The sequence below is a fragment of the Catenuloplanes niger genome, assembly GCF_031458255.1.
Lineage (GTDB): Bacteria > Actinomycetota > Actinomycetes > Mycobacteriales > Micromonosporaceae > Catenuloplanes > Catenuloplanes niger.
The window spans coordinates 7,530,962-7,588,632 of sequence record NZ_JAVDYC010000001.1 but is presented as its reverse complement, the minus strand read 5'-3'; the positions used below and the strand labels follow the sequence as shown (position 1 = coordinate 7,588,632).

At 72.8% G+C, this 57,671-nt stretch carries 47 protein-coding genes (2 of these 47 running past the window's edge); 11 read left to right on the top strand and 36 right to left on the bottom strand.

All coding sequences use genetic code 11. The features are described from left to right. The 7 genes from pilM to J2S44_RS33125 form a co-directional block, all read right to left on the bottom strand. Positions 1-379, bottom strand: partial view of a type IV pilus assembly protein PilM gene (gene pilM / locus J2S44_RS33155; protein ID WP_310421985.1) — the 5' end (the start) only. Its footprint begins 641 nt before the window's first position; the window shows 379 of its 1,020 coding nt (coding positions 1-379); its start codon is at positions 377-379; its stop codon lies off the left edge, out of view. 50 nt (positions 380-429) lie between these two features. After that, complete coding sequence (locus J2S44_RS33150) at positions 430-1,212, bottom strand: prepilin peptidase (protein ID WP_310421982.1); 783 nt, start codon at positions 1,210-1,212, stop codon at positions 430-432. Between the two features lie 161 nt (positions 1,213-1,373). Then, positions 1,374-1,862 carry a type II secretion system protein gene (locus tag J2S44_RS33145; RefSeq protein WP_310421979.1) on the bottom strand — a complete coding sequence of 163 codons (489 nt, stop codon included), beginning with the start codon at positions 1,860-1,862 and terminating at the stop codon, positions 1,374-1,376. 87 nt (positions 1,863-1,949) lie between these two features. Continuing rightward, positions 1,950-3,185 (bottom strand): type II secretion system F family protein, encoded by a 1,236-nt coding sequence (locus J2S44_RS33140; protein ID WP_310421975.1) that lies wholly within the window; start codon positions 3,183-3,185, stop codon positions 1,950-1,952. A gap of 4 nt (positions 3,186-3,189) precedes the next feature. Beyond that, complete coding sequence (locus J2S44_RS33135) at positions 3,190-4,311, bottom strand: type IV pilus twitching motility protein PilT (RefSeq protein ID WP_310421972.1); 1,122 nt, start codon at positions 4,309-4,311, stop codon at positions 3,190-3,192. Between the two features lie 1,293 nt (positions 4,312-5,604). Next, positions 5,605-7,275, bottom strand: a complete 1,671-nt coding sequence (locus J2S44_RS33130) for a GspE/PulE family protein (protein ID WP_310421969.1) — start codon at positions 7,273-7,275, stop codon at positions 5,605-5,607. A 40-nt stretch (positions 7,276-7,315) separates the two neighbouring features. Next, complete coding sequence (locus J2S44_RS33125) at positions 7,316-9,565, bottom strand: putative bifunctional diguanylate cyclase/phosphodiesterase (protein WP_310421966.1); 2,250 nt, start codon at positions 9,563-9,565, stop codon at positions 7,316-7,318. 182 nt (positions 9,566-9,747) lie between these two features. Between J2S44_RS33125 and J2S44_RS33120 the strand changes: the two genes are divergently transcribed. Next, positions 9,748-11,100, top strand: a complete 1,353-nt coding sequence (locus tag J2S44_RS33120) for an FAD-dependent oxidoreductase (RefSeq protein WP_310421963.1) — start codon at positions 9,748-9,750, stop codon at positions 11,098-11,100. An 80-nt stretch (positions 11,101-11,180) separates the two neighbouring features. Here J2S44_RS33120 and J2S44_RS33115 read toward each other — a convergent pair whose 3' ends face one another. The 4 genes from J2S44_RS33115 to J2S44_RS33100 all read right to left on the bottom strand — a co-directional run bounded on the left by J2S44_RS33115 (position 11,181) and on the right by J2S44_RS33100 (position 15,371). After that, a complete protein-coding gene (locus tag J2S44_RS33115) occupies positions 11,181-11,462 on the bottom strand; it encodes an adhesin (RefSeq protein ID WP_310421961.1) in 282 nt (93 codons plus the stop codon). Between the two features lie 348 nt (positions 11,463-11,810). Then, positions 11,811-13,493: an ABC transporter substrate-binding protein gene (locus tag J2S44_RS33110; protein WP_310421958.1), complete on the bottom strand. Its 1,683-nt coding sequence runs from the start codon at positions 13,491-13,493 to the stop codon at positions 11,811-11,813. Between the two features lie 19 nt (positions 13,494-13,512). Continuing rightward, on the bottom strand, positions 13,513-14,475 hold the full coding sequence (locus J2S44_RS33105; protein WP_310421955.1) for an ABC transporter permease: 963 nt from the start codon (positions 14,473-14,475) through the stop codon (positions 13,513-13,515). Further along, positions 14,472-15,371: an ABC transporter permease gene (locus J2S44_RS33100; protein ID WP_310421953.1), complete on the bottom strand. Its 900-nt coding sequence runs from the start codon at positions 15,369-15,371 to the stop codon at positions 14,472-14,474. Before J2S44_RS33100 ends, J2S44_RS33105 begins: the two co-directional genes overlap by 4 nt. 206 nt (positions 15,372-15,577) lie before the next feature. Here J2S44_RS33100 and J2S44_RS33095 point away from each other — a divergent pair, with 206 nt between their 5' ends. After that, positions 15,578-16,570 (top strand): ArsR/SmtB family transcription factor, encoded by a 993-nt coding sequence (locus J2S44_RS33095; protein ID WP_310421950.1) that lies wholly within the window; start codon positions 15,578-15,580, stop codon positions 16,568-16,570. Between the two features lie 182 nt (positions 16,571-16,752). On the opposite strand, the gene J2S44_RS33090 is transcribed toward J2S44_RS33095, so the two are convergent. The 8 genes from J2S44_RS33090 to J2S44_RS33055 form a co-directional block, all read right to left on the bottom strand. After that, positions 16,753-18,153: a hypothetical protein gene (locus J2S44_RS33090; protein ID WP_310421947.1), complete on the bottom strand. Its 1,401-nt coding sequence runs from the start codon at positions 18,151-18,153 to the stop codon at positions 16,753-16,755. After that, a complete protein-coding gene (locus tag J2S44_RS33085) occupies positions 18,150-19,208 on the bottom strand; it encodes a glycosyltransferase family 4 protein (protein WP_310421944.1) in 1,059 nt (352 codons plus the stop codon). The genes J2S44_RS33090 and J2S44_RS33085 overlap by 4 nt, the downstream gene beginning before the upstream one ends. Beyond that, complete coding sequence (locus J2S44_RS33080) at positions 19,208-20,335, bottom strand: DegT/DnrJ/EryC1/StrS family aminotransferase (protein ID WP_310421940.1); 1,128 nt, start codon at positions 20,333-20,335, stop codon at positions 19,208-19,210. The genes J2S44_RS33085 and J2S44_RS33080 overlap by 1 nt, the downstream gene beginning before the upstream one ends. Beyond that, complete coding sequence (locus tag J2S44_RS33075) at positions 20,332-20,994, bottom strand: acyltransferase (RefSeq protein ID WP_310421937.1); 663 nt, start codon at positions 20,992-20,994, stop codon at positions 20,332-20,334. The genes J2S44_RS33080 and J2S44_RS33075 overlap by 4 nt, the downstream gene beginning before the upstream one ends. Then, positions 20,994-22,019, bottom strand: a complete 1,026-nt coding sequence (locus J2S44_RS33070) for a Gfo/Idh/MocA family protein (protein WP_310421934.1) — start codon at positions 22,017-22,019, stop codon at positions 20,994-20,996. Before J2S44_RS33070 ends, J2S44_RS33075 begins: the two co-directional genes overlap by 1 nt. Positions 22,020-22,028: 9 nt before the next feature. Beyond that, positions 22,029-23,588, bottom strand: coding sequence for an O-antigen ligase family protein (locus tag J2S44_RS33065; RefSeq protein WP_310421931.1), 1,560 nt, complete (start codon positions 23,586-23,588; stop codon positions 22,029-22,031). Positions 23,589-23,780: 192 nt separating this feature from the next. Continuing rightward, positions 23,781-25,271, bottom strand: coding sequence for a lipopolysaccharide biosynthesis protein (locus J2S44_RS33060; RefSeq protein ID WP_310421928.1), 1,491 nt, complete (start codon positions 25,269-25,271; stop codon positions 23,781-23,783). After that, positions 25,264-26,421, bottom strand: a complete 1,158-nt coding sequence (locus J2S44_RS33055; RefSeq protein WP_310421925.1) for a glycosyltransferase family 4 protein — start codon at positions 26,419-26,421, stop codon at positions 25,264-25,266. The genes J2S44_RS33060 and J2S44_RS33055 overlap by 8 nt, the downstream gene beginning before the upstream one ends. Before the next feature lie 249 nt (positions 26,422-26,670). On the opposite strand from J2S44_RS33055, the gene J2S44_RS33050 reads away from it, so the two are divergent. After that, a complete protein-coding gene (locus J2S44_RS33050) occupies positions 26,671-27,591 on the top strand; it encodes a 5'-3' exonuclease (RefSeq protein ID WP_374727932.1) in 921 nt (306 codons plus the stop codon). Positions 27,592-27,667: 76 nt separating this feature from the next. Here J2S44_RS33050 and J2S44_RS33045 read toward each other — a convergent pair whose 3' ends face one another. From J2S44_RS33045 to J2S44_RS33035, 3 genes are all read right to left on the bottom strand, one after another. Continuing rightward, entirely contained in the window at positions 27,668-28,498 is an 831-nt protein-coding gene (locus tag J2S44_RS33045) for a serine hydrolase (RefSeq protein ID WP_310421919.1), read from the bottom strand. Positions 28,499-28,538: 40 nt separating this feature from the next. Then, a complete protein-coding gene (locus J2S44_RS33040) occupies positions 28,539-30,077 on the bottom strand; it encodes an alpha/beta hydrolase fold domain-containing protein (RefSeq protein WP_310421916.1) in 1,539 nt (512 codons plus the stop codon). Positions 30,078-30,148: 71 nt separating this feature from the next. Continuing rightward, entirely contained in the window at positions 30,149-30,607 is a 459-nt protein-coding gene (locus J2S44_RS33035; protein ID WP_310421913.1) for a MarR family winged helix-turn-helix transcriptional regulator, read from the bottom strand. A gap of 63 nt (positions 30,608-30,670) precedes the next feature. Between J2S44_RS33035 and J2S44_RS33030 the strand changes: the two genes are divergently transcribed. The 3 genes from J2S44_RS33030 to J2S44_RS33020 all read left to right on the top strand — a co-directional run bounded on the left by J2S44_RS33030 (position 30,671) and on the right by J2S44_RS33020 (position 34,439). Then, the gene (locus J2S44_RS33030; protein ID WP_310421908.1) at positions 30,671-30,826 is read left to right on the top strand and encodes a hypothetical protein; all 156 of its coding nucleotides are present in this window, start codon (positions 30,671-30,673) and stop codon (positions 30,824-30,826) included. Positions 30,827-30,926: 100 nt separating this feature from the next. Next, the gene (locus J2S44_RS33025; protein WP_374727931.1) at positions 30,927-33,317 is read left to right on the top strand and encodes a phosphoketolase family protein; all 2,391 of its coding nucleotides are present in this window, start codon (positions 30,927-30,929) and stop codon (positions 33,315-33,317) included. Between the two features lie 123 nt (positions 33,318-33,440). Further along, entirely contained in the window at positions 33,441-34,439 is a 999-nt protein-coding gene (locus J2S44_RS33020) for an anti-sigma factor RsbA family regulatory protein (protein ID WP_310421906.1), read from the top strand. Here the strand turns inward: J2S44_RS33020 and J2S44_RS33015 are convergent. The 5 genes from J2S44_RS33015 to J2S44_RS32995 all read right to left on the bottom strand — a co-directional run bounded on the left by J2S44_RS33015 (position 34,396) and on the right by J2S44_RS32995 (position 44,192). After that, positions 34,396-36,465, bottom strand: coding sequence for a protein kinase domain-containing protein (locus tag J2S44_RS33015; protein WP_310421902.1), 2,070 nt, complete (start codon positions 36,463-36,465; stop codon positions 34,396-34,398). The genes J2S44_RS33020 and J2S44_RS33015 overlap by 44 nt on opposite strands. Positions 36,466-36,570: 105 nt before the next feature. Next, positions 36,571-39,405 carry an FtsX-like permease family protein gene (locus J2S44_RS33010; RefSeq protein WP_310421899.1) on the bottom strand — a complete coding sequence of 945 codons (2,835 nt, stop codon included), beginning with the start codon at positions 39,403-39,405 and terminating at the stop codon, positions 36,571-36,573. Beyond that, positions 39,402-42,569 carry an FtsX-like permease family protein gene (locus J2S44_RS33005; RefSeq protein ID WP_310421897.1) on the bottom strand — a complete coding sequence of 1,056 codons (3,168 nt, stop codon included), beginning with the start codon at positions 42,567-42,569 and terminating at the stop codon, positions 39,402-39,404. The genes J2S44_RS33010 and J2S44_RS33005 overlap by 4 nt, the downstream gene beginning before the upstream one ends. Before the next feature lie 46 nt (positions 42,570-42,615). Then, complete coding sequence (locus tag J2S44_RS33000) at positions 42,616-43,272, bottom strand: ABC transporter ATP-binding protein (protein ID WP_310421894.1); 657 nt, start codon at positions 43,270-43,272, stop codon at positions 42,616-42,618. Then, the gene (locus J2S44_RS32995; RefSeq protein WP_310421890.1) at positions 43,269-44,192 is read right to left on the bottom strand and encodes an ABC transporter ATP-binding protein; all 924 of its coding nucleotides are present in this window, start codon (positions 44,190-44,192) and stop codon (positions 43,269-43,271) included. Before J2S44_RS32995 ends, J2S44_RS33000 begins: the two co-directional genes overlap by 4 nt. 203 nt (positions 44,193-44,395) lie before the next feature. Between J2S44_RS32995 and J2S44_RS32990 the strand changes: the two genes are divergently transcribed. Together J2S44_RS32990 and J2S44_RS32985 are read left to right on the top strand one after the other, a co-directional pair. Continuing rightward, a complete protein-coding gene (locus J2S44_RS32990) occupies positions 44,396-45,277 on the top strand; it encodes a hypothetical protein (RefSeq protein ID WP_310421887.1) in 882 nt (293 codons plus the stop codon). 178 nt (positions 45,278-45,455) lie between these two features. Then, complete coding sequence (locus tag J2S44_RS32985; RefSeq protein WP_310421883.1) at positions 45,456-46,361, top strand: thermonuclease family protein; 906 nt, start codon at positions 45,456-45,458, stop codon at positions 46,359-46,361. Here J2S44_RS32985 and J2S44_RS32980 read toward each other — a convergent pair. Next, on the bottom strand, positions 46,342-47,013 hold the full coding sequence (locus J2S44_RS32980; RefSeq protein WP_310421880.1) for a polysaccharide deacetylase family protein: 672 nt from the start codon (positions 47,011-47,013) through the stop codon (positions 46,342-46,344). The two genes, J2S44_RS32985 and J2S44_RS32980, sit on opposite strands and share 20 nt — an antisense overlap. 110 nt (positions 47,014-47,123) lie before the next feature. Here J2S44_RS32980 and J2S44_RS32975 point away from each other — a divergent pair, with 110 nt between their 5' ends. Further along, positions 47,124-47,564 (top strand): nitroreductase family deazaflavin-dependent oxidoreductase, encoded by a 441-nt coding sequence (locus J2S44_RS32975; RefSeq protein WP_310421877.1) that lies wholly within the window; start codon positions 47,124-47,126, stop codon positions 47,562-47,564. A 2-nt stretch (positions 47,565-47,566) separates the two neighbouring features. Here the strand turns inward: J2S44_RS32975 and J2S44_RS32970 are convergent, their stop codons facing one another. The 4 genes from J2S44_RS32970 to J2S44_RS32955 all read right to left on the bottom strand — a co-directional run bounded on the left by J2S44_RS32970 (position 47,567) and on the right by J2S44_RS32955 (position 53,263). Next, positions 47,567-48,178: a DUF3159 domain-containing protein gene (locus J2S44_RS32970; RefSeq protein ID WP_310421874.1), complete on the bottom strand. Its 612-nt coding sequence runs from the start codon at positions 48,176-48,178 to the stop codon at positions 47,567-47,569. Continuing rightward, positions 48,171-48,803 (bottom strand): TetR/AcrR family transcriptional regulator, encoded by a 633-nt coding sequence (locus J2S44_RS32965; RefSeq protein WP_310421871.1) that lies wholly within the window; start codon positions 48,801-48,803, stop codon positions 48,171-48,173. The genes J2S44_RS32970 and J2S44_RS32965 overlap by 8 nt, the downstream gene beginning before the upstream one ends. Before the next feature lie 607 nt (positions 48,804-49,410). Continuing rightward, positions 49,411-50,361 carry an MHYT domain-containing protein gene (locus tag J2S44_RS32960; protein WP_310421868.1) on the bottom strand — a complete coding sequence of 317 codons (951 nt, stop codon included), beginning with the start codon at positions 50,359-50,361 and terminating at the stop codon, positions 49,411-49,413. 139 nt (positions 50,362-50,500) lie between these two features. Next, positions 50,501-53,263 carry a DEAD/DEAH box helicase gene (locus tag J2S44_RS32955; RefSeq protein WP_310421865.1) on the bottom strand — a complete coding sequence of 921 codons (2,763 nt, stop codon included), beginning with the start codon at positions 53,261-53,263 and terminating at the stop codon, positions 50,501-50,503. Between the two features lie 120 nt (positions 53,264-53,383). On the opposite strand from J2S44_RS32955, the gene J2S44_RS32950 reads away from it, so the two are divergent. Continuing rightward, the gene (locus J2S44_RS32950) at positions 53,384-54,139 is read left to right on the top strand and encodes an HAD family hydrolase (protein ID WP_374727930.1); all 756 of its coding nucleotides are present in this window, start codon (positions 53,384-53,386) and stop codon (positions 54,137-54,139) included. A gap of 132 nt (positions 54,140-54,271) precedes the next feature. Here the strand turns inward: J2S44_RS32950 and J2S44_RS32945 are convergent, their stop codons facing one another. Both J2S44_RS32945 and J2S44_RS32940 read right to left on the bottom strand, forming a co-directional pair. Further along, entirely contained in the window at positions 54,272-54,463 is a 192-nt protein-coding gene (locus J2S44_RS32945) for a DUF397 domain-containing protein (protein WP_310421860.1), read from the bottom strand. Continuing rightward, on the bottom strand, positions 54,456-55,337 hold the full coding sequence (locus J2S44_RS32940) for a helix-turn-helix domain-containing protein (protein ID WP_310421857.1): 882 nt from the start codon (positions 55,335-55,337) through the stop codon (positions 54,456-54,458). The genes J2S44_RS32945 and J2S44_RS32940 overlap by 8 nt, the downstream gene beginning before the upstream one ends. A 187-nt stretch (positions 55,338-55,524) precedes the next feature. Between J2S44_RS32940 and J2S44_RS32935 the strand changes: the two genes are divergently transcribed. Continuing rightward, positions 55,525-55,797 (top strand): hypothetical protein, encoded by a 273-nt coding sequence (locus J2S44_RS32935; RefSeq protein ID WP_310421854.1) that lies wholly within the window; start codon positions 55,525-55,527, stop codon positions 55,795-55,797. A 620-nt stretch (positions 55,798-56,417) separates the two neighbouring features. Here J2S44_RS32935 and tatC read toward each other — a convergent pair. Next, a complete protein-coding gene (gene tatC, locus J2S44_RS32930; protein WP_310430050.1) occupies positions 56,418-57,362 on the bottom strand; it encodes a twin-arginine translocase subunit TatC in 945 nt (314 codons plus the stop codon). A gap of 74 nt (positions 57,363-57,436) precedes the next feature. After that, positions 57,437-57,671, bottom strand: partial view of a Sec-independent protein translocase subunit TatA gene (tatA, locus tag J2S44_RS32925; RefSeq protein ID WP_307246371.1) — the 3' portion only. 44 nt of this gene lie beyond the right edge of the window; only the last 235 of its 279 coding nucleotides appear in the window; its start codon lies beyond the right edge, outside the window — the gene reads right to left on this strand; it ends in the stop codon at positions 57,437-57,439.

The following is a 57,671-nucleotide window of genomic DNA, read 5'->3' as shown; positions in this document are numbered from 1 at the left end:
CGGCCGGCTCCTCCAGCGGGTAGAAGTCGAGCAGCGCGCGCTCCACGGCCAGCGGCAGCATGTCGCGCACCTGGAACGGCAGCGACTTCTTCAGCTGGTTGCGGGGCAGCTTCGCGACGGACATCTCGCGCACGACCGCCTGCGGGTTGGTGACGCCGAGCGTGACGTGCCGGCTGCGGAACTTCGTGGTCGTCCACAGCTCCTTGAGGGCGGCGGTGACCGCGGCGTCGTCCCGGACCACGCCGCTGACGACCGCTCCGGCCGGTAGCGGGGCCTGGGCGTAGTTCAGGATGCCCAGGCCTTGCTTGGTGCGGGTGGTCTCGACGGCCCGTACGGACATCGATCCAATGTCCAGGCCGATGAGATTGGTGGCAGCCATCGGGCGTCCTTCCTTGCGGTCGAAACGGTCGGAACTCGGGTGAGGGTGGGTCAGGCGGTGGGGAGCAGCGAGAGATACCAGCCGGCGACGGGGCCGGCTGCGAAGATCGCGAGAAACGCGCCGAGCAGCATGTACGGGCCGAACGGCACCTCGGACTTGCCGGTGGCGCGGCGCGACGCCAGCAGCGCGATCCCGGCCAGGCCGCCGAGCAGGAAGCCGGCGAAGGCGCCGACCAGGACCGCGTCCCAGCCGAGCCAGCCCAGGTAGAGCCCGAGCAGACCGGCGAGCTTGACGTCGCCGAAGCCCATGCCGCCCCGGTAGACGTGGGCGAGTCCGAAGTAGAACAGGTAGAGCATGGCCATCGCGGCGAGCGCGCGCAGCGCGTGCCCCCAGCCGGCGGTCGCCACCGTGGGGGCCAGGAGCACCAGGCCGACGACGTACGAGGGCAGCACGATCGCGTCCGGGAGGCGCTTGACGTCCAGGTCGATGAGCGCCAGCGCGACCGCGATCGCGGCCAGGTAGAGATAGGCGGGCAGCTCCGGCGTCCACCCGAAGCGGGCGGTGATCGCCACGAAGAGCAGCGCGGTGCCGGCCTCGACCAGCGGGTACCGCACGCTGATCGGCGCGGCGCAGCTGTGGCACCGCCCGCGCAGCGCCAGCCAGCCGAGCACCGGCACGTTGTGCCGGGGCCGGATGGCGTCGCCGCAGCTGGGGCAGGCCGAGCCCGGGTGCACCAGCGACTCGCCGCGCGGCACCCGGTAGATCACGACGTTCAGGAACGAGCCGATCGCGAGGCCGAGCACGGCGGCCAGTACCAGCAGCGGAGTCATCATGGCCGTTCCCCTCTCGGTGCGCGGTGTCGGTGAGGCGTGCGGTGAAAAGACAGTGCGGAGATAAGACAGGGCGGAGATAAGACAGGGCGGAGAAAAGGCGGGGCGGTGATGCGCGGGCGGGGCAGCGGCGGGTTGCGCCGCTGCCCCGCCCGAGCCGGGCATTACGGGGTGGTGGGGGTGCCGTTCGCGATGCAGGCGTCCATGGTGGTGGCCGTGGACTCCTTGACCGATCCGCCGTTGGCGTTGTCGTAGACGAAGAACTTCAGGCCGTCCGCGTTCTGGCCGCAGATGACGTAGTTGGTCAGCGTCTTGCGGGCGTACCGGATCGTGTTGCCGTCGGAGATCGTCGACTTCTGCGTGCCGGTGGTGCCGGTCAGCGCCAGGTTGAGGGCGGCCGGCGCGGTCGCGGTCACGTTGTCCGGGTACTTGTTGCCGTTCTCCGTGTAGAACGTCTCCACCGCGGAGATCGCGGCGCGCACGTCGGACTGGGCCGACTTGTTCGACGCGCCCTTGCGGTAGTTCAGGTACACCGGGACGGCGATGGCGACCAGGATGCCGATGATCACGACGACCACCAGCAGCTCGATCAGGGTGAAGCCCTTGTCGCTCTCGGCCCGCTTCTTCTGGGACTTGGCGATGAGGTGCTGCATTGAGTGCCTCCTGTGGCGCTCGGGGGTGAGGGGGAATCGGTCATCCTTGACCGGTGTGGTGCGGGTAACTGCATGGAGTTGCGTGTTTCAGGAGGTGCCGCCGATGTTCTGGTAGACCGTGAACATCGGCAGGTAGAGGCAGACGACCATCGATCCGACCGTGACACCCATGAAGAGCACCATCAGAGGCTCGATCGAGGCGGTGAGGCTTTCGGCCGCCGTGTCGACCTCGCGGTCATAGAAGTCGGCAATCTTGCCGAGCATCTGACTGATTTGGCCGCTCTCTTCGCCGACCTCGATCATTTGTGTGACCATCTGCGGGAAGACGGAGTGCCGGCCCAGCGGCGCGGACATCGGCTGGCCGTCCCGGATCGAGTCCTGGACGTCCTTCATGGCGTGCGCGATCACGGCGTTGCCGGTGGTGGCACCGACCACGTCGAGGGCCTGGAGCATGGGCACGCCCGAGGACAGCAGCGTGCCGAGGTTCCGGGAGAAGCGGCTGATCGCGATCTTCCGCAGCAGGCTGCCGAAGACCGGCAGCCGCAGCTTCGCCCGGTCGAACCAGAGCCGGAACGCGGGACTGCGCCGCAGCCCCTGCCGGACCCCGATGGTGCCGCCGATCACCAGCACCAGCATCAGCGGCCCGGTCCAGGGCAGGCTGTGGCTGGCGTTGACGATGATCTTCGTGGGGAGCGGCAGGTCGCCGCCCAGGTCCCGGAACATCTTCTCGAAGACCGGCACGATGAACTTGAGGACGCCGGCGATCAGGACGAAGCTGAAACCCAACACGATCGCCGGGTACGTCAGCGCGCTCTTGATCTTTCCGCGGAGAACGGCGTCCTTCTCGAAGTTGACCGCGATCCGTTCCAGCGCCTGGTCCATGAAACCACCGGCCTCACCGGCGCGGATCATGGCGATCATCAGCGTGGGAAAGATCCGGTTGTGTTTGCCCATCGCCGCGGAGAGCGCGACACCGGCCGAGACGTCGCTGCGGATGTCGCTGAGCGCCTTGCGCAGCGGTGCCTTGGTCGTCTGCTCCTCCAGCACCGCCAGCGTGCGCAGCAGCGACATGCCGGACGCGGTCAGCGTCGCGAACTGCCGCGAGAAGACGGACAGGTCCTTGAGCGTGACCCGGCCGCTCAGGCCCGGGATGCTCAACTCCTTGTTGAGGCCCTGCCCCGACTCGGCGATGGAGAGCGGCACGATGCCGCGCTGCCGCAGCATCTGCGCGGCCGACGCCTCGTTCGACGCGTCGATCTTGCCCTTGCTGCGCTTGCCGGTGGCGTCGACGCTGCTGTAGTCGAAGGTCTTGGTGGCTGCCATGCGGTCACACCCGTCCGGTGAGGCGGCGCAGTTCCTCGACCGAATGGCAGAGGTCGACGGCCTGCTCGAAGGTGATGATCTGGTGCCGTACCCGCTCGGCCAGGTGCTGGTCGAACGACAACATGCCGTCGGCGCTGCCGGCCTGCATGAACGACGGGATCTGGTGGGTCTTGCCCTCACGGATCAGCGACCGGATGGCCGGCGTCGCCGTCATGATCTCGGTGATGATGGTGCGGCCGGTGCCGTCCGCCCGCGCGCACAGCGCCTGCGTGACCACGCCCTGCAGTGCCATCGACAGCTGCGCGCGGATCTGCTGCTGCTGGTGCGGCGGGAAGATGTCGATGATGCGGTCGATGGTCTGGGTGGCGCTCTGCGTGTGCAGCGTCGCCAGCACCAGGTGACCGGTCTCGGCCGCGGTCAGCGCGGTCTGCGTGGTCTCCAGGTCGCGGAGCTCACCGACCAGGATGATGTCCGGGTCCTGGCGCAGCGCGTGCTTCAGCGCGGTCGAGAAGTCCTTCGTGTCCGCACCCACCTCGCGCTGGTTGACCAGGCTCTTCTTGTGCGGGTGCAGGAACTCGATCGGGTCCTCGATCGTCACGATGTGCGATGAGCGGGTGCGGTTCGCGAGGTCCAGCAGCGCGGCCAGCGTGGTCGTCTTGCCGGAACCGGTCGGGCCGGTGACCAGCACCAGCCCGCGGTGCAGCGACGCGAACCGGCCGACCGCGTCCGGCACGCCGAGCTCGTCCAGCGGCCTGATCCGCTGCGCGATGGCTCGGAAGGCGGCGCCGACCGATCCGCGCTGCTGATACAGGTTGACCCGGAATCGCCCGATATGCGGCACGCTGTACGCGAAGTCCAGCTCGCTGCTGTCCCGGAAGATCTCCCACTGGCTGTCGCTGGTGGCCGCGCGGGCCAGCATCGCAACGTCGATCTGGCTCATCCGCTCGTAGTCGGGCAGGTAGCTGAGCGCACCGTGCACCCGGATCGTCGGCGGGGCGCCGACGGTCAGGTGCAGATCCGAGCCCTGCGCCTCAATCAGCGACTGAAGCATGGCGTCCAGGGAATCCCGGTTGTCATTCCGGTCACCGCCCGCCACCAGGTCGTCGAGCGTCTGCTCTACGATCACCGCGGCTCCTTCGAGGTCGAACGGGGGGCCCGCCTTTCAGCGGGACACCGATGACTTCGGCAGAAGGCCTGCGGACCTTAGACACCGCCGCGTACGATTCGCGGCCCGGATCGCCCTCGGTCGCCGCGCTCCCGGCCCGGCCACCCGCCCGCGGCGTTGCCCGAAAACCGGGAACGAACCCGGACCCCGGCATTCCCGCTCCCGGCGTGGTGCGGCCCGCACGCTCCCGCGGGCAAACCGCGCGGTGTCCTCCGACTCCGCTGGCGCTCCGCTCCGGACGCCGCGACGGAGCCGGTCCCGCCGTTGGTCACCACGATCCGCGACGTCCGCCGCCGCGCACGTCCCGGCCGCGCGGCGGCATCCCCACCACCCCACACCCACACCGGCACCCACACCCGCCGACACCGGCTCCACCGCCGGCACCGCCCCGGCGATGGCACCGCCCCGGCGACGACGTCGCCCAGCGATGGCGTCGGCTTCCGGCGACGGCGTCGGCTTCCGGCGACGGCGTCGGCTTCCGGCTACAGCGTCGGCTTCCGGCTACAGCGTCGGCTTCCGGCTACAGCGTCGGCTTCCGGCTACAGCGTCGGCTTCCGGCGACGGCGTCGGCTTCCGGCGACGGCGTCGGCTTCCGGCTACAGCGTCGGCTTCCGGCTACAGCGTCGGCTTCCGGCTACAGCGTCGGCTTCCGGCGACGGCTTCCGGCGACGGCGTCGCCTTCCGGCGACGGCGTCGCCTTCCGGCGACGGCGTCGGCTTCCGGCGTCGGCTTGCGGCCACGGCTACAGCACCAAATGCCGGAAATATGAGCTTATCCCCGACCGCTTGCGAGAGGCCGCACCGCGTCCCAGACTCCGCTACAGCCCGGTATCCGGTGAGATGATCATTGATCGATACAATCCGGCGGTTTTCTCCGCCGGTTGACCTCGCTTTCGTATCGGTCAATGATCGCTTCGCTTCCCCCGGTCCTCCACCCACGACCCGGCAGCGCGTGCGCCGGTCAGCGTTACCGACTTACAGCGATATTTCGGACAGGAAGTGCCCGGCCGGACAGTATCGGCGCGCCCTCGACCGCCGCGGACACGCGACGGCGGCTGACACGGACGGCGGGTGAGCTAACGCGGACGGCGGCTGACGCGGACAGCAGTTGACGCGGATAGCGGCTGAGCTGACAAGGACAGCGGCTGACACGGACAGCAGCTGACACGGACAGCAGCTGACACGGACAGCAGCTGACACGGACAGCAGCTGACACGGACGGCGCTGTTCGCGCGGGTGGTGGGTTTCGGGGTGGTCAGATGGCGACGCGGAGGACCTCGGAGATGGAGGTCTGGCCGTTGGCGGCCTTGAGGAGGCCGTCGATGCGCAGGTCGAACATGCCCTGGGCCTGGGCCACGGCGTGGATGTCGCTGGCCGGGGCGCGGGCGACCGCGAGCTTCTCGATCTCCTCGGTGACCGGCATGACCTCGTGGACCGCGAGGCGGCCCTTGTAGCCGGTGCCGGCGCAGCTGCGGCAGCCGACCGGCTTCCAGAGCTGGGCGGGCGGGTCCCACTGGTCGAACGGCCAGCGGGCGGCCTCGAGCTCGGCGTCGGGCGGGTAGTACTCGGTCTTGCACCAGTCGCAGAGGCGGCGGGCGAGGCGCTGGGCGAGGACGCAGTCGACGGACGAGCCGACCAGGAACGGTTCGATGCCCATCTCGGTGAGGCGGACGATGGCGCTGGGCGCGTCGTTGGTGTGCAGCGTGGAGAGCACCAGGTGACCGGTGAGCGCGGCCTCGACCGCGAACTGGGCGGTGGTGCCGTCCCGGATCTCACCGATCAGCACCACGTCGGGGTCGGAGCGCAGGATGGCCGGGAGGACCGCGGCGAACGTCAGGCCGGCCTTGATGTTGACCTGGACCTGGTTGATGCCGGGCAGCCGGTACTCCACCGGGTCCTCGACCGTGATGATGTTGACCGTCGGCTTGCTGATCTTCGCGAGCGTGGCGTACAGCGTGGTGGACTTTCCGGAACCGGTCGGGCCGGTGACCAGCAGCATGCCGTGCGGTTTGGCGAACGACGCGGAGAAGCGCTCGTAGTTGTCCTCGGTGAAGCCGAATCCGGCCAGGTCGAGGTTGATGCCGCCGGTGTCGAGCACGCGCAGGACGATCTTCTCGCCCCAGACCGTGGGGAGCGTGGCGGCGCGCAGGTCGACCTTGCGGTTGTTGAGCTGCATCGTGATGCGGCCGTTCTGCGGGATGCGGCGCTCGGTGATGTCGACGTTCGACATGATCTTCAAGCGGGAGATCAGCGCGCTCTGCACGGCCTGCGGCACGGTGTCGACCTCGTGCAGCACGCCGTCGATCCGGTAGCGCACGCGCAGGTCCGTCTCGCTGGGTTCGAGGTGCAGGTCGGACGCGCGGTTCTGGATGGCCTGCTCGATCAGCGAGTTGACGTACCGGACGATCGGCGCGTCCTCGTCGCCCGAGGTGACCGCGGTCATCGAGGACGGCTGCTCCACGCGCAGCGCCTCGGCCATGTCGCCGAGGTCGCTCTCCTCACGCTGCAGCTTCTCGATGATCTTGCGGACCTCGGTGCGCGCGACCACGACCGGGCGGATCACCATGCCGGTGGCGGCGCGCACGTCGTCCAGCGCGACCACGTCGGCCGGGTCGGTGACGCCGACCGTGAGCTCGTTGCCCTCGATCGTGATGCCGATGACCCGGTGCCGCTGGACCAGCGACAGTGGGATCTTCTGCAGCGCCGCCTGCTCGATCGGGTAGCCGACCAGGTCCACGGTCTGGACGCCGTACGCGTCGGCCGCGGCGGCGGTCAGCTCCTGCTCGGTGACGATCTGGTCGTTGATCAGCACCGCGCGCATCGAGCGCCCGCTGCGTTCCGCCTCCTCGGCGGCGTAGTCGACCATCTGCGGGTCGACGCCACGCCGCTTCAGCGCGTCCATCAGCGGACGGAAGGTCTGGTCCATCGGTGCCCTCATCGGCCGCGGACGGCCCTACCTGAGGCGTTTACTCCGCTATGGGGTCAACGTGGCCACTGGGTCGGGAGCGGATCAACGGCACGATCTCGTCCGCCGCGACCGGGCGGGCGAAGAGGTAGCCCTGGCCGTACTCGCAGCCGAGCTCGCGCAGCGTGGACCACTGGTCGGCGGTCTCGATGCCCTCGGCCACGGTCTGCAGCTGCAGCGTGCGGCCGAGCTGCACGACCGCCTCGGCGAGCGTGGCGTCACCGGCGTCCGCGGTGATCCCGTCCACGAACGAACGGTCGATCTTGAGGATGTCGACCGGGAACCGCTTGAGGTAGCTGAGCGAGGAGTACCCGGTGCCGAAGTCGTCGACCGCGAGCCGCACCCCGAGAGCCTTGAGCGCCTCGAGGGTACGGACGGTGGCCTCGGTGTCCTTCATCAGCAACGACTCGGTGATCTCCAGAACGAGCTTGTCGGCCGGTACGCCGGTGCGCTCGATGATCCCCGCGACCTCGGACACCAGGCCGGAGTGCTGGAACTGCCGGGGTGAGAGGTTCACGCTCATCCGCAGCTTCGCGGCCTCCGGGTGGTCGGCGGTCCACGCGGCGAGCTGCCGGCAGGCCTGGTCGAGCACCCAGCGGCCGAGCGGCACGATCAGCCCGGTCGCCTCCGCGAGCGGGATGAACGTGAGCGGCCCGACCAGCCCGTTGACCGGATGGTTCCAGCGGACCAGCGCCTCGAAGCCGATCAGCTCGCGCGCGGGCAGCTCCACGATCGGCTGGTAGTGCACGACGAACTGCTCCTCGAGCAGCGCCCGCTCCAGCGCGGCCCGCTGCTCCGCCTCGGCCAGCACGTCCGCGTGCGTGGCCGGGTCGAACACCGCGTAGCCGTCCCGGCCGGCCGCCTTCGCCGCGTACATCGCCAGGTCCGCGTCGCGCAGCAGCTCGTCGGCCTCGCCGAGGTCGTGCGTGCCCGCCTTGATCACCGAGATGCCGATGCTGGCGGTGCAGATGACGTCGCGGACGCCGAGCGTGACCGGTTCGCGGACCGCGCGGACCAGCCGGTCGGCCAGCTCCGCGGCCTCGAGCTCGGTCAGGTCCTCGATCAGCACCGCGAACTCGTCGCCGCCGAGCCGGGCCAGCGTGTCCGCCGGGCGCAGCTGCGCGGAGAGCCGCTGCGCGATCACCCGCAGCAGCTGGTCGCCGGCGGTGTGCCCGAGACCGTCGTTGACCAGCTTGAAGTCGTCCAGGTCGATCAGCATGAGGGTGATCCGGCCGGACTCACGGTGATGCCGGGCCGCCGCGTGGCTGACCCGGTCGTGGAAGAGCGCGCGGTTCGGCAGCCCGGTCAGCGAGTCCGTGAACGCCTGCCGGGTCAGCTCCGCCTCCATGTACTTGCGGGCGCCGACGTCGCGGATGCTGAGCACGGCGGCCCGCAGGTTCGGGTCGCAGAGCCGGTTGACGCCGATCGCCTCGGTGTAGACCCAGGTGCCGTCGCCGTGCCGCAGCCGCGTCTCGATCCGGCCGGTGTGCTCACGCCCGCCGGCGAACAGCGCGGACATGAACTCGCGCGCCTGCGGCAGGTCCTCCGGGTGCACCATCTGGCCGAGCCGGTCGCCGGTGATCCAGGCCGGGTCGCGGCCGAGCAGCTCGCGCGCGGACGGGCTGGCGTAGGTCACCTCGCCGTCCTCGCCGACCGCCAGCACCAGGTCGGACGCGTTCTGCAGCAGCGCCTCGGTGCGGTCCTCGGCGGCGCGGCGGCGGGTGTCCTGGGCGAGCCGGCCCTGCGCGGTGAGCACGCAGGTCGCGACGACCGAGACCAGCACGGCCACCAGGCCGGCGACCATCGTCGGCTGGGCGTCCGGGTGGCCGTGCGCGAGCGTCAGGAACGCGCCGACGGAGAGCACGCCGAGCCCGGCGATCGCGACCGGTGGGTAGAGCACGGCCGCGGTCACCATGACGACGATCGCGCCGGCCGGGAAGATCGCCAGCGCGGCCTCGTCTCCGCGGGCGAAGACGTAGAGCAGCGGAAGTTCGAGCAGCCACCACAGGAACAGCCACTCCCGGGCGTGCCGCCGGCGGATGATCCGGGCCCAGGGCAGCCAGAGCAGCCCGGCTTGGGCCAGCACCGCCGCGCCGATCACGAGGACCAGCCAGCGGGACGGCTCGGGCCAGTCCAGGAACACCCGCACCGCGCCCACCGTCGAGATCACGATGGCGATCCAGCAGCCCATCCGGATCTGCCGGGTCCAGTGCTCGACCTGGTAGTCGTCGTCGACGGACTCGAACCTCATGGCGCCACGTTCGGCGTACCGTCCCGCGAACTGAGCAGAAACCCAGCGGCAACAAACGGCCCTGAGCTGGGAAAACAGCTCAACATGATCAGGCTCACACCCGGTGGTGCCGAGATTCCAACTAAGGCTGACCTAACCTGGGCGGTCAGACTTACGCGCGATCGAGCGAGGGAAAACCCACCATGGAGGAGCAGCGCCCACTGCGGGTTGCCGTCATCGGCGCCGGTCCGGCCGGCATCTACGCGGCCGACATCCTGTCGAAGAACCACCCGACAGCGACCGTCGACGTCTTTGACCGGCTGCCCACGCCGTACGGCCTGATCCGGTACGGTGTCGCCCCCGACCACCCGCGGATCAAGGAAATCATCAACGCCCTGCACAAGGTGCTGGACAACCCGCGGATCCGGTTCATCGGCAACGTCGACTACGGCGTGGACGTCAAGCTGGAGGAGCTGCGCCCGTTCTACGACGCGCTGATCTTCGCGACCGGCGCGGACAAGGACCGGGTGCTGCACATCCCGGGCGTCGACCTGCCCGGCAGCTTCGGCGCCGCGGACTTCGTCAGCTGGTACGACGGCCACCCGGACGTGCCGCGTGAGTGGCCGCTGACCGCCACCAAGGTCGCCGTGATCGGCGCCGGCAACGTGGCCGTCGACGTCGCCCGGGTGCTCGCCAAGACCGCGGACGAGCTGCTCGAGACGGAGATCCCGGACAACGTCTACCAGGGGCTGCTGGCCAGCCCGGTGACGGACGTGCACCTGTTCTCCCGGCGCGGCCCGGCGCAGGTCAAGTTCACCCCGATGGAGCTGCGCGAGCTGGACCACTCCCCCAACGTCGACGTGATCGTGCACCCCGAGGGCATCGAGTTCGACGAGGGCAGCCTCGAGGAGATGCGCAAGACCCGGCACGTCAAGATGTGCGTGGACATCCTGCAGAACTGGGCGATGCGCGACCCGCGGGAGGACCGCAAGCGCCGCCTGCACCTGCACTTCCTGCAGGCGCCGGCCGAGATCCTCGGCGACCCGGAGACCGGCGTCACCGGGCTGCGGACCGAGACGCAGGAGCTGACCGGCGACGGCAACGTGCGCGGCACCGGCGAGTTCACCGACTGGGACGTGCAGGCGGTCTACCGGGCCATCGGCTACCTCAGCCGGCCGCTCGCCGACCTGCCGTTCGACACCCGCAACGGAACGGTGCCGCACGACGCGGGCCGGGTGCTGGACATCGACGGCAACCACATCCCCGGCGTGTACGTCACCGGCTGGATCAAGCGCGGCCCGGTCGGCCTGATCGGTCACACCAAGGGCGACGCGAACGAGACCGTCCAGAGTCTGCTCGCGGACGAGCTGCCGGAGGCGACCCAGCGCGACGCGGACGCGGTCGTGGAGTACCTGTCCCGCAAGGGCGTCCGGCACACCAGCTGGGCCGGCTGGCAGCTGCTGGACGCGCACGAGATCGGCCTTGGCGAGCCGCACGGCCGCAAGCGGATCAAGGTCGTCCCGCGCGAGGAGATGATCACCCTCAGCGGTCACTGACCCCCGCTCCCGATCGAGGCGTCCGCCGAGCCGTTCCCGCGGCCCGGCGGACGCCTCGACCATGTCCGGAGGGGTTCACGTCAGGGCTGGTCGGCCATGACGAAATCGAAGTCGCCGTCCTCCGTCATCGTCGCGTCCAGCGCCTTGTCGTCCAGCGCCCGGAGCGCCACCGGGCAGAGGAACAGGTACGCGCCACCCGCCTCCAGCACCGTGTCACCCTGGGTCGGCCGCGGCGACAGCCCGACGGTCAACTCGCCCGCCCGCGGGTCGGCCGCGATCCGCAACCCGGCGCCGGCCGGCGCCCGCTCCCGCTCCGCGAGCCGGCGGATCACCTCCGCCGCGTTCCCGGTCACCATGAACATCGCTGTACTCCACTCCTCGGTTTCGGGGTCCGAGGAGACAACGCACGGGACCGGGCCGGGGTCACCCGGCCCGCCGGCCCGGCGTCCCCGCACCGGACCGGCCGGCGTCCACCACGCCCGGACCGGCGGGCTGTTCACCACGCCGGGACCGGCGGGCTGTTCACCACGCCCGGACCCGGCAGGGTGTTCACCACGCCCGGACGGGCGGGCTGTTCACCACGCCGGGACCGGCAGGGTGTTCACCACGCCGGGACCGGCAGGGAGGAGCGCCAGCGACGACCGGTGCCCGCGGGAGCATGCGGACGGTGCCCCCGCCGGAAGCGGGACGATGATCCGGATCTTCGGTCGTCACGGCCGGACGAACGCGTTGACGAACGCCGGGCTGCCGATCACCCCGTCGACGAAGAGGCCGCCCAGCCGCGGGCCGCGCACCGTGCAGGTCAGCTCGACGTAGAGCGGCACCGCCGGCGCGTACTCCCGCATGATCCTCTCGTCCAGGGCCGCCCACTCCGCGCCCTGCGCGTCCAGCGGCATGGCGAGGATCCGGTCGAACTCGGCGTCCAGCGGGCGGGCGTCCAGATAGGACGTCCCGTTGTTGCCGCCGGTCGCCTTGATCCCCCGGCCGTCGTAGAGCGCCGGCAGGACCGCGGCGCCGCTCGGCCAGTCCGGCGCCCAGTGGTCCGGGTAGAGGTCCCACGGGTTGTCCGGCCGTTTGATGTCGGCCAGGAAGTCGTCGGCCGGGACCGCCTTGGTGAGGATGCGGAAGCCCGCCCGCCGGAGGCTGTTGGCCAGCACGGTGCCCAGGATCTGACCCTCCGCGTCGTCCGGGTGGGCCAGGACCAGCTCCGGCATGCCCGCGGCCGGGGACGCCGGGCCCGGGTACGCGTCGTAGTCGCGCCAGCCGATCGTGCTCGGTGCCAGCAGCGTGGTGACCGGGCGCGCGACGGAGGCGCCGCCGACCGCCTTGACCAGGTCCTCCCGGTCGATGGCCGCGTTCAGCGCGCGGCGGACCGCCAGGTCGGTGACCCGCCGGGTGTTGATGTTCAGCACGCTGTGCCGGGGCGTCGGCGAGCGCAGCAGGCCGTCGCCGGTCACCTTCGAGATGAGCGACGGAGGCACCCCGTCGAACGAGACCGCGGCCGCGTCCGCGCCCTGGGCGGCGAGGATGCGGTTGGTCTGGGTGACCGGGTCGGCGCCGAACGACAGCGTGAACCGGTCCGGGTAGGCGTGCCGGACCGCGTCCGTGGCCGGGTCCCACTGCGGGTTGCGGACCAGCCGGAGCTCGGTGTCGCCGGTGCGGCCCTCGATCAGGTACGGGCCGGTCGCGATCGGCTTCTTGTCGTAGTCGAGGCCGGTGTCCGCCGCGGCCGGCACCGGCGCGGTGGCCGGCAGCGCGGCGGCGAACGGCAGGTCGCAGTGCGGCTTCGGGAAGCTCAGCCGCAGCGTCCGGTCGTCCGGCACCTCGACGCCGGGCGGCAGCGCGGTCCGGTCCGCCGCGAAGTCGTAGACCGTGTCGAACTGCGGGGTGTCCGCCAGCCACTCCTGCAGGTACGTGGGGCCGCCGCTGAGCGTCAGGTCGAACGAGCGGGCGATGCCGTACGCGACGTCCCGCGCGGTGACCGGGGCACCGGTCTCGAACCGCACGTTCTCCTTGATCCGGAACTCCCAGGTGCGGCAGTCGCCGCGCACGTCCGTGCCGGGCGTCTCCGCGAGGTCGCCGACGAGCGTGAGCGTACCGTTGCCGTCGTCCGCGTAGGTGGTGAGCCGCCGGGCGTACAGCTGGGAGATGCTCAGGCCCATGAACGCGGAGATGCGCTGCGGGTCCAGCCGGGCCAGCGTGGTCTCCCGGAAGATGGTGACGGTGCCGCCGGGCGTCGCGCCGGGCACCTCGGGGGCCGGGCCGCGGGACGCGGCCGGGTCGGTGGCGATAACTCCGGTGTTCTGCCGGATGTCCCCGTCCGGCGGCGTGCCACCGTCGCGGGGGTTGTCGGTGCAGGCCGCACAGGCCGCCAGGACCAGTGCGAGGGTCACCGCTCTCCTCATCGATCTCCTATCTGCGCAAACGGGGGTCGATCGCGGCCTGCAGGCCGTCCACGACGGTGTTGGCACCGATCACGAACACGGCGCCGAGCAGCACGGCGCCGAGCACGACCGGCAGGTCGTCCGTGCGTACTGCCTCGATCACGGTCCGGCCCAGCCCGTTCAGGCCGAACGTGATCTCCGTGATGACGGTGCCGCCGAGCGCGGCACCGACATCGAGCGCGGCCAGCGTGGCCAGTGGGCCGGCCGACGCGCGCAGTGCGTGCCGGCCGACGACCGCGCGCGTGGTCAGGCCCTTGGCCTCGGCGGTGCGCACGAAGTCGGTGCTGAGCGCGTCGCCGACCTGGGCGCGGGCCAACCGGGTGTAACCGGGCGCGAGCATCGCACCGAGCGTCACCCAGGGCAGCAGCAGACCGGACGCCCATTGTGCCGGGTCCGCGCTCGGGGCGGTCCAGCCGGGTGGTGGCAGCGTCGCGGTGCCGTACACCAGGATCAGCAGCAGCACGGCGCCGACCAGGTAGAGCGGCAGCGCGAGCCCGGCCAGCGAGAGCGCGCCGACCAGCCGGTCCACGGCGGAGCGGGGACGGGCCGCCGCGACCGTGCCCAGCAGCACGCCGGACGACACCCACAGCACCGCGGCGGGCAGCACCACGCTTGCGGTCACCGGCAGCGCGCGGGCCAGCATCGCACCGACCGGCTCGCCGGTGACGTAGGACCGGCCGAGGCACGGTGCCGGGCAGCCCTCCTCGCCGGTGACCAACTTCCGCGCGAACGTCAGGTACTGCACGGGCACCGGATCGGCCAGTCCCCACTCCTCACGGATGCGCTCCAGCCGCGCGGTGTCGCAGTTCTTCTGGCACATCGCGGCGGCCGGGTCGCGCGGCACCGCGAACAGCAGCAGGAACGCCAGCACGCTCACGCCCGCCAGGGTGAGCAGTCCGAGCAGGCAGCGGCGCAGCAGCCGGCGGATCACCGGCCCGGTCCCGGGTCGAAGGCCCGCCGCACCGACTCGCCCAGCGCCGTGAAGACGAACACCATGGCGATCAGCGCGATGCCCGGGAACAGCACGTACGCCGGATCGGTCTGCAGGTAGCCGAGACTGCGCTGGATCGTCCGGCCGAGGTCCGGCGTGGGCTCCAGCACGCCCAGCCCGAGGAAGCTCAGCGCCGCGCCCGCGGACATGAACATCGGCAGCAGCAGCGACGCGCCGGCCACGATCGGCGGGCCGAGATGCGGCAGCACCTCGCGGCGCAGGATCCGGCCGGGGCGGGCGCCGAGCGAGACCGCCGCGGTCACGAAGTCCCGCTCGCGCAGCGCCCGGACCTGGGTGCGGACCATCCGGGCCACGCCGGTCCAGCCGAACGCCGCGAACAGGCCGATCAGCGTGACCATCCGGAACCAGCCCGGCACCGCGTCGCGCGGCCCGTAGAACGCCAGCTCCAGCGGCCGGATCACGGCGATCGCGCAGAGCAGCAGCGGCAGCGCGATCGCCACGTCGGTGATCCAGGTGAGCAGCGCGTCGACCCAGCCGCCGATCAGGCCGGCCAGCCCGCCGATCACGGTGCCCAGCACCGTGGCCAGCAGCACGGCCGGCGCGACGACCACCAGCGACGTACGCACGCCGTAGATGATCTGGATCAGCAGGTCGCGGCCGATCCCCGGCTCCAGCCCGAGCCAGTGCACAGTGGACACGCCGCCGGCGATGCCGTACGGCATGCCGAACGCGTCGAGATCGTCCGCGAACGTGTCCTGCGGTCCGGTGCCGTAGAGCGCGGCGATCAGCGGGGCCGCGGCCGCGAGCACGGTGAGCAGCAGGGCACCGGCACCGGCGACCAGGACGGACCGGAATCGCCGGAGCCGAAACGACATGCCTGCCATCAAATCGACCTGGATCGTGCAAATCAAGTCCGTATTTCGATCCTGCTCGAACGTCCATGGCCCGCTGGTCCGGCTGCCATCACTCTAGGTGCGGGACGGCGGCTGACGGGGGGTCGCCGTCCCCTTTAAACTTCAGGAGTACCGCGTTGCCGCGCAATCGGCAGCGCCCCGCCGACCCTTGTGTGGACACTCGGACAATGGGCACACTGTCGATCCACTTCACTTCCGAGGACGTGGCGCGCACCCGCGTCGCCCGGCGTCCCGATCCGCTGTGGGAGATCGTGTGCAGCCTGCACCGGCTGCAGACCCGGCGTGGCTACGCCGCATACGAGGGCTGGCACCGTCAGGTGCGCCTCGACCTGGGCCGGCACAACATGACCGGCCTGCTCCGCAGCACGCTGCTGCCGATCTCACCGCTCGGCCGGTACTTCCCGGACTTCCTCACCCCGGGCGACGTCACCACGCTCGACCAGGGCATCGACATGCTGCAGCACACCGATGCCGCCCGGGTCAGCGAGGAGATCCGGATGATCCCGGACCCGGCCGGTGCCGACGTCTGGCTCGACGACCTCGCCTCCGGCCGCCCGCAGGCCATGCACGCGCTCGGCGACGGCATGCGCCGCTACTTCGAGGTCGCGATCGCGCCGTACTGGACCGAGATCTCCGGCGCCGTCGCGGACGACCGTGCGCTGCGCGGCACCATGATGCTCGACCACGGCGCCGGCCACCTCCTCGACGACCTCGGCCCGCGCTGCGAGTGGAACGCGCCGGTCCTCCAGATCCACGGCTACCCGATGGACCGCGACATGCACCTCGACGGCCGCGGCCTGCTGCTCGTGCCGTCGTACTTCTGCTGGCAGGACCCGATCGCGCTGGCCAACCCGGAACTGCCGCCGATGCTCGTCTACCCCGCCCACCGCCAGCGTGAGGCCGCCGCCGTCGGCACCCCGGACGGGAGCCGGCGCCTGGGCCCGCTGATCGGCGCCACGCGCCTGGAGGTCCTCCGCGCGGTCTCGGTGGCGGCGACCACCGGCGAGATATCCCGCCGGGTCGGCATATCGCCGGCCACCGCCAGCCACCACGCAACGGTCCTGCGCGAAGCGGGCCTGATCACCAGCCGACGGCACGCGAACCTGGTGCTGCACCAGATGACGGCGATCGGGCGGGCGCTGCTGGAGGAGTCGGTCTAGGGGTTTCGACCGACAAATCACACCCTGAGCCGATAATCAGCCCTTATCGGTGTTTCGACGGGCCGTAAACAGTAATGAGTGTCGTCGCCATGGAGAATGTGCGGCGGCCGGTCACTTTGGTCTTTCACGCGTACCACGCGGAAAGGCCCGGCCCTCGAAGGACCGGGCCTTTCCGTGACGCATCAGGGCGAGAACTCCCACACCAGCGCGAGATAGGAACCGAACCAGGCGGAGAGCGCGGTCAGCGCCGCGATCACCACGGCCAGTTGCGGGATCCGCGCCCGGGCCAGCGCGTACGCCACCGGGATCAGCAGCGGGAACGCCGGGACCAGCAGGCGGGACTTGGAGTGGTAGTACCCCTCCCCGCCCAGCGCCAGGGCCAGCACCAGGGCCGCGTAGACCAGCAGCGGCCAGGGCAGCCGCTCGGTGATGCCCAGGAACAGCAGCAGCACCGCGACCGCGAGGACCGCGGTGGCCATGTACAGCGCGAGCGGCTGCGCGTCCGTCAGGATCGCCTTCAGGGTCCGCAGCGTGTAGACGCCGCCGTCGAACGCCATGCCCCAGGCGTCACCCTGCACCCGGAAGTAGCCGTCGGCCTGGCCGAGCCGGAGACCGACCCAGCCGATGAAGCTCAGCATGCCGAGCGGCGACAGCGCACCGGCCAGCCACGGGCGCCAGCCGCCGCCGGTGAAGCGGCCACGGTTGTGGATGACGGCGAAGAGGGCCGCCAGCCCGACCGCGACCGCGAGGGCGCCACCGGTGGGACGGGTCAGGCCGGCGAGGACGCACAGCAGGCCGGCGGTCAGCCACCGGTGCCGCAGCAGCGCCCACAGTGACCACGCGGCGAGCGCCGTGAACAGGGTCTCGCTGTAGCCCATGGACTGGACCAGCGCGTGCGGCAGGACGGCCCAGACCGCGGCCAGCGCGATGCCGGTGCGGCGGTCGCGCAGGTGCAGGCCGATCGCGGCGAGACCGGCGGCGGCGAACAGGCCCGCGATCCAGGAGACGAGCACGCCACTGATCGCGGCGCCGCCCGGCAGCACCGGGTTGAACAGCGCGATCAGGGCCGGGAAGAGCGGGAAGAAGGCGAGGTTGGTGCTGGCGAGCGTGCCGTCCGCCTTGACCGGGATCGCCTCGTCGTAGCCGCCGGTGGCGATGCCGACGTACCAGGTGGCGTCGAAGTCGGTCAGCGCGGCGGTGAGCGGCGTTCCGGCCAGCCGCGCGAAGACGGCCAGCGCGGCGAGACAGATCAGCCGCAGCACCAGGTACGCCAGGACGGCCGGGCCGAGGTCGGCCAGCCACCGCCGGGCCCGGGACCGGGCGTCCGTGGGCCGGGCGGTCCCGGCCTCCGCGACCGCGGCCGGCGCGGCGGCCCGCGATCGGGCCGTGTCCGGCGACGGCCGGGCACCCGGCGTCGCGTCCGACGACGGCTGCGCGTCCGGGGCCGCGGCGGGCCGCGTGCTCGGCGCGGCGTCCGACGACGGCTGCGCGTCCAGCGCGGCGGAGGACGGCGTCGCGGAGGACGGCGTCGCGGCGTCGGATATGGACGGGGCGTCCGGGGCGGGCTTCGAGGGGGTGGTCATCGGGTGCCGCCCGCGGTGGCGAGGACCCGGCGGTAGACGTCGACCAGCGTGGCCGTGACCGCGTCCGGGGCGAGGCGGCGCAGCCGTTCGCGGCCGTCCGCGCGGGTGCGGGCCTCGAGGATCGGCGCGAGCGCGGCCGCGAGGTTCGCCACCAGCTCATCGGTCGCCGCGGCGGTCCCCCACGGGTCCGGGAACGGCACGATCGCGGACGGGCTGACGCCGTCCAGGATCTCCGGGGTGTCGCCGACGTCGACCGTGACCACGGGAACGCCCATCACGGCGGCCTCCTTGACCACCAGCGGGCCGCTCTCCGTGCCGCGGCGGGACGTGAGCAGCAGCGCGTCCGAGGCGGCGAATTTGCGGACCACGGCGTCGCGTTCCTGGCCGGCCTCGGCGAGGACGAGTTCGCGGATCGGCGCGCCGGTGGCGGAGAGCTTGTCGAGGACGGCGCGGAACACGTCGTACCCCTTGACCTGGTTCTCCGGCAGGCCGCCGAAGAGCACGACCTGGTCGCCGGGCGCGATGCCGAACGAGGCGCGGATCCGCTCCCGGTCGTCGTCGGTGGCGGGCGGCGTGAACAGGTCGAAGTCGACCGCGTTCGGCACGACGAAGCCGTCTGGATCGCCGGCCGCGGCCGCGAGACGCCGGGACGGGTAGATCGTGGCCGCGACCGTGCCGGTGGTGGCCCGGGTGATGCGGCGCTGCCAGGGCTCGTTGACGTCACTGCCGTACAGCGAGAGGACCCTGGGGGTGCCCTTGATCAGCCGGGAGGCGAGCGCGGTCAGTCCGTAGTGGACGTGCACCAGGTCGTATCCGCCGGCGGCGGCGCGGGCGCGGACGCGCGGGGCCGCGGTCAGGTAGTCGGACTTGCCGCGCTGCTGCGCGACGACCTCGACGTCGACGTGGTGGCCGGCCGCGCGCAGCGACTCGACCTGGTCACGGACGAAGACGCCACGGAACCCGCCGGGGGACGGCCACAGGTTGGTGACCGCCAGGATGCGAAGCGACGGCGGGGGGTCCGCAGACCCGCCCGCCGTCGCGAAGGACTCGGACATCAGTTCCCGTCGAAGTACGAGCGGACCGCGGCAATGACCTCGTCGCGCTGCGCGTCCGTCAGCTCCGGGTAGATCGGCAGCGACACGCAGGTCGACTCGAACGCCTCGGTGTTCGGCAGGTCGCCCCGCTTGCCGCCGAGGTACGCGAACGCCGGCTGCAGGTGCAGCGGCAGCGGGAAGTGGATGCCCGCGCCGATCCCGGCCGCCTTGAGGTGCGCGAGCAGCGCGTCCCGGTCGGCGGTGTGGATCACGAAGTGGTGGTAGACGCCGCGACGGCCCGGGGCCTCGGTGACGAACCGCAGGTCGCCGACGCCCTCGAGGCCGGCCCGGTACCCGGCGGCGATCTCGCGGCGGCGGTCGTTGTCCGCGTCCAGCGTGGTCAGCTTGACGCTCAGGATCGCGGCCTGCAGCGTGTCGAGGCGGTGCGCGTAGCCGACGATGTCGTGCTCGTACTTGCTGAGGCGGCCGTGGTCGCGCAGCTTCTTGAGCTTCTGGGCCAGCTCCGGGTCGTTCGTGGTGAGCGCGCCCGCGTCACCGAACGCGCCGAGGTTCTTGCCCGGGTAGAACGAGAAGCAGGAGATCGCACCGTACGCACCGGCGCGCACCACGGAGCCGTCGGCCAGCGTGACCGAGGAGCCGTGCGCCTGGGCCGCGTCCTCGATGATCGGGACGCCCGCCTCCTCCGCGATCGCGCCGATCGCGGCGAGGTCGACCGGCTGGCCGTGGATGTGCACCGGAATGACGGCCTTGACGTCGCCGGGGGCGAGCGCGGCCTTCAGCGCGGCCGGGTCCATGCAGCCGGTCTCCGGCTCGATGTCCACGAAGCGCGGGGTGGCGCCGAGCCAGGCGACCGGCTCCGCGGTGGCGATGAACGTGTGCGCGGGGACCGCGACCACGTCGCCGGGGCCGACCTCGAGCGCGGCCATCGCGAGGTGCAGCGCGGCGGTGCCGGAGCCGACGCCGATCGCGAAGCGGGCGCCGCAGAACGTGGCGAACGCCTCCTCGAACTCGACGAGCTCCTTGCCACCGATGAACCGGGTGTTCGTGATGACCTCGGCCATCGCGGCGTCGATGCCGGCCTTGTGGCGCTCGTACGACGCCTTGAGGTCTACGAGGGGAATCGTCATGCGCTCGCTCCGATGGACTCGACGGGTGGGTAGGGACGGTGATCCAGACCGGCCGGGCAGGTCAGCTCGTCCGTGGTCTTGGTCTGACGGCCGGGGTTGCCGACCACCACGGCGCCGGGCGCGACGTCACGCGTGACGACCGTGCCCGAGCCGATGATGGCGCCCGCCCCGATCCGCACACCCGGCAGGATCGTGGCGTTCGCGCCGATCTTGGCGCCGCGCTCGATGTGCACGCCCTTCATGCAGGTCGAGACGGAAGGGCAGCGCGGGAACGGCGCATTGGTGAGCGTGACGCGCGGGCCGATCCACGCGTCCTCCTCGATCACCGAGAACTCCGGGATGAAGCACTGCGAGTGGATCCGCACCCGGTCGCCGAGCGTCACGTGGTGCTCGACGACCGACAGCGAGCCGATCGACACGTTCTCGCCGATCGTGTTCGACTCGCGGACCAGCGCGTGGTGGCCGGTGGCGAACCGCGGCCCGATCGTGTTGCCCGCGTAGAGCACGGTGTGCGTGCGCAGCGTCGCGCCGTCGCCGATCACCGTCTTCTCGTCGGTGGGACCGGAGCGGCCGATGACGCAGAACTCCTCGACCACGCTCCCGTCCCCCAGCGTGACGCCGTCGGCGACGACGGACAGCGGGCTGATCACGGTGCTCATCAGCTGGCCGGCCGGTGCGTGTTGACCCCGATCTGGTCGCCGCCCTTGCGCAGCGACTCCTCGACGGCCTCCAGGACGGCGACGACCTCGACGCCGTTCCACCCGTCGGTGCGCGGGCGGGCACCGTTGTCGACGCACTCCAGGAAGTGCTTGAGCTCCGCGCCGAGCGGCTCGGCCATCGGCAGGCTCGGCACGCGCATGGCACCGTCGCGCAGCTTGTACTGCCAGGCACCGTACGCGTCCGGGTCGAGCCGGTCCGCGCCCTTGTCGTACACCCGGAGCTTGGTCTCGGAGTCGACGTCGTCGAAGACCATCATCTGCTGCGAGCCGACGACCGTGGTCTTGCGGGTCTTGGACGGGTCCAGCCAGCTGACGTGCATGTGGGCGAGCACGCCGCCCGGGTAGCCGACCGTCACGAACACGACGTCCTCGACGTTCTCGTTCAGGTAGCGGGCGCCGCGCGCGGAGACCCACTCCGCGCCCTTGCCGACCAGGAAGTTCGCGATCGAGACGTCGTGCGGGCCGATCGACGTGAACGCGTTCACGTCGCTCTGGATCCGGCCCAGGTTGAGGCGCTGGGAGTGCAGGTAGAGCAGGTCACCGATCTCGCCGGCGTCGATGATCTTCTTCATCTCCAGCACGGCCGGGACGTACTCGAAGACGTGCCCGACCATCAGCACCCGGCCGGCCCGGTCGGCCTGGGTGGCCAGCGAGGCCGCGTCCTCGGTGCTGAGCGCCAGCGGCTTCTCCACCATGACGTGCTTGCCGGCGTCCAGCAGGCGCCGGGTCAGCGGCGTGTGCGTGGCGGCCGGCGTGGCCACGATCGCGGCGGTCACCTCGGGGTCGTCGAGCACGATGTCGAGATCGCTGACGACCTTCACCTGCGGGTAGAGCGCCTGGGCGCGCGCGGCGCGCTCAGGCGACAGCTCCACCAGGTAACGCCAGCGGGAACCGGCATGGTTCTGCAGGTTGCGGGCCAGGTTCGGCCCCCAGTACCCGAAACCGATCAGCGCGACTCCACTCATGGTCGCCCCCTAAACTTCCTCGTCGGTACGGCGAGCGGTCGGCTCGTCGGCGGGTGCGGCGGTCTCGGCGGCGGCGACCGGGGTCCGGGCGCCGGCGCGGGACAGCATCACCCAGGAGATGCCCAGCACGGAGAAGAGCATCGCCGGGAAGACCGGGTCCTCGAGGGACGGCGCCAGCGCCGCGACCAGGACCGCGAAGACGAGCACCGCGATGCCCCACAGCGTGGTCGGGCCGGCCCGGTTCTCCTTCCAGCGCTCCTTCCGGTCGGCCCAGGAACTGCGCAGCAGCGGCCAGGCCAGGAAGAACAGCCAGGTCAGGTAGGCGAGGACGCCGAGCGTACCGGTCTCCACCAGCAGGTGCAGCCAGAACGAGTCGACCTGCTTCTCGTTGGAGCCGTAGAGCTCGAAGCCGTTCGGGCCGAAGCGGGTGTCCTTGAACCACTCCGGGTCCGCGGTGTAGGCCGCGATGCCGCCGAACTGGCCGATGCCGTACCCCAGGATGGGCTGCTTGAAGAAGAGCTTGACGCCCTGCTGCGCGTAGAGCACCCGGACCTCGCGCTGCGGGATGCTGTTCTCCTCCTCGCAGCCGGCGTTGCCCTGGACGCAGAAGCCGTCCTGCTCGGCGCCGCTGGGCAGCGAGAGCGCGCTGGTCACGCCGGCCAGGCGGCGGGCCAGCTCGGTGCGGTTCTCCGGGGAGATGACGACCTGGCCGACCGCGAACATCAGCACCATCGCGGTGGCGACCGCGATCACCACGTACTTGCCGCGGCGGAGGATCGCGAGCACGATCGCGGCGCCGAGGAAGCCGAGCGCGGACTCGCGGGACTGGGTGGCGGAGCCGGCCAGCGCGATGAAGCCGAACAGCAGCCACAGCTTCCAGCCGACGTTCTTCCGCACGATGAACCAGCAGAGCAGGCCGAGCAGGGCGAGCGTGAGGAAGTGGCCGAGGTGGTTCGGGTGGTCCATGAGCGCGTGCGCCCGGTTGATCCGGGCCCAGGTCATGTTGTTCCAGCCGACCATCTGGTACGCCTGGTAGCCGGCGAGCGTCTGCCAGATCGCGAGGATCGAGTTGAGGACGACGAGCACGCCGACCGGGATCAGCGCCCAGCGGATGTGCTTCTGCGAGGGGAACGCCACCCGCCACGCGTAGAACACGATCACGCCGCGCAGGTAGACGTAGCCGGCCTGGGCGATCAGCGAGATCTCGGAGCCGTTGACCAGGCCCGCGAGGATCAGCACCACGCCCAGCACGGCGAGCGCGATGTCGGCCTTGGTGGTGAACTCACGCCACCGCCGCCACTCGAGCGCGAGGACCAGTGCGCTGATCGCGAGCAGGGACAGGTAGATGGCGTTCTTGAACGCCTTGGGCCAGGTCGGCAGGTCTTCGACGACCCGGTTCTGGGCGTCGATCGTGGTGCTGCTGAACAGCACCTGGATCCACGCCTCGATCACGACCTCGACGAGGAGGAGGGACAGCAGGACGAGCAGGACTCCGGACAGCCAGCGGGGAATCAGACGTCGCGCCGTCGGCGCCGCATCATCCCGCTCGGCGTCACGCGCGAGGACCATCGAAGACAACCTGAACTCTTCCCGCCGCCACCGAGCCGGTGGCGGTCATTGTCGGCCCCGTGAGGGCCGAGCGCCGTCGGACAAGGACAGTGGCGGCGACCATGGACCGCACCGGTCCATGGAGCGGTCTCCGGCCACATTTACGGTTCGCGGACGACGGTGTGGGACCACCGTCCGCCGAAAGGCTACCTTTCACGCTGTGTCACCGCTACCCGGGGTGGCGGGCCTGGCGCGACCGTCGCGCCAGAGTCTCCGCAGGTCTCCGACCAGCACCGACGCCGCGATCAAAGCGCCTAGCAGGGCGGCCGTGACGTCGAGCAGGACCCCCGCGTCGAGGTGGTCCAGCACGGCCGCGAGAACAAGTGCCGACCCGACTACGCTGAGTGCACGAAGGACCGGGCCGAACCAGGACATCCGGAGCAGTCGCCACGCCGTGATCAGCGGGACGCCGGCCGTGATCGCGGTGCCCAGCACGTAGCCGGCCGCCACGCCGACCGCGCCGAACGCGGGGGTCAGCAGCGCCACCGCCAGCAGGCCGGTGCTGGCGCCGGCCACCGCGGCCAGTGTCGGAACCCGGACGTGCTCGCCGCTGGACAGCGAGTTCACGGCCGCGACCGGGATGACCGCGAGGTACGTACCGGCCAGGATCAGGCGCAGGATCGGCGCGCCGTCGGCGAACTCGCCGCCGCCGTAGACCGCCAGCACCTCCGGCGCCAGCAGGATCGCGCCGACGAACAGCGGCGCGAGCGCGGCCAGCAGCGCGCGGGTGGACAGGTCGGCCTGCGTGCGCACGGCCTCGGCGTCCCCGGCGCCGTGCGCCCGGGCCATCGCCGGGAACAGCACCATGCCGAGCGCGCGGGGCAGGAAGTAGAACGGCGCGACCAGCGTGACCGAGGCGGTGAAGTAGGCGACCACGCCGGCCGTGGCGACCCAGCCGGCCAGCAGCTGGGTGCTCTGCAGGAAGCCGCTCGCGCAGACCGTGCCGACGCAGGCGAGCCCGATGTAGACCCAGATCTCGCGGGTGTCCGGCGCGCCGGTGCGCGGCTCGCGGCGGATCCCGGCCCGGGTCGCGCGCAGCCGCACCCAGCCGGCCAGGCCGAACAGGCCGTAGCCGAGCGCCAGCGGCAGGATGTAGAGCGGCACGCCGGTCAGCACCACCAGCACGGTCGCGCCGATGGCGATCACCGACGAGGCCAACTCCAGCTTCGCGTAGTGGGCGACCTCGCCGAACGCGTAGAGCGTGGCCTTCTGCACGGTGTACGCGCAGAACGTCACGCACAGCAGCACCACCTGGACCACGTCGACCGGGTCCAGGTCGTAGACGAGCCAGGCGAACGCGCCCGCGCCCGCGCCGAGCACCACGGCCGCGACCAGGCCGAGCCGGGAGAGCATGCGGTCGACCGCGGCGACCGCGCCGACGTCCCCCCGGCCCTGCTGGAACGGGATGAACCGGGACGCGGCGCTGGCCAGGCCGGCCGGCAGCAGCAGGCTGGCGATCGTGCTGACCGCGACCAGCGAGCCGACCAGGCCGTAGACCTCCTGGTCGGTCGCCCGGGCGACCAGCGCGCCGTGGACCAGCCGGGTCAGGCCCAGCGCGACGAGCGCGGCGAGGCTGGCCACCCCGCTGCGCGCCATGCCGGGTGCGGCGGCCGGGCGCTCCGTCACCGTCGTCTGCTCAACCACGGTTCTTCCGGGCCGCGAGCCGGTCGATCACGCTGAAGTAGATCTCCTTCTGCGCGCTCCAGCGCAGGCCCTCCATCACCTTCGCGGCGCGGGCGGCCTGCTCCAGGGCCCGGTCCGGGTCCTTGGCCAGCGCGATCATGGCCTCCCGCAGCGTGTCCGGCGTGGCCGGGTCGACGTAGGTGACCGAGTCGTCCGGGAAGTACCGCTCGATGACCGGGTTCCGGAACGTCACGCACGGGACGCCGAGCGCGGAGTACTCCAGCAGCTTGGTGGGGAGCACGCCCTCGGTCCACTGGTCCAGCATGCTGGGGACCAGGCCGATGTGCACGTCCGTCAGCTCGCCGACGATCTCGGTCATCGAGTAGAGCCGGGTCGGCAGGTCGACCGCGTCCTCCAGGCCGAGCTCGCGCGCGGTGGCCGCGACCTCGTCGATGCCGTCGCCGCCACCCCGTATCTGCACGCGCGCGCCGGGCAGCGCCTCGCGGACGCCCTTGAGCGCCTTGACCACGTTGACCAGGCCGTGCCGCGGCGCGATCAGGCCGTGGTAGCTGAACACGATCTCGCCGTCCGGGTCCCACCGGCGCGGCTCCGGACGCGGCGCGAACAGGCGCTCGTCGGGGCAGTTCATCACCACCGACACCGGCTTCTTCGTGTCCGCGCGGACCAGGTCCGCGTACGGCTCGTGCACGGTCATGACCTCGGTGGCGAAGCGCAGCGCGGCGCGCTCGGAGAGGCGCACCCCGGACATGATCGCGCTCTTGCCCTCGAACTTCGCCGCGAACAGCTTGCTGGTCAGGTCGTGCACGTCGAGCAGCAGCGGCACGCCGGCCAGCCGCTGCGCGATGCCCGCGAAGACCAGCGCCTCCGGCATCGAGTGCGCCTGGAGCACGTCGAAGCGCCGGGGGTGGCGGGTGAGCCAGGCGGTCGCGCGGGCGCCGAACGAGCCGTAGAGGCCGAGGTACGCCTTGGCGGAGGAGCCACGGTACTTCTTCACCGGCAGGTGGATCACCCGGACGCCCTCGACCACGTCCTCGCGGGGCCGGCCCTCCGCCTCCAGGGCCAGCACGGTGACCTCGTCACCGCGCGCGACCAGCGCCTCGGCCTGGCGTCGGACGCGCGGATCCGACTCGTACTGACTGATGACGATCATCCCGACGCGCAGCGGCCGTCGGGGGGTCTGCGGGGCTTCGGCAGCGCTGTTGGAAGTCACAGTAGCGGCCCGAGAGGTAGGAGTCGGGGACACCCGGAGACAATAGGTCGGCGCGGTTGCGAGGCACAGACCGGGGGGCCGTTGTGTGAGAAGCTTTCGCTCCGAGTCAGCAGCACGTTCACCGTCCGTGAGTTAGCCAGAACCGTGGCCTCCGAGGACCACCTTCGCATGCGGACTAGTGTGACGGGTGTGAACCAGCGACCGCTGCTCGCCGTCGACGCGCCCAGCCTCTACTTCCGTGCCTACTTCGGCATCCCCGAGTCGGCCGCCCGCGCGCCGGACGGCAGCCCGGTCAACGCGGTCCGCGGCTTCACCGACATGCTCGCCACGCTGATCCGCACCCGCCGGCCGGACCGGGTGGTCTGCGCGCTGGACGCGTCCTGGCGGCCGGAGTGGCGGGTCGCGCTGATCCCGTCGTACAAGGCGCACCGGGTCGCGGTCGCACCGGCCGTCGAGGAGGTGCCGGACACGCTGGTGCCGCAGATCCCGATCATCCTGGAGCTGCTGGCCGCCGTCGGCATCCCGGCGTTCGGCGTGGACGGCTACGAGGCCGACGACGTGCTCGGCACACTGGCCTTCTCGCAGCCCGGCCCGGTCGAGGTCGCGTCCGGCGACCGGGACCTGTTCCAGCTGGTCGACGACGCGCGCGGCACCCGGCTGCTCTACTGCGGCCGCGGCGTGGCGAAGCTGGAGGACGCGGACGAGGCGCTGGTCGCGGCCAAGTACGGCGTGGCCCCCCAGCGCTACGCGGACTTCGCGGCGCTGCGCGGCGACCCCAGCGACGGGCTGCCCGGCGTGGCCGGCGTCGGCGAGAAGACCGCGGCCCGGCTGGTCGAGCGCTACGGCGGCCTGGACGACATCCTGGCCGCGCTGGACGACCCGGCCGCCGGGTTCGCCGCCGGGCTGCGCACCAAGCTGGCCGCGGCCCGCGACTACCTGCGGGCCGCCGGGCCGGTGGTCCGCGTCGCCACCGACGTGCCGCTGCCGGTCACCGCGTTCGCGCTGCCGGCCGCGCCGGTCGACGCGGACGCGCTGATGGCGCTCGCGGAGAAGTGGAACCTCGCCGGCCCCTGCCAGCGTCTGGTCGACGCCATGTCGTCGCGGGACTGAGACGCCAGGTCGCCCCGAGACCGAGACGCCTGGTCGCCCCGAGGCCGGGAGGCTAGGTCGTCGCGAGGCCGGGAGGCTAGGTCGTCGCGAGACTGAGCAGCGCCGGCCCCAGGAGCGCGTGCGCCTGCACCGCCGGGTGCGTCGAGCCGTAGTTCAGCACGTCGCCGAGCCGGTCCGCGAACAGCGCGAACACCACCGCGGGCCGGCCGTCCCGGTCGAAGACCACGCCGGCCTCGTGCCGGGACGCGAACCCGTCCTGCCAGTCCGCGCCGTACTTGCTGGCCACCCGCGCCCGGTCCTGCGACGACATCACCCGGCGTACCCCGTCGTGGTATCCGCTGAGCGCGCGCAGCACGCCCAGCACGAACGCGGTGCTGTCCGCGGACAGCAGCGTGCCGGCGGCCAGCCTGGTGAGCAGGTCGTGGGTCTCCCGCGGCGTGGTGACGCCGAGGAAGAACCGGTGCGGGTTGTCCACCGGCTCGACCCGCGTGCGCGCGAAGCCCTTCGCCGCCAGGATCTCGTTGATCTCCCGGGCCGGCACCAGTTCCCCGCACAGCCGCACCGCCGTGTTGTCGGAGACCAGCAGCAGCGCGGTCAGCACGTTCGCGACCGTGACCCGGTCACCCCAGACGGTCTGCAGCGCGTAGATGCCGCTGCCCGGCAGCACGATCTCCGGTGGCACGCAGATCCGGTGATCGAGGGCGACCACGCCCCGGTCGACCGCGTCCAGCACCGCGACCGCGACCGCGAGCTTCTGCACGCTGTACGCGTGCAGCACCGCGTCCGCGTCCTCCTCCAGCACCGGCGTGCCGTGCCGGGTGACCAGCACGTGCCAGCGGCCACCCGCGGCGCCGGCCGCCTCCCGGTAGAGGGTCGTCAGGTCGGGCCACTGCGCGCCGGTGCTCACGGCTCGGCATGGTAATTCACGGCGCGGGCCGCGTACCGCCTCAGATCGGCTTCGCCGGGAGCCCGGCGAAGGCGCGCCGGAGGTGGGCCGCCGCTTCCGCGAGCGCGCGCTGCGCGGTGTCGAGGATCGGCGCGGCCGCGAGGAAGCCGTGCGGCACGCCCTGGTAGCGGGTGGTGGTGACGGAGACACCGGCCAGCGCGAGGTGCCGGCCGAAGTCCTCGCCCTGGTCGCGCAGCAGGTCCCGCTCCGCGGTGATCACCAGCGTCGGCGGCAGGCCGGTCAGTGACTGCCGCGGCAGCCCGAGCAGGTCGAGCCACGGATCGCCGCCGGTGGCCGGCGGCACCGCGTGGGTGAGCAGCCAGGAGAGCGCGGTCCGGGTGAGCGGTTTCGCGTCCGCCTCGGTGATCATGCTGTCGCCGTGCGGGGCGAGCGTGGTGAGCGGGTGGACGAGCAGCAGCGCGGCCGGGAGCGTGCCGTCGGTGAGGCGGAGGTTCCACGCGGTGGCGGCGGCCATGGTGGCGCCGTTGGACTCGCCGGCCAGCGCGATCCGGGTGGGGTCGGCACCGAGGAAGCGGGCGTGCGTCTCCAGCCAGTGGTACGTGGTGCGGATGTCCTCGAACGCGGCCGGGAACGGCTCCTCCGGGGCCAGCCGGTAACCGGGGCAGGCGACGATCGCGCCGGTCCGGTTGGTGAGCGCGCGGCAGATCGTGTCCGCCTCCGCGGCCTCGGGCAGCACCCAGCCGCCGCCGTGCGCCCAGAGGATCACCGGCAGCGGCTCGGCCGGGCCGCCGGACGGGTGGTAGACGCGGACCGGCAGGCCGTCGTGCAGCAGCAGCGTGCGGGCGTCGCCGACCGGTTCCGGGGCGAGGCCGGGTGCGAGCGCGCGGACCGCGGCGGCCAGGCCGGGGCGGCGGCGGGCGCGGGTGACGGTGAGCGTCTCCAGCGGCGCGGGGTGCAGTGCGGCGAACGCGTCGAGCACCCGCTGGGCCTGCGGGTCGAGCAGGCCGGACGGGTCGGTGGCGAGCACGTCACGGCGGCCGGAGACGCGGTCGCGGAGCCGGTCGACGGCCGCGGTGGCCGGGTCGGTGAGCCGGTGGGCGAGCGCACCGGCCGGCACGTGCGGGTGCGGGCGGGCCGGTGCCGCGCGCATCGCGGCGAGCCAGTCGCGGCCGAGCTCGGGCATGCGGTCCGGGCCGAGCCGGTGGCGCAGCTGCGGCAGGTACTCCTCCTCTTCCTCGGCCGCGTGCTGGCGTACGTCGTCGATCAGTTCCGCGACCGCCTCCTCGAACTCCTCGTCGCCGGGCTCGCTCTGCTGGATGACCACGAGCAGTTCCTTGAGCCGCTTGTTCTCGTCGCGCAGGTGCCGGGCCTCGGCGACCGCGCCGGTGCGGGCCAGCGCCGGGCAGAGCACGCGCTCCTCCGCGTCGGTCTGCCGGGCCAGCTCGTAGGAGACCTGGTCGGCCAGGATCCGGCGGTCGCCGCGGCCGGCGGCGAGGTGCTGCAGTTGGCGTTCGACGACCGCGTGGGCGTCCGCGACGATCCGGTCCAGGTCACCCGGGCCGGTGGAGTGGTTGATCATGGTGGGCCTCCCCTGCGACGTGGGTTTTAGTGAACGCCGCGCGGGTTGCCAGGAGGCCGGTTTCGCGATTGTCAGCCGTTCGGCCGAGGTGGCGGGGCGACGGCCGACGCGGCCGCGATCACGGTGGTCAGCGCGGCGTGCAGGTCCTGCAGGTCGGCGAGCGGGAGACCGAGCCGGGACACGACGGTGCCGGGGATCTTCTCCGCCTCCGCGCGCAGCGCCCGGCCGGCGTCGGTGAGCGTGACCGCGAGGCTGCGCTCGTCGTGCGGGTCCCGCTCCCGGCGGACCAGCCCGCCCGCCTCGAGGCGCTTGAGCAGCGGCGAGAGCGTGCCGGGGTCGAGCAGCAGGAGGCGGCTGAGTTCCTTGACGGACAGCGGCGAGGACTGCCACAGCGCGAGCATGACCAGGTATTGCGGGTGGGTCAGGCCCATCGGCTCCAGCAGCGGGCGGTAGACGCCGACGACCGTGCGGGACGCCACCGAGAGCGCGAAGCAGACCTGTCGTTCCAGCGCGAGTATGTCCTCAGCCACGGTGCCATCCTACCGATAGTTGGTGTACAAAGTATTGGCACACCAACGGCTTGGGAGGATCACATGCGCAACCCGGAGGACGGCGGCTGGGTCTGGCGGCAGCTCTACAAGGTCTTCGGGCCGGCCACGGTCTCCGGCGACGCGCTGCAGGGCTGCACCCAGGAGGCGCGCGACCAGTGGAAGCGCCACCTGGAGGCGCGCCGGAAGGCCACCCGGTAGGGACCAACGGCCCGGTCCGGCGGGCCCGCTTCCCCCTGCGCGATCGACCCCGATGCGGCACGCTGGTGCACGGATAGAGATCGCATGAGGGGGGTACGCGGTGACAGTGACCACCGTCGACGAGAACCTGCTGCAGACGCTTGCCGAGCCCGGCGAGGACGAGATCGCGAGCCTGGATGCCTGGTGGCGGGCGAACAACTACCTGACCGTCGGCCAGATCTACCTACGGGCGAACGCGTTGCTGCGCGAGCCGCTGACGGCCGAGCACATCAAACCGCGCCTGCTCGGGCACTGGGGCACCAGCCCGGGCCTGTCGTTCATCTACGCGCACGTGTCCCGGCTGATCCAGCGGACCGGGCAACGGGCGATCTACCTGGCCGGCCCGGGGCACGGCGGCCCGGCGCTGGTCGCGGCCGGCTACCTGGAGGGCACGTACTCCGAGGTCTACCCGAAGGTCTCGCAGGACGAGCCGGGCATGAGCCGGCTGTTCCGCCAGTTCTCCGCGCCGGGTGGCATCCCGAGCCACGTCTCCGTCACCACGCCCGGATCCATCCACGAGGGCGGCGAGCTGGGGTACGTGCTGGTGCACGCGTTCGGCTCGGTGATGGACAACCCGGACCTGCTGTCGATCGCGGTGGTCGGCGACGGCGAGGCGGAGACCGGCCCGCTGGAGGGCTCCTGGAAGGGTGTCTCGTTCATCAACCCGGCGCGGGACGGCGCGGTGCTGCCGATCCTGCACCTCAACGGCGCCAAGATCGCCGGACCGACCGTGCTGGCCCGGAAGAGCCCGCAGGAGGTGCACGCGCTGCTGGAGGGCCACGGCTACGAGGTCATCGAGGTCTCCGGCGCGGACCTGCCCGGCATGCACAAGCGGTTCGCGGCCGCGCTCGCCGACGCCTGGGGCCGGATCCGCGCGATCCAGGAGAGCGCGCGCGGCGGCGACTGGGACGGCACCCGCCCGCGCTGGCCACTGATCATCATGCGGACGCCGAAGGGCTGGACCGGCCCGGACGAGGTGGACGGCACCCAGGTCACCGGCACCTGGCGGGCGCACCAGGTGCCGCTCTCCGGCGTCCGGGAGAACCCGGACCACCTGCGGCTGCTCGAGGAGTGGATGCGCTCCTACCGCCCCGAGGAGCTCTTCGACGACCAGGGCCGGCCGACCGCGGTGGTGACGGCGCTGAACCCGGCCGGCGACCTGCGGATGAGCGCGAGCCCGCACGCGAACGGCGGCGTGCTCACCAAGGACCTCGACATCCCGGACTTCCGCGACTACGCGATCGACGTGAAGGCGCCGGCCACCGAGAAGGCGGAGTCCACCCGCAAGCTGGGTGAGCTGCTGCGCGACGTCTACCGCGCGAACGACGACCGGTTCCGGCTGTTCTGCCCGGACGAGACGAACAGCAACCGGCTCGGTGCGGTCTTCGAGGCGTCCGACCGCGGGTTCATGGAGCAGACGTTCGAGCACGACACCGCGATCAGCCGGGACGGCCGGGTGATGGAGGTGCTCTCCGAGCACAACTGCCACGGCTGGCTGGAGGGCTACAACCTGACCGGCCGGCACGGCATGTTCGCCACCTACGAGGCGTTCGCGATGGTCTCCGCGTCGCAGACCGTGCAGCACGGCAAGTGGCTGCAGGAGTCGCGGCGGCTGGACTGGCGGGCCAAGGTGCCGAGCCTGAACGTGCTGCTCACGTCCACGGCCTGGCGCAACGACCACAACGGCTTCTCGCACCAGGGACCGGGCCTGATCCAGGTGGTGCTCACCCAGCGCGGCGACATCGCCCGGGTCTACCTGCCGCCGGACGCGAACACGCTGCTCAGCGTGGCCGATCACTGCCTGCGGTCGCGGTCGTACATCAACCTGATCGTGATCGACAAGCAGCCGCAGCCGCAGTGGCTGACCATGGACGAGGCGATCGAGCACTGCACGCGCGGCGCCGGCGTCTGGGAGTGGGCCGGCACCGACGACGGCACCCGCGACCCGGACATCGTGCTGGCCTGCGCGGGCGACGTGGTGACCATGGAGACCGTGGCCGCGGCGCAGATCCTCAAGGAGCGGCTGCCGCAGCTGTCCGTGCGGGTGGTGAACGTGGTCGACCTGATGGGCCTGGTCCGGCCGAAGGACCACCCGCACGGCATGAGCGAGACCCGGTTCACGGAGCTGTTCACGGACACGGTCGACGTGGTCTTCGCGTTCCACGGCTACCCGGGCGCGATCCACCAGCTGGTCCACGGCCGGCCGGACGCGGACCGGTTCCGGGTGCGCGGCTTCGTCGAGGAGGGCACCACCACCACGCCGTTCGACATGACGGTGCGGAACCGGGCGTCGCGCTACCACCTGGTGATGGACGCGATCAACAACGCGGCCCGGCTCCCCCGCGGCGCGGCCGACCTGAAGGACTGGTGCAAGGCGAAGCTGGCCGAGCACGAGGCCTACGTGGTGGAGCACCTGGAGGACCTGCCCGAGATCCGCGACTGGTCGCTCTGAGATCCAACCCGTCCGGGGGTACGGCTGGGAAACGTACCCCCGGACGGGTTTTGTGGTTTCGCGGTTTTTGGTCACTTCCGCTGCGCTGATCGACGGTCGGCGGGCGCGGCCTAGACTGGGCGCGTGGACTCCCCCGCCCGATCCTCCCCGCCGCCGCGCACCGGTGCGGCCGCCGGGCACCGCGGGTTCTTCCACGAGGCCGCGTTCCACTCCACCCCCGCCGAACTGCTCGCGATCGTGCTGCCGTTCCTGCTGGCCGGGGTGGCCGCCGACGAGCCCACCGTGGTCGTCCTCGGCGACGAGCAGGCGGCGCTGGTCCGGGACGCGCTGCCCTCCGACGCGAAGGTCGACTTCGTGCCGGCCGACACGCTCTACACCCGGCCCGCGTCCTCGATCCGCGCGTTCCGGTCGATGCTGGCCCGCCACGTCGACGCCGGCGCCGGTCAGATCCGGGTCGCCGGCGAGGTGCCCCGCACCACGTTCGGCCCGGCGTGGAACGCCTGGGCCCGATACGAGTCGACGATCAACCACGCGCTGGACGACTTCCCGCTCTGGAGCATGTGCGTCTACGACCGGCTCCGCACGCCCGCGCACGTGCTGGCGGACGTGACCCGCACCCACCCGCGCGCCGCCGCACCCGGCGGGCACCACCTGCCGCACCCGGCCTACCTGGAGCCGGGCTCCTTCCTGCCGATCACCCGTGCCCGCCCCCACACCGGCGAGCCGCTGCCCGCGCCGCACCTGGAGCTGCACGGCCCGTCCCCGTCCGAGGCGCGGCACGCGGTCCTCGCGGCGGACCACGGCCGGCTCACACCGGACGCGCTCGACGACCTGGCCGTCGCGGTCAGCGAGACCGTGACGAACGCGCACCGGCACGGCACGCCGCCGATCACGGTCCGGTTGTGGACGCTGGCGGACCGGTTCACGGTGTCGGTGACGGACGCCGGTCGCGGGCCCACCGACCCGTTCGCGGGTCTGCTGCCGGCCGGTGACGGCGCGCGGGGCGGTCTCGGGCTGTGGGTGACGCACCAGTGCTGCGACGCGGTGACCGAGCGGCACGGGCCGGACGGCTACACGGTCACGATGACGATGAACGCAGCGCCGCCACCTTCTCCCCGGTGACGAACGCGCGGGCCAGGCCGCCACGGATCGCCGGGCCGGCGAGCGCGCACTTCGCGATGTAGTGGATCCCGATGTTGATGATCAGCAGGCCGAGCACGATCGCGGTCTCGTCGTGCAGCCAGCGCACCTGCAACCCCCAGGCGATGACGGTGAGCAGCACCGCGTAGAGCAGCATCGTCCACCACCACTGCTCGAACCCGCGCGGCAGCGGCACGCCCGGGTCCGGCACGGTGGACAGGTCGTGCGCCCGCCCGGCCGCGAACAGCCGCCGCGCCAGCAGCAGGCACAGCAGGTTCGTCAGTGCCACCGCGTACGCGCCGGCCGCGACCGACCACGCCCACAGCTGCGGCTTCCAGCCCACCGCCAGGACCGCGGTGGGCAGCGCGATGACCGCCATCGACCGGACGGCGACCTCCGTCACCCGCGGCAGCACGCCGGGGATGCCGCGCGCGGTCAGCCGGGCCATGATCGTCTGATAGAACTTCGCGCTGATCAGCCCCTGCGCGAACGCGATGATCGCGGCCGCGGACGGCGCCTTCGGCAGTCTCGGGAACTCCTTGATCACGTCGGTGATCTGCGGCACGGCCGTGCGCGCGAAGACGAACCACCAGACCACGCTCGCCACCAGCGCGAAGAAGAGCAGGTAGCCGGAGTGCCGGACCGGGCTGTGCCGGGCCTGCCGCCACTTGCGGACCTGGGTGAGCAGCTCCCGGGACGCGGGCGCGAACCGGGCGTACGCCCGGTCGGCCGCGCTCGGTGACGCCGCCGGCTCCGCCTCCGCCAGCGCGAACGCCTCGGCCAGGAAGGTCCGCAACCGCCGGTACATCGGCTCCGGACCGGGCCGGATCAGCAGCAGCCGGTGCGCCGGCCGCTCCTCGATCAGATCGTCCAGCGCGCGGCCGAGCACCGGGCTCATCTCGTAGATCGCGTCCGGCACCCGGCCGTCCCGCGGCGGGCCGCCGGAGAGGATCTCCAGCACGATGACGCCGAGCGAGTAGACGTCCGAGGTCGGCGAGTCACCCCGGTTCTTCACCTCCGGCGCGATGTAGACCGAGTCGTCGTGCTCGGCGATGCCGACCTGCCGGCTGTAGAGATGGTTGCGCCCCAGGTCGATCAGCTTCACCGCGCCGGTGCCGGTCAGGATGATGTTGCTGGGCGACAGGTCGAGGTGCGCGAACCCCTCGGCGGCGGACAGCGCGGCGATGATCTGCTCGGCGATCGCGCGGGCGAACGCGATCCGCTGCCCGGCCTGGTCCAGCTCACCCGCGGCCCGGCACCGCTCGATCCGCTCGCGCAGCGTGTCGCCGTCCTGCTTGGGCAGCACCACCCAGCGCGTGGTGGACGCCTTCGGCCGGACGATCGGGTCGGGCGCCCGGCCGTAGACGGCCGCGTAGGCCGCGGTGGCGTTCGCGACCGCGGACATGTTGCCCCACGGGAACAGCACGCACTTGAGCACCCAGCCGGGCGGGCCGGTCTCGCCCTGCTCGCGCACGGTCAGGATCAGCGACGTGGTGCCGGCCTTGAAGTACTCCATCGAGCCCACGTCCAGGTGCCGCCAGATCGCCGGCTCCGGGCGCTCCCCCGGCCGCGCCGCCCGGGTGTACCGCTCCGGTGCGTAGAGCGCGTGGATCGCGCGCTTCGCCTGCGGGTGGGCGATCAGCCGCCGGCAGGTCTCGTCGGACGCGCGCTGGCCGGCCGGGGACGGCGGATCGAACCGTCGGCGGAGCAGCTCCACGTTGACCGACATGAAGAACAACAGCCCGGCCGCGAGTTGCGCGGAGTCCCCGGCCCGCTCGGCCAGCCGGCGCCCGGCGCTCTCACACGCCTCGATGAACCCGGGGGTACGGCCGGCCAGCTCATGATCGTTGACGTGGTCCAGGATGCTGCCCAGGACCAGCGCGGCACCCCGGACGACGGTCGTCGCACGATGCGCCTCGACGTCGGCGACCGACCGGTCGTCACGCGGATCGGCGATCAGGCCGAGGAACGCGGCCGCCGCGGTTCGGGCAGTTCTCTCTGGAGGCATGCGCGCTCCCGGCAGTGGAGAGACACCGGCGTGCGCACCCTAACAGGACGTGGCAAGGCTGTCCGTCCCCTTCGGTCGCGCCCGCACCCCACGGTGTGACCCGGGTCAGCCGCCGATCCGCAGCGTCTCCGCGAGGTTGCGGTGCCGGCGGACCGCGGCCTCGACCGGCGCGACCAGCGCGGCCGCGGCCAGCAGGATCGCGGCGACCAGCGCGATCTGCCACCACGGCGGGGTCAGGACCGGGTCGGCCGCCTGGCCGGTCAGCAGGCGCAGCGCCAGGGCGTCCCGGGTCAGCCACGCCAGGCCCAGCCCGAGCGGCGGGCCGGCGATCGCGGCGGTCAGCGCCGGCGGCAGCAGTTCGCCGGCCGCGACCCAGCGGGTGTCCCGCGGGCGCAGGCCGAGCGTGCGGAGGCGGCTGAGCGTGCGCCAGCGTTCCGGCGCGTCCGCGGCGGCGCCGAGGAACAGGCCGAGCAGCGCGAACGCCAGCAGCGTGACCGCGGCGGCCCGGGCCAGCAGCAGCAGGCCGGCGGTCAGCGGGGCGGCCCGGCGGGCGTCGAGGACCTCCGCCCGCAGCACGGTGGTGCCGGTGAGGCCGGCGTCCCGGACCGCGTCGGCCGCGCCGGTGCCGGTGACCCAGACCGTGTTCGGCGCGACCGTCAGCCCCGCCGCGGTCAGCGCGGCCGCGTCCGCGACGACCAGGTCCGGGACGTCACCGACCGCCGGTGCGGTGCCGACCGCGGTCAGCGGCAGCGCGGACTGCGCCTCACGCAGCAGATCGACCCGCACGCCGACGCCGAGCACGCCGTCGGCGGACCGCACCAGCACCGGCACCGGGGCGGCCGGGGACGGCGGCGCGGCGGCGAGCCGGTCGAGCGCGCCGGCGCCCGCGATCGGGGTGTCCGCCAGGAGCCGCCGGAACGCGGCCGGGTCGACCGCGACGAGCCGGACGGTGACGGCCTGGCCGTCCGCGACCACGCGCACGCCGTCCAGCGTCTGCCCGGCCACCGCCTGCCGGACGCCGGGCGCCGCCGCGATCCGCGCGGTCACGTCCACGGTGGACCCGGCCGCGCTGGGCGACACATCCAGTCGGGCGTCCGCACCGGCCGTCCGCCAGGCACCGTCGGACAGGCCGCGCGCGGTGGTCGCGTCCAGCGTGAGCGCGAACGTGGCCAGTGCCGTACCCGCGACCATGGCCAGCAGCGGCAGCGCGCGACCGGACGTGGCCGCGGCGCGGGCGGCGCCGAAGACCGCCAGCGGCCGGCGGGAGCGCAGCGCGCGGCGCAGCGCCAGCCCGGTGCCGAGCGGCATCAGGCGCAGCAGCAGGAGCCCGGCCGCGACCGCCGCGAGCGCGGGCGCGCCGGCCGGGAGCCCGTCGTCGCCGGCCACGATGCCACGCTGGCGCAGCGAGACGAACGCGCCGGTCGCGGCCAGCACGATCGCGGCGTCCAGCGTGGCGCGGCGGATCCGCCCGGTCCGCTCGGCCCAGCGGCGCGCGGAACGGTTCGCCGGCGCCCGCCGGTTGCGAGTGGCGCGCGCCGCGGTGACCGTGCCGAACGCGGGCCCGGCGAGCGCGGCCACCAGCACCACCGGCAGCGCCCAGCCCACGGCGACGCCGGGCGCGACCAGCAGCGCGAGCGCCAGCCCGGCCGCGCCCGCGAGCAGCGCCAGCAGCCCGGCCTCGACGAGCAGTTCGAGCGTGAGATCGGGGAGCGCGGCACCCCGGCGCCGCGCCGTGACCAGCCCGGGTGCCCGGCGGCGGGCCAGCAGGTCCGCGGCCAGCAGCAGCACCAGGGCGGCGGTCATGAGCACGGCGATCAGCAGCACGGACGCCTGGGTGCCGGCGGCGTCCACCGCGCCCCGGGCGTCGCGCAGCACCGTGTCCAGCTGTGTCTCCCAGCGGATCGTCTCGCCGTACTGCCCGGAGGTCGCCGACGTGGTCTTCAGCTTGATCACGGCGGCGGCCAGCTTCTCCGCGGACGCCCAGGTGATCGTGTCGGTGCGCGGAGTGAGCCAGATCGTCTGGGTGAGCTGCCCGGCCTTGAGCGCGATCCGGGCGTCCGGCAGCGAGTCCGGGGACAGCAGCGCGCCGATCCGGACGGTTCCTGCGCCGTCCGCCCCCGGCACGGGTGCGAGCACCGACGGTGCGAGCCGCCACGCGGGATCGGCCGGGTCGACCGGCCGGAACACGCCGCTGACCAGGACGTCCCGGTCCAGCCCGGTGGCGTCGCGGACGGTGAGGCGGGCACCCGGTGCGATGCCGAGCACGGCGGCGGCCGACTCGGACAGCCCGGCCTGGACCGGCCACGGCTCGTCGACGCGGATCTCCAGCCGCCCCTCCCGCGTCGCGGCGGGCGCGGCGCCGGCGACCCAGGTGACCTCGGGGCCGCCGCCGGCCTCCGGCGAGTTCGCCAGGTACGCCAGCTGCAGCGTGCGCGGCGCGGTGCCCTCCGGCATCGTGAACACCTCGCTGAGCGCGGTCGCGATCGGCGGGTCCAGCAGCGACCGGACGTCGTCGGTCAGGCCGGCCGTGGCGAGCAGCCGCGCCGACTCGACCTCCGCGGGCAGCTCGGGCAAGCGCGTCCGGCCGCCGTTCAGGTCGTCCGGGGACCAGCCGACCTGCACCCGGACGGTCGCCGGCGGGCCGGCCCGGCGGATCGCGTCCCGGACCGCGGCGTCCGCGGTCGCCCGGAGCAGCGGCGGTACCGCGCCGGCCAGCAGCGCGGTCACCACGACCACGACCGCGACCAGCGCCAGCGGGCCGGCGTCGGCGCGCGCCCGCCCGGCGACGCTGGGCCAGTGCGGGGCCGGGCGGGCCGCGCTCAGCCGGCGCGGGCCCGGCCGGGACGACGCCGACGGCACGCCGCGCCGCGGGGACTGCGGACCCGGGTCGGACCCCACCGGCTCCGGCGCGGTCCCGGGCCGTCCCGGGGCCGGGCTCACGACGCCACCCGCAGGTGTGCCGCGTCCGCGCGCCGGGCCTGGACCGACACCACCACGGCCACGGCCAGCAGGCACGCGGTCAGCAGCGCGGCGAAGAGCCCGGCCTCGGCCGCCCACGGCCAGTACGGCAGCGCGGCCGGTACCGGCGCGCCGCCGGTGTCCGACCGCACCAGCGACGGCGCGCCCAGCACCGTGGCCAGCGCGCCGACCAGCGTCCCCGCCACGATCAGCGGCGCGAGCACGCCGGCGTGCTGGCCGAGCAGCACCCGCCGGATCTCCCGCCGGGTCATGCCCAGCCCGCGCAACCGCGCCACCTCCAGTGCCCGGAGCTGCAGGTCGCAGGTGACGTGCAGGATCACGCCGGCGAGCAGCAGCAGCGCCGCCGCGGGGACCAGCAGCCGCAGCGTGGCCGGCAGCCCGGCGCGCAGCGGCCCCGCGGTGAGCCGGGCGGTCTCACCGTCCCTGGTGAGCACCGGGCCGAGGCGCAGCGCCCCGGCCCGCTCCGCCGCGCCGGGGGCCGGATCACCCGCCCAGATCGCGTCCACCACCGGCGTCACGTCGCCGCCCTGCACGATCAACGCGCGGGACAGCCAGTCCACGTCCGCGAGCAGCGCGCCGGCACCGGGTGCGGACGGCACCGCCGGCACCACGTCCACGATCCGCACGGGCACCGGCGTGGCGCCGACCGCGACGCTGAGCGAGGTGCCCGGACCGACGCCGAGTTCGTCCGCGAACCGCTGCGAGACCGCGACCGGCACGGACCCGGCCGTGTCGAACACGGCGGCGACCAGCGTCCGGCCGGCCTCCACCGGTCCGTCCATCGACACGTCCGCGGTCACGCTGATGACCTCGCCGCGCCACGAGACGGCCGGGTTCTCCACCAGTTCCGGCATCGGGCCGGCGGAGTGGCCGGTCCACGGCGCCGCGGCCGCCCCGGTCGTGCCGGGCAGCGTGACGGAGATCGAGACCGCGTCGGACCGGCCGCCGAGCGCGCTGAGGTCGTCGAGGAGCGACTCCCAGTCCAGCCGCAGCGGCAGCACCATCGCGACCAGCGACAGCCCGTCCGTGGCGACGCAGTCCGGCAGCGGGTGCGCGGCGCCGTCGAGCGGGATCGGGTCGGCGACGCAGGGCACCCGTACGCCGGCCGCGTCCTGGAACACCAGCCGCGGCGCGACCAGGACCGGCAGCGGGGCGTCGATCGTGCCGCGCACGGTGATCGCCGCGCCGGCCGGCACCGGGCGGCCCGCGGGCACCGGCGGTGGCGCGAGCGTCGCGCCGGCACCGGCCCAGGTGCGACCGCCGTCCAGCCGCCCGCGCAGCACCTCGGCCGCGTGCGTGGTGTCCACCGCGACCAGCCGGGGCGCGTCGCCGCCGGTGCCGAGCCACTGCCCGACCGCGACCGGCCGGGTGGTGACCGCGCTGACCGTGCCGCCGGTCGCGGTCGCGACGGCCGCGCCCTGCCCGGCCGCGACCGGTGAGTCGAGCGTGACCGCCAGGTCGGTGCCGACCGCGAGCGCGGCCTGGTCGTGCTGGGATCGCTGCCAGGTCGCGTCGAAGCCGACGCCGAACGAGCCGGCCGCGCAGGCCAGCCCGACCAGCAGCCCGGCCGCGACCGCCTGCGGCCGGCGGGCCGCCTCGAACGCGGCCAGCGGGATCACGAAGCCCCGGGCCCGCCGGGCCAGCCGGTCCGCGATCGCGAGCGCGGGCGGGACCAGCCGCAGCGCGAGCGCGGCACCGGCGAGCAGCAGCAGCGAGGGCGCGAGGATCCGGACCGCGTCCTGGCCGCCGCCGGCGTCGGCCGGCTGCGACCACAGCTGCCACAGTCCGACGGCCGCGAACGCGACCAGCACCACGTCCGCTCCGGAGCGGGCCAGCGTCTCGCCCCGGGACCGCCGGTCCTTGACCTCGGCGACCGGCCGCAGCGCCAGCGAGACCAGCACCGCGGTCAGCGCGAGCGCGCCGCCGGCGACCGTGAGCAGCTGGGCCGCGGTGACGGCCGGGTGCTCGGCGAGGCCGGCGTCGCGCAGCGCGGGCAGCTGGGTCAGTGCGGCGTGCAGCGCGGACGACGCGGGCACGCCGATCGCGACGGCGAGCGCGGCGAGCAGCAGCGACTCGACGACCGCGGTCGCGGCCAGCTGCCGCCGGCTGAAGCCGAGCGCGGTCAACAGCGAGGTCTCCACGGTACGTACGCCCGCGGTCAGCCGCCCGGCCAGCGCCAGCGCGGTCGCGGTGAGCACGGTGCCGAGGATCGCGACGGACACGACCGTGGCCGTGGTGACCCGCTGCTGGAGGTCCGCGGCGGCCAGCGTGCGCGGCAGGCTCGTGGAGATCCGCTCGATCTCGACGCGGTCGCCGAGCACACCGCCGAGCCGCCGGTCCGCGGCCCGCACCCGGGTCTCGACCGCCTCGAGGTCGCGGCGGTCCGCGGCGGACAGGTCGGGTAGCGCGGTGACGTCCAGCCGGTCCAGCGAGGAGCCGCTGGCCAGCACCGCGTCCAGGCCGACCAGGAACGGGCCGTACGTGCTGAGCGGCCGCTGGAACCGGCCGTCGTTGTGGTCGGGGTCGAACCCGCTGCCGGTCAGCGGATCGCGCTCCCAGCCGGTGCCGGGCAGGGCCGCGACGATGCCGACCACGGTGACCTCGAAGCCGGCCGGGCGCTCCGGGGAGTTCTCCACGCCGAACGGCACCCGGTCGCCGATCTCCAGGCCGAGCAGCGTCGCGGTGCTCCTCAGCAGCACGGTCTCGTAGCCGGTGCCGGGCAGGCGACCGTCCAGCAGCTCGACCCGTGAGTCCAGGTCGGAGAGCGCGGAGAGGTAGCCCTGGGCCGGGAAGTCGCCGCCCTTCGGCATCGTCGGCAGCGGACGGAGCAGCGTGGACGTGCGGGTGGCGAGCGTGACCGGCAGCGGTGCCAGCGCCTCGGTCAGCACCGCGCCGCTGTCGTCCATCACCGACCGCGCGTCCCCGCCGCGGACCGTGACCGTGTACGCGGTGACGCTGATGTCGTCGACGGTGGCGCGGGCGGCCGCGGTCTCCACCGCGCGCTCGCCGGTCCGCGTGATCAGCAGCGCGCAGACGCCGAGCACCGTGACCCCGACCGTGACCACGGCGAGCAGCGCGCACAGCAGCGGCCACTGCGCTCTCGCCCGCCGCGCCAGGAAGCTCATCCGACGCCCACCTCGACGCCGCGCCGCCGGCCGGGCCCCGGCGCGCTCACGCGATCGTTCCGTCGTGGATGTCGAGCACCCGGTCGGCCAGCGCCATCATCACCGGGTCGTGGGTGGAGACGAGCGCGGTGACGCCCTCGGACTCGACGATGCCGCGCAGCAGCGCCATCACGGCCAGGCCGGTCTCCGCGTCGAGCTGCCCGGTCGGCTCGTCCGCGATCAGCAGCCGGGGCGACGCGGCCAGCGCGCGGGCGATCGCGACGCGCTGCTGCTGACCGCCGGACATCTCGCCGGGTCGCTGCGCCGCGTGGCCGGCCAGGCCGACCAGTTCCAGCAGCAGCTGGACGCGCTTCTCCCGCTCGGCGGCGGGCGTGCGGGCCAGGCGCAGCGGCGCGCCCACGTTCTCGGCCGCGGAGAGCACCGGGATCAGGCCGAACGTCTGGAAGACGTACGCCACGCGCTCCCGCCGCAGGTGGGCCAGGCCGTCCTCGTCGAGCGCGGTGACCTCGACGTCGTCGACGTGGACCGTGCCGCTGTCCGGGCGGTCCAGGCCGCCGATCACGTTGAGCAGCGTGGTCTTGCCGGAGCCGGACCGGCCGACCAGCGCGACCATGGTCCCGGCCTCGACCTCGAACGACACGTCCCGCAGCGCGTGCACGTCGCCGAACCGCCGGCTCACGCCGCGTACCGTCAAGATGTTCATGTGTCGTCTCTCTTGATCGAGACGTGGTCGGACTCGAGCGCGAGCCGGACCCGGCGGGTCAGCGCGAGCGCCTCGCGGTACTCGCGCGGCACCTGCACCCGGCCGGCGCGGTCCATCACCGCGTACTCCTCCGCGATCACCTCGTGGTCGCCGTCGCCGTTCACGGCGGCGCGGCGCAGCACCTCGCTGCTGGTGCGCCCGTCGCGGATCGCGACCGTGCGCTCGACCTGCCCGCTGACCTCCGGGTCGTGGGTGACGACCACGACGGTGACGCCGAGCTCGCGGTTGACGTCGCGCAGCGCGCCGAAGACCTCGGCCGAGGTCGTGGTGTCCAGCTCGCCGGTCGGCTCGTCGGCCAGCAGCACGCGCGGCGCGTTCGCCAGCGCGACCGCGATCGCGACCCGCATCTGCTGGCCGCCGGAGAGCTGCGCCGGCCGCCGGTCCGCGAGATCGCCCACGCCGAGCATGGCCAGCAGCTCGGGAACCCGTGCCTTCCTGGTCCGCGACGGGGTGCGCGCCGCCGTCATCGGCAGGTCCACCATCTGCCTCGCGGTCAGGTACGGCACCAGGTTGCTCGCGGTCTGCTGCCGGACGAACCCGACCGTGTGCCGCCGGTAGCGCACCCGGTCGGCGCGGGACATGTCGAGCAGGTTCCAGGTGTCCACCCGCGCCCGGCCCGCGGTGGGCGCGTCGATGCCGGCCAGGATGGACAGCAGCGTCGACTTGCCGGAGCCGGAGGCGCCGACGACCGCGACCATCTCTCCCGCGTCCACGGTCAGGTCGAGGCCCTGCAGTGCCTGCACCTCGATCGACCCGGTCTGATAGATCCGGACCAGGTTCTCGCAGACGATGAGCGAGTCCCCACCGAACTCGGGTGCCCGCTCCGGCGGTGCCGGCAGGGACAGCGGTGTGGTGGTCATCCCTCTCCTCCGCAGCCGGGTCGCGCAGACCTTATACATCGATGTCCCCTTGGTCAACGATCTCAAGTAACCGGATGCATACGCCCACGTATGGGTGAATCGGCGCCGATTCCGGCCGACTCTGAACCTTTCCGGCGGCGGCCCGCGTAGGACCCGGTGCGCGCACGTTCATGAATCCGAGCCCGCTGGGAGTGGTGGCAGACATGCAATGGCGATACGGCACCCTGAAGAACCGCAAGGCGATCGGCGCGGCCGTTGTCGCAGGCGCGATCGTGGTGGCCGGCGTCACGGGCCTCGGCTTCGCCAACGCCGGTGAGAACAAGAACGAGGCGGCGGCCACGGCCGGTCTGATCAACGTCGAGGGCCAGCAGTTCAACGTGGCCGAGTGCGCCGAGGTCGAGATCAACGCCGGTGTGGTGCTCTGCGACGGCGCGGAGCTCGCGCCGGAGGGCGGCGCCGACGCAGTGGAGGCGGCACAGGCCGCGGCCGTGGCACTGGACGAGTCCTGTGACGTCTTCGCGGCCGCGCTGCAGACCGCCCAGGAGGACGTCGCGGGTGAGGGCGCCGCCGAGGAGACCGCGGCCCCGGAGGAGAGCGAGTCCGCCGCGGACGCCGCCGCGAAGGAGGAGGCGGAGAAGGAGATCGCCGCCACCACGAAGTCGGCGAAGAAGTCCGCGGAGATGGCCGCCGGCTGGGCCGAGAAGGCCGAGGCCGAGGAGGCCGAGGCCGAGAAGGCCGCCGAGGCGGAGGCCGACGCGAGCGCCAGCGCGGAGGACGCGGCCGGTGCCGAGGCCGACGCGGGTGCGGACGCCGAGGCGGAGGCCGGTGCCGAGGACGCGGCGCAGGCCGTCACGGACGCGCAGACCGTCTTCTTCGAGGCCTGCCTGGCGCTCGCCGAGGCGAAGGCCGCCGCCGGCGTCGGTGGCGTGGCGGACGCGGGTGCCGAGGCGGACGCGGGTGCCGAGGCGGACGCGGGTGCGGACGCCGAGGCTGAGGCCGGCGCCGAGGACGAGGCCGCCGCGGAGGACGCGGGCGCCGAGGGCGCCGCGTACGACGCGAACGGCAACCCCGTCGGCGAGAACTGATCCCCTCTCGCCGTACGACGAGGACCCCCGCCCGGCGCATCGGGCGGGGGTCCTCGCGTCCCGGCGGCCGGAAAGCCGACCCGATCGGGTCGGCTTTCCGCAGGTGTATGTCGGTTCACCGCGGAACGGTGCTGTGCTGGGAGCGTCAGGACACTTCTGCGGGCAGGTGGACACCGATATGGACCCCGTGCAGATCCTCTGGGCGCCGGCGGGTGCCTCGATGCCGAACCTGGGCGCGCGTGCGCTCGTCGACGTCACCGACGGTGACACGCCGAATCTCCGCATGCCGGTGCGGATGCTGAGTGTGGACACGCCGGAGGTGACCGCGCGGTCGGCGGAGCGCGCGGCCGCGATCGATCAGGACTTCAAGCAGCTCGCGTCCTGGATGGACGAGGGCCGGGCGCCGATCGGCGACGCGCTCGCGGAGCACCTGAAGCCACGGCTGGAGACCGGCCACGCCGGCACGCTGCACCTCGCGCAGGGGCAGGCCGCGTCGGAGTTCGGCAAGGCGAACATCGCGGCGCGACTGACCAGGGAGAACGGGACGCGGCGCAACCTGTTCGTGCGGACCGCGGACACGCCGTTCGACAGCAATCACCGGTTGCTGGCCTACCTCGCCCCGGACTACTCCGCGGCGGAGCGCCGGACGATGACGCGCGAGCAGCGGTCCACGTTCAACCTCGACCTGGTCCGGGCCGGGTGGGCGGCGCCGTTCGTGATCCATCCGTCGATCCCGGGTGCGGCGGACCTGGCGCTGCTGATCGGTGCCGCGGTCGAGGCGCGGGCGGCGCGGCGCGGCATCTGGGAGTCCGCGGAGACGCTGCTGGCGTACGAGTACCGGTCGATGGAGCGGCTGTTCCAGATCACCCGGTCGCTGGTGGCGGGACGCGAGCTCACCGGCGGCCCGCGCGCCTGGCGGGAGCGGTACTGCGCGGACATGCGTACCCGCGAGCTGTTCGGTCCGGAGGACTATTTCCGGGTCGAGCCGGAGTACCGGCTGTGGCTCCGGCCGGACGACCTGCGCGGCGCGATCCGCGACCTCAACCTGGTGCCGTCCGCCTCGCTCACGCTGCCGCCGGGGTGAGCGTGGGCGGGACCGCGAACGTCCAGCCGTCCGTGCGCAGCCGTGGGATCAGCACGGCCAGCGCGGCCACGGTCTGGGAACGGTCGCCGCCGCCGTCGTGCATCAGCACGATGCCGCCCGGCCGGAGCTGAGCCAGGACCGCGGTCACGATCGCGTCGGTGCCGGGCCGGCTCCAGTCGCGCGGGTCGACGGTCCAGCCGAGGCGGGCCATGCCGAGCCCGGCCGCGACCGCGGCGGACTGCCCCCAGGCACCGTACGGCGCACGGAAGTACGGGATCCGCGCGTCCGGCGCGGCCGCGCGGATGGCGGCGTTCGCGGCCAGCAGGTCCGCCTCGATCTGCGCGGGCGTCCAGGTGGACATGTTGTCGTGCCGCATCGAGTGGTTGCACAGCCGGTGGCCGTCCGCGACGATCCGGCGGACCAGCGCGGGATAGCGCTGCGCCTGCGTGCCGACCAGGCAGAACGTGGCGGTGACGCGCTCGGCGGCGAGCACGTCGAGAATCTGCGGCGTGTAGGTCGCGTGCGGCCCGTCGTCGAAGGTGAGCGAGACGGTCCCCACCGCCGCGGCACCGGGCGCCGCGGCGAGCGCGGCACCGGGCGCCAGCAGCACCACGGCGACCAGAAGGACGGCGACGTATCGAAGAGGACGCATATAGACAGGATGGTGCGCGGACCGCGCCGAGGGCACCGGAGCGACGGGCAACCGACACCGGACATGTCTTGTGCAAGCATCCGCCCGCCGGATGTGTCTACCATCGGATCATGCCATTGACCGGAGAGTACGCACCCAGCCCGTCCGAGTACGCGCGCGAGCAGGCCGAGACGTTCGAGGCGTCGGACGGCGCGGAGCGCAACGATTTGCGCGGCAAGCCGATCGTCGTGCTGACCTCGGTGGGCGCGAAGAGCGGCAAGCTGCGCAAGACCCCGCTGATGCGGGTCGAGCACGACGGCCGGTACGCGGTGGTGGCCTCGCTCGGCGGCGCCCCCAAGCACCCGGTCTGGTACTACAACCTGATCGCGCACCCGCACGTCGAGCTGCAGGACGGCGACTCCAAGCACGACTACGACGCGCGCGAGGTGCACGGCGCGGAGCGGGCGGAGTGGTGGGAGCGCGCCTGCGAGGCCTGGCCGGACTACGCGACGTACCAGACGAAGACCGATCGCGTGATCCCGGTCTTTGTCCTGGAACGACGCCAGGCGTAGGTTCAGGCCGTGCAGTGGGCGAGGCGGCGGCCGGAACGGCGGGCCGCCCAGACCGCGACCGCCAGCGCGAGCGCCCACAGCGGATAGTTCATCAGGATCTTCGACACCGTCAGCCAGCCGACCTCGTCCCGCGTGTAGAGGTGGTGCAGCACCGCGAACCGGGTGGCGAAGACCGCGGCGAGCACGGCGGTGGCGAGGTCGTATCCGTGCAGCGACGCCGGGTCGTGCCGCCAGGACGGGCCGGCGCCGCGCAGCACGCTCCAGACCACGCCGACCAGCGGGCGGCGGATCAGGACGGAGATCGCGAGGAGCACGGCGGCCACGCCGTACCAGGCGATGTCGGCCAGGAAGAAGTCGCGGGCCTCGCCGCTGCGGGCGGCCAGCGAACCGGAGATCACCACGCCGATCAGGCCGCCGGCCGCGGGGCGCAGCGACTGGCCGCGGGACGCCCGCCACACCGCGACCGCCAGCGCCACGCCGCCCGCGACCGCGATCGCGGGGTGGAGGCCCCACAGCCCGTTCGCCGCGACCAGCGCGACCGGCGGCAGCGACGACTGCACGAGACCCGGGAATCCACCGGTACGCTCCCACAACTCGCCGAATCGGTCACTCATGCCACTGCCCTCCCGTGGAGATGGAGACCCGGGCGTGCGCCGGGTCGTCGCCGTAGCCGATCAGCAGCCGCAGCGTCATGTCGTCGAGCACGAACCGCACCTGGCCGGGCGGGAGCAGACCGGCGATCGCCATGGTGACCAGGCCGTGCCGCATGCTCCACAGCTGCGCGGCCCACACCTCCGGCGCCGCGGGCAGCCCACCGGCCGCCGGGAACCGGCCGGCGTCGACGCAGCGGCGGACCAGGGCGACCAGCCGCGTGTACGTCCCGACGCCGAGGTCGTCGGCCTCCGGCGGGCGTTCGATGAACATCGCGCGGTAGAGGTGCGGGTTGCGCACACCGGCGGCGAAGAGCTCGTCGCAGGCCGCGACCAGGTCGGTGACCGGGTCCGCGGTGCGGGGCAGCGCGTCCAGCGCGGTGTGCAGGCGGGTGAAACCCTCCTGACGGACCGCGTAGTGGATCTCGGCCATGCTCCGGAAGCGGCTGAACACGGCCATCGTCGAGGTGCCGACCTCGGCGGCGAGGCGGCGGCTGGTGAGCGCGGCCGGGCCCTCCTCGCCCAGGATCCGGGCGGCGGCCTCGACCAGTTTCGGGCGGACCTCCGGGTCCGCGGCGCGTGGGCTCATGGACCGAAAATATCGCCGTTATATATCAGCGGTAAAGTCACCGCCCGCCATCTGCGAAAGCCGACTCCGCGGTACGGCACGCCCGATCCGGCGCCGGCGGGCCAGGCGGCCCCCGGCTCGGTCACACCTGGCCCGCATTCCTCGCAGGCCGGCCGCCTCGGCATGCCGAGCGCGGCAGGGTCCCGGACACCGCAGGGTCCTGGGTGGGCCAGGGTCCCGGGTGGGCCAGGGTCCCGGGTGGGCCAGGGTCCCGGGTCGGCCAGGATCCCGGGTCGGCCAGGATCCCGGGTCGGCCAGGATCCCGGGTCGGCCAGGATCCCGGGTCGGCCAGGATCCCGGGTCGGCCAGGATCCCGGGTCGGCCAGGATCCCGGGTCGGCCAGGATCCGAGCGCCGCAGAGCCTGAGCGCCGGAGGGTCCCGAGCGCCGCAGGGCCCGGCCCGGGTGGGGCAGACACCTCGCGGGACGGGCAACCGGCGGGTCCGGGCCCTTCGAGCCGGTCGCCTCGCCGCGCCGCGCGCCTCCCGCGGGCCGGGATCACGTGCGGCGTCGCCGCCCGAGCCGAAGGCCCGGCGCGGGAGCGCCGGGCCTTCGGTGGGGAGGTGGTGTCAGGTCTTCTTCCTCGGCTCGAAGCCGTGGAAACCGGAGCCGCCCGGGGTGGGCGCACGGGGCGGTTGCGGCGCGAACGCGTCACCCGCCGCGATGACCCCGCGGCGCCCGCGCCCGGCCGGCGGGCCCGCGGGAGCCGGGCCCGCGCCGTCCGCCGGGCCCGGGCCGGGAGCGGCGCCGGCGTTGCGGCGCGACTCGATGTAGGCGAGCGCGGCGCGGTCCTCGTCGGACGGCGCGGACAGCATCGCGTAGACCAGCCCGATCACGCCGACGATCACGCCGACCACGATCGGCACCAGCAGCGTGCCGGACGTGACGCCGGTGTGCCGGACCGTCTCGGAGTGCAGCTCGACGCGCATCGCGGTCATGCCGGTGAAGTGCATGCCGTTGACCGCCACGCCCATGATCAGCGCGGAGCCGGCGATCGCCCACCCGCCGCGCACCCGCACGGACAGCCACAGCGCCACGATCGCGGCCACCACCGCGATCAGCACGGAGAGCACGACCGGGACCGGGTCGTAGCGGATGGTGCCGTCCAGCTGCATGCCGGCCATGCCGGTGTAGTGCATGGCCGCGACGCCGACGCCGGTGAACAGGCCACCGCCGAGGATCTTGACGAAGTTCGCCCGGCCGAAGCCGACCAGGCTCAGCCCGATGCCGACCGAGACGATCGCGAGCACCAGGCTGACCACGGTGAGCGGCACGCCGTACCGGATGGTGGTGCCCTCGACCCCGAAACCGAGCATGGCGATGAAGTGCATGGTCCAGATCGCGGTGCCGCCGAGCGCGATCGACGCGCCCGCGATCCACCGCGCACGCCGGCCGGTGGAGTCGGCCTCCCGGGCGCGGACGGCGCAGGTGAGCGCGAGCACCGAGCCGAGCACCGAGAGCGCGTAGCTGAGGACCGGCGTGATGACGCCGTACTCGAAGTGGTGGATCTGACCCGACACCGCAGCGCCCTCCCCGAACGGACGTGTAACCCCGTGCGAATGGTCGCGCCCACATGCCGGGACCGCCAGTGACCAACGGTGAGACCTCCCTGACCGAAGGGTCAGCTTCGGTCAGGGAGCCAGAAAACGGGCGAGAGCGTCACGCCACCGCGTTGTAGGCCAGAACGCCCCGGTTGACCACGCCGATCGCCTGCCGGGCGGTCGTGCGCACCTCCTCGGTCGCGCCGCTGGCGTTGGAGATCTGCCCGAGCAGGTCCACCACCATCCGCGCCCACCGCACGAAGTCGCCGGCGGGCATGTCACCGTCCAGGTTGTGGCCGCTGGCCAGCACCTTCTCCAGCGACTCGCCGCGGGCCCAGCGGTAGATCGGCCAGACGAACCCCAGATCCGGTTCGCGGGTCAGCTCCAGGCCGCGGGACGCCTCCTCGGCCTCCAGCTCGGCCCAGATCTTCGTGGTCGCCTCGACCGCGTCCGCGACCGGGCCGCGCGGCACGGACGCGCGCTCGTCGCCCTCCCGCCGCGCCTCGTAGACCGCGACCGACACCGCGGCGGCCAGCTCGGCCGGGGCCAGCCCCTCCCACGTGCCGCGCCGCAGGCACTCCGCGACCATCAGGTCCGTCTCGGTCCAGATCCGGGCCAGCATGCGGCCCGCGTCGGTGACCTCACCGGACTCGGACAGGTAGCCGCGCACGGTCAGCATGCCGCAGACCGCGTCGAACGTCCGGGCCAGCGAACCGGTCCGGCCGGCGACCTTGTCACGCAGCGCGTCCGTGTCCTTCTCCAGCCGGTGCCGCCGCTCGGCCCAGCGCGCGTGCTCCTCCCGGTCCGGGCACTGGTGGCAGGCGTGCTGCCGCATCTGGATGCGCAGCAGCGCCAGCTCGTGGTCGTCGGCCGCGCCGGAGCGGGTGCGGTTGCGGCGCCCCTCGCGCCGGTCCAGGCCGGTCCCGGTGACGGCCGCGGCCAGGTCCCGCCGGGCGGCGGGCGACCGCGGGTTGAAGTTCTTCGGCACCCGCACCCGGTCCAGCACCTCGACCAGGCCGGGGAAATCGCTGGCCGGCACCCGGCCGGCCCACCGGTCCTGGGTGAGCACCATCGGCCGGGGCTCGCCGAAGCCGCCCACGCCCGGGTCGATCACCACGGCCAGCCCGGCACGCCGGCCGGCCGGGATCCGGATGACGTCACCGGGGCGCAGCTTGGACAGCGACGCGGCGGTCTCCGCGCGGCGCTGCGCCTGGCCCTGCCGGGCGATCGCGCGCTCCCGGTTCGCGATGGCCACCCGCAGGCCGAAGTACTCGTTGAAGTCGCCGTGGTGGCAGCGCACCTCGTCCTCGTACCCCTCGATGGTCTTCACGTTGTTCTGCACCTGGCGGGCCAGGCCGACGACCGAGCGGTCCGCCTGGAACTGCGCGAACGACGACTCCAGCAGCTCGCGGGCGCGATCGATGCCGACGCTGCCGACGATGTTCGCCGCCATGTTGTAGGAGGGGCGGAACGAGCTCTTCAACGGGTACGTCCGGGTGCTGGCCAGCCCGGCCACGTGCCGGGGGTCGACCTCCGGTGACCAGACCACGACCGCGTGTCCCTCGACGTCGATGCCGCGCCGGCCGGCCCGGCCGGTGAGCTGCGTGTACTCCCCCGGGGTGAGGTCGACGTGTGCCTCGCCGTTGTACTTGACCAGCCGCTCCAGCACCACGCACCGGGCCGGCATGTTGATGCCGAGCGCCAGCGTCTCGGTGGCGAAGACCGCCTTGACCAGGCCGCGGACGAACAGCTCCTCGACGACCTCCTTGAACGCGGGCAGCATGCCGGCGTGGTGCGCGGCCAGGCCCCGCTCCAGCGCGTCCAGCCACTCCCAGTAGCCGAGCACGGTCAGGTCCTCACCGGGGATCGCGGTGATCCGCTCCTCGACGATCGCGCGGATCTCCTCGCGCTCGTCCGGCGTGGTCAGGCGCAGCCCGGCGGCCATGCACTGCTGCACGGCGGCGGCGCACCCGGCCCGGCTGAACACGAAGATGATCGCGGGCAGCAGGTCGGCGCGCTCCAGGCGCTCGATCACGTCGAAGCGCAGCGGCGGCTGCCAGCGCTTGTTCCGCCCGCCGCGGCCGCCCCAGCCGGGGCCGGACGTGCGGTCGCCCATCTCCATCCGCCGCAGCTGCTCGCGCGTGTACCGCAGCAGCTCCGGGTGCACGTCGTGCTTGCGGGCCGCGTCCGCGTCGTGGAACAGGTCGAACATCCGGCGGCCGACCAGCATGTGCTGCCAGAGCGGCACCGGGCGGTGCTCGGAGACCACGACCTCGGTGTGGCCGCGCACGGTGACCAGCCAGTCCGCGAACTCCTCCGCGTTCGACACGGTCGCCGACAGCGACACCAGCGTCACGGTCGCGGGCAGGTGGATGATCACCTCTTCCCAGACCGCGCCCCGGAACCGGTCCGCGAGGTAGTGCACCTCGTCCATCACCACGTACGCCAGGCCGTCCAGCGCGGCGGAACCGGCGTAGAGCATGTTCCGCAGCACCTCGGTGGTCATCACGACCACCTGCGCGTCCGCGTTGATGACGTTGTCGCCGGTGAGCAGGCCGACCTTGTCCGCACCGTACCGGTCGACGAGGTCGTGGTACTTCTGGTTGGAGAGCGCCTTGATCGGCGTGGTGTAGAAGCACTTCTTGCGGGTCGGCGCGGACAGTGCCATGTGCACCGCGAACTCGCCCACCACGGTCTTTCCCGCACCGGTGGGCGCACAGACCAGCACGCCACTGCCGCGCTCCAGGGCCTGGCACGCCTCGCGCTGGAAGTCGTCGAGGTCGAAGCCGAGATCGGTGGCGAAGTCATCCAGACGGGGGAACTTCGCGGACTCCGCGGCCCGCCGGCGAGAAGCCGCATACCGCTCAGCGGGAGATGTCACGCGCTCAACAGTAGCCGAGCCCCCACGATCTTGGCTTTTGTCTTTTCCGGCGGCCCTGGTCACACGGCGCGGCGTGACAGCGGCACGCACCGTGAGGAGGGGTGCGGGACGCCACCAGATATGGTTCTCGACGTGGCGGATCACGACGAGCGTTCGAGCGAGACGAGCCCGGCGGAGGTGGAGCCGCCACGAGCGATCGAGGGCATCCTCTTCGACTTCCACGGCACCCTCGCGCAGGTGGAGCCGCCGGTCGACTGGGTGCTCGCGGCGGCCACGGCCTGCGGCGCGACGCTCGATCCCGGGCGCGCCACCGCGCTGGCCGACCGGCTGATCACCGCGGGCCGGGCCGGCGGGCCGATCCCCCGCCGGATCCCACCGCAGCTGGCGGAGGTATGGGCCGAGCGCGACCTGTACGCGCACTGCCACCGCGCCGCGTACACCGGGCTCGCGGACACTGTGGAATCCGGGATATCCGGCTTCGCGGAGGCGCTCTACGACCGGGTGACCGTCCCCGAGGGCTGGGCGCCCTACTCGGACGCGGCCACCACGCTCGCCGCGCTGCACGAGCGCGGCGTGCCGATCGCGGTGGTCAGCAACATCGGCTTCGACATCCGCCCGCACTTCGCCGCCTGGGACCTCGACCGGTACGTCACCGAGTTCGTGCTCTCCTACGAGGTCGGCCGGATAAAGCCGGACCCGCAGATCTTCGAGAAGGCCTGCAAGCTGATCGGCGTACCGCCGGAACGCGCGCTGATGGTCGGCGACTCCGCCGCGGACGCGGGCGCGGTCAAGGCCGGCCTCGCCACGCTGGTCCTGCCGGCCGCCGAACCGGGCCGCGCCAACGGCCTGTGGGCCACGCTCGCGCTGGCGAGATAGCAACCCGGCGGTCCCGGGACCACGGACGTGGAAACCCCCGAGCCGCGGGGCCCGGGGGTTTTCGTCATCACCTCGTGTGCCCGAGGCTTCGTTTCACGGTAACACCGTCGTGGCCGGGCGACACCGTCGTGGTCAGGCGGCCTTCACGCGGGCGGTGAACGCCACGAACGCGGCCGGGCTGACCAGCAGCGCCGGGCCGGCGGCGTCCTTGCTGTCCCGCACCGCGACCACACCGGGCAGATTCGCCGCCACCTCGACGCAGTTGCCGCCGGTGGAGCCGCTGCGGGTGCTCTTACGCCATGTCGCACCGGTCAGGTCAATCATCGATAGTCTCCTTGATCAGTTCCCCGATGAGGTCGTCCGAAGCATCCCGACCCAGCGCGATCCGGTCCAGCACGTCCCACGCCCTCTGGTAAGTATCCACTTCCGCGGCTTCGTCCAGGTAGAGCGCGCCGGTCAGGCCCTCGATGTAGACCGTGGTCGGCTCCGCCCGGCGCAGCCCCACCTCCGGGAAGTCGAGCACGGTGAACGACCCGGCGAAACCCGCGTAGTGCAGCGCCCGCTCCCGGGGGATCACCCGCACACTGATCCCGGGCTTCTGCGAGATGTTCACCAGATGGGCGAGCTGCCGGGCCCACGCGTCCCGGTCATCGAGGCCCTTCACCAGCACCGCCTCCTCGATGATCACGTCCAGTTCGGGCGCCGGCGGGTTCGCGCGGGCGAGCAGCCGCTGCCGCTCCCGGCGCAGCCGGACCCGCTGGGTGACCTGCTCCGGCGTCACGCCCGGCACCGCGCCGAGCACCGCCGCGGCGTACTCCTCACCCTGCAACAGGCCCGGGATCACCCCGTTCTCGTAGTGGCGCAGCCGGGACGCGGCCTGCTCCATGCCCACGTACAGCTCGAACCAGGCCGGGACCGCCTTGCCGTACGCCGCCCACCAACCCTTCTCCTTCGTGGCCGCGGCCAGCGACAGCAGCACCTCCAGCATGTCCGGCGGCGCGCCGTAGAGCTCGGCGAGCGCACGCACGTCCACCTGCCGGACCGGCGCCTCGCCGCCCTCGATCCGCGACATCTTCGACAGCGAGACCTCGATGTGCGCGGCCGCGTCCTTCAGCGTGATCCGCGCGGCCTCCCGCAACTGCCGGAGCAAACGACCGACCTGGCGGCGGGGTACGGACGATCCCCCGTCGTGTGACACCTGAGCCTCCCGCACGCGATTTCTGACGGGTCCGGACCGTCAAAATGACGGCTCAGAAATCTGAATTCCGGAAATCCCGATCCTGCACTTCTCGGAAGCGTACGGGTACGCCAAGGTTTACGGCAGGTAGCCGACCCCGTCACCGCTCGTAGGCGTGACGGTTCCTCTCCCCCTGGAGGACACCCACATGGCCGTGGCACCACCGCCGATCCCCACGATCGTGCCCGGCAGCCTGCTCTACATCGCGGACGAACGCGACTACCGCCTCGGCGTCGGCCCACTCGCACTCCGCGTCACCTCCCTCGGAACGCCGGGCGCCGAATGGCTCGTCGTACACGGCCACCGGGTCGGACACGACGGCCGCGTCGACCACCGCCACCTGACGTTCACGATCCGGGTCACCGCGCTCCGCGACGCGGTACGGCCCACCGGGTGGCTGCCGCCGGCGATCCGGCAGTAAGACGTTCTCGCAGCCGCGCCGCCGCCGGGCCTGACTCCCGGCCGGCCGGCGCGCGCGGAAGGCCCCGGGGGCGCGCCAACCCCCGGGGCCTTCTCCTTTTCGATCGGCTGCGGTTCAGGGCGCCTCCGGCGGGCCTCGGGCTCCGGGGAGAGGGCGGAGGTTCCAGCCGGCTCGCGGTTCGCCGGCCCGGCCGTTTTTCGTGGGTGGGATGGGTTTCGTCTCGTGTGCCTGGCTGCCGGTCTGCGCGGTGCGCGCGATCAAAAGGTCGACCGGCAGTGCCGCCGCGCGGCACCGAGGCAATGCTTGCTGCCCGGGAAGTGGGACGACCATCCCGTCATACGGTCTGATCACCCGTCGTATGTACATGGGAGCCCGCGCGAGACGGGGCTGCCGCGCGCACCACGCGAGGCGAGATCACCGGCCGCGGAGCCGACGAAATCGGCAGTTGCTGCTCGCGGTCACCTCAAGGTGGATCTGCTGCTCGGGCCACACGCGACGAGCTGCACGCCCGAAATTTCGGCGTCCTGCCGCAACGCCACCCGCACGGCAGCGCAGCCAAGAAACAGACCCGGCCGGCAGCGGGACGCTGTCGGCCGGGTTCGTCGTGCGGTGGTCGGCTATCAGGTCATGTCGTCGAAGCCGCGCTCGATCGGCCGGGGCTTGATCGGCTCGGCCGGTTCGACGGGGCCGGACGCTGACACCGGCGAGCTGGCGCCGACCGGTTCGCTGGCGGTGACCGGGCCGCTGGCCGTGACCGGGTCGCCGGCGGTGACGGAGTCGGCGTCGCCGAGGTCGAGCGGGGAGACCGCGTCGTCGTCGAGGCCCTCGTAGATCGACTTGCCGCGGCCCCGGCGCTTGTCGTTCAGGACCGCTACGCCGGCGGCCATGAAGTACAGGGCGGACAGCGCGAGGGCCAGGACGGTCATGCCGAACGGGTCGGGGGTGGGGGTGACCACGGCCGCGAACAGGAAGAACGCGAAGACCGCGACACGCCACCAGGACAGCAGCCGCTGGCCGCTGACCAGACCGACGACGTTCAGCATCAGCGCGAGCAGCGGGAACAGGAACGCGACGCCGAACAGCAGGATCAGGCCGGTGACGAAGCTGATGTACCGCGTGACCTCGAGCTGGGTGTCGAGGCCGGTGACGCCGGACGTCAGCAGGAAGTACAGACCCTTCTCCACCACGAAGTAGGCCAGGGCCGCGCCGCCGGCGAACAGCGGCGCGGCGAGCGACACGAAGGCGTAGGCGTAGCCGCGCTCGTGCTTGTGCAGGCCGGGCGCGATGAACGCCCACAGCTGGTAGAGCCAGAACGGAGCGGAGACGATCAACCCGACCCAGAGCGCGATCTTGAGCCTGAGCAGGAATCCGTCACCCGGGCCCAGCTGCGTCATCGGGCAGCCACCGTCTGCCTGACGCATCGAGGGCAGATCGCAGTAGGGCTGCTTGAGCAGCTCGAACACGTCGATCGACAGGTAGAAGCCGACGCCGAAACCGACCACGACCGCGAGGGAGGCGCGGAACAGCCGGTTTCGCAGGTCCCTGATGTGTTCGATCAGGGTCATCTCGCCGTTGGCCGCCTGCTCGAACTTCGACGGCCCCTTGTTACGGCCAGGCAGGGCGAGTTTCACGGCTCAGGTCAGCGGTCGCGGACGGGCTGCTCGGCCGTCGCGTGTGTGGCGTGTGCGGGCGGGATCACGTCGCCCTGCAGCGGCGCGCGGCCGTTCTTCGCGTCGGCCTTGTCGGACAGGTCGTCCGGCGCGTCCTTGCCGTCGTCGACCATGCTCTTGGTCTCCGCCTTCAGGATGCGCATCGAGCGGCCGAGCGAGCGGGCCGCGTCGGGGAGCCGCTTCGCGCCGAAGAGGAGGATGAGC

What these genes read in the sequence shown, in the direction of transcription:
- J2S44_RS33005 (WP_310421897.1), bottom strand. Translation starts at nt 42,569, where the DNA reads ATGAGCTTCCTGGCGCGGCGGGCGAGAGCGCAGTGGCCGCTGCTGTGC.
- J2S44_RS33070 (WP_310421934.1), bottom strand. Translation starts at nt 22,019, where the DNA reads ATGAGTGGAGTCGCGCTGATCGGTTTCGGGTACTGGGGGCCGAACCTG.
- J2S44_RS32945 (WP_310421860.1), bottom strand. Translation starts at nt 54,463, where the DNA reads ATGATTGACCTGACCGGTGCGACATGGCGTAAGAGCACCCGCAGCGGC.
- J2S44_RS33125 (WP_310421966.1), bottom strand. Translation starts at nt 9,565, where the DNA reads ATGAGGTTCGAGTCCGTCGACGACGACTACCAGGTCGAGCACTGGACC.
- J2S44_RS32995 (WP_310421890.1), bottom strand. Translation starts at nt 44,192, where the DNA reads ATGACCACCACACCGCTGTCCCTGCCGGCACCGCCGGAGCGGGCACCC.
- J2S44_RS33000 (WP_310421894.1), bottom strand. Translation starts at nt 43,272, where the DNA reads ATGAACATCTTGACGGTACGCGGCGTGAGCCGGCGGTTCGGCGACGTG.
- J2S44_RS33095 (WP_310421950.1), top strand. Translation starts at nt 15,578, where the DNA reads ATGGGCACACTGTCGATCCACTTCACTTCCGAGGACGTGGCGCGCACC.
- J2S44_RS33015 (WP_310421902.1), bottom strand. Translation starts at nt 36,465, where the DNA reads ATGCCTCCAGAGAGAACTGCCCGAACCGCGGCGGCCGCGTTCCTCGGC.
- J2S44_RS33080 (WP_310421940.1), bottom strand. Translation starts at nt 20,335, where the DNA reads ATGACGATTCCCCTCGTAGACCTCAAGGCGTCGTACGAGCGCCACAAG.
- J2S44_RS33130 (WP_310421969.1), bottom strand. Translation starts at nt 7,275, where the DNA reads ATGGACCAGACCTTCCGTCCGCTGATGGACGCGCTGAAGCGGCGTGGC.
- J2S44_RS33140 (WP_310421975.1), bottom strand. Translation starts at nt 3,185, where the DNA reads ATGGCAGCCACCAAGACCTTCGACTACAGCAGCGTCGACGCCACCGGC.
- J2S44_RS33100 (WP_310421953.1), bottom strand. Translation starts at nt 15,371, where the DNA reads ATGTCGTTTCGGCTCCGGCGATTCCGGTCCGTCCTGGTCGCCGGTGCC.
- J2S44_RS32970 (WP_310421874.1), bottom strand. Translation starts at nt 48,178, where the DNA reads ATGAGTGACCGATTCGGCGAGTTGTGGGAGCGTACCGGTGGATTCCCG.
- J2S44_RS33085 (WP_310421944.1), bottom strand. Translation starts at nt 19,208, where the DNA reads ATGTCCGAGTCCTTCGCGACGGCGGGCGGGTCTGCGGACCCCCCGCCG.
- J2S44_RS32965 (WP_310421871.1), bottom strand. Translation starts at nt 48,803, where the DNA reads ATGAGCCCACGCGCCGCGGACCCGGAGGTCCGCCCGAAACTGGTCGAG.
- J2S44_RS32975 (WP_310421877.1), top strand. Translation starts at nt 47,124, where the DNA reads ATGCCATTGACCGGAGAGTACGCACCCAGCCCGTCCGAGTACGCGCGC.
- J2S44_RS33040 (WP_310421916.1), bottom strand. Translation starts at nt 30,077, where the DNA reads ATGATCAACCACTCCACCGGCCCGGGTGACCTGGACCGGATCGTCGCG.
- tatC (WP_310430050.1), bottom strand. Translation starts at nt 57,362, where the DNA reads ATGACCCTGATCGAACACATCAGGGACCTGCGAAACCGGCTGTTCCGC.
- J2S44_RS33055 (WP_310421925.1), bottom strand. Translation starts at nt 26,421, where the DNA reads ATGATCGTCATCAGTCAGTACGAGTCGGATCCGCGCGTCCGACGCCAG.
- J2S44_RS32990 (WP_310421887.1), top strand. Translation starts at nt 44,396, where the DNA reads ATGCAATGGCGATACGGCACCCTGAAGAACCGCAAGGCGATCGGCGCG.
- J2S44_RS33145 (WP_310421979.1), bottom strand. Translation starts at nt 1,862, where the DNA reads ATGCAGCACCTCATCGCCAAGTCCCAGAAGAAGCGGGCCGAGAGCGAC.
- J2S44_RS32950 (WP_374727930.1), top strand. Translation starts at nt 53,384, where the DNA reads ATGGTTCTCGACGTGGCGGATCACGACGAGCGTTCGAGCGAGACGAGC.
- J2S44_RS32980 (WP_310421880.1), bottom strand. Translation starts at nt 47,013, where the DNA reads ATGCGTCCTCTTCGATACGTCGCCGTCCTTCTGGTCGCCGTGGTGCTG.
- J2S44_RS33065 (WP_310421931.1), bottom strand. Translation starts at nt 23,588, where the DNA reads ATGGTCCTCGCGCGTGACGCCGAGCGGGATGATGCGGCGCCGACGGCG.
- J2S44_RS32935 (WP_310421854.1), top strand. Translation starts at nt 55,525, where the DNA reads ATGGCCGTGGCACCACCGCCGATCCCCACGATCGTGCCCGGCAGCCTG.
- J2S44_RS32985 (WP_310421883.1), top strand. Translation starts at nt 45,456, where the DNA reads ATGGACCCCGTGCAGATCCTCTGGGCGCCGGCGGGTGCCTCGATGCCG.
- J2S44_RS33120 (WP_310421963.1), top strand. Translation starts at nt 9,748, where the DNA reads ATGGAGGAGCAGCGCCCACTGCGGGTTGCCGTCATCGGCGCCGGTCCG.
- J2S44_RS33030 (WP_310421908.1), top strand. Translation starts at nt 30,671, where the DNA reads ATGCGCAACCCGGAGGACGGCGGCTGGGTCTGGCGGCAGCTCTACAAG.
- J2S44_RS33115 (WP_310421961.1), bottom strand. Translation starts at nt 11,462, where the DNA reads ATGTTCATGGTGACCGGGAACGCGGCGGAGGTGATCCGCCGGCTCGCG.
- J2S44_RS33075 (WP_310421937.1), bottom strand. Translation starts at nt 20,994, where the DNA reads ATGAGCACCGTGATCAGCCCGCTGTCCGTCGTCGCCGACGGCGTCACG.
- J2S44_RS33150 (WP_310421982.1), bottom strand. Translation starts at nt 1,212, where the DNA reads ATGATGACTCCGCTGCTGGTACTGGCCGCCGTGCTCGGCCTCGCGATC.
- J2S44_RS33090 (WP_310421947.1), bottom strand. Translation starts at nt 18,153, where the DNA reads ATGACCACCCCCTCGAAGCCCGCCCCGGACGCCCCGTCCATATCCGAC.